The sequence below is a fragment of the Ruegeria sp. HKCCA0370 genome (genome assembly GCF_013033705.1).
Classification (GTDB): Bacteria; Pseudomonadota; Alphaproteobacteria; order Rhodobacterales; family Rhodobacteraceae; genus Ruegeria.
This window is the reverse complement of the sequence record NZ_WQEP01000010.1, coordinates 55,105-108,886: the sequence shown is the minus strand read 5'-3', so window position 1 is coordinate 108,886 and position 53,782 is coordinate 55,105. Positions and strand designations below refer to the sequence as shown.

At 59.0% G+C, this 53,782-nt stretch carries 64 protein-coding genes (2 of these 64 running past the window's edge); 41 read left to right on the top strand and 23 right to left on the bottom strand.

Annotation, left to right across the window (positions count from 1 at the left end; all coding sequences use genetic code 11):
* The 9 genes from mepA to smpB all read left to right on the top strand — a co-directional run.
* Positions 1-58 carry the final stretch of a penicillin-insensitive murein endopeptidase gene (gene mepA / locus GOW31_RS18415; RefSeq protein ID WP_171117055.1) on the top strand. 806 nt of this gene lie to the left of the window's left edge, so only the last 58 of its 864 coding nucleotides appear in the window; its start codon lies off the left edge, out of view; its stop codon occupies positions 56-58.
* Positions 31-915 carry an esterase-like activity of phytase family protein gene (locus GOW31_RS18410; protein ID WP_171117057.1) on the top strand — a complete coding sequence of 295 codons (885 nt, stop codon included), beginning with the start codon at positions 31-33 and terminating at the stop codon, positions 913-915. The genes mepA and GOW31_RS18410 overlap by 28 nt, the downstream gene beginning before the upstream one ends.
* A 91-nt stretch (positions 916-1,006) precedes the next feature.
* A complete protein-coding gene (locus GOW31_RS18405; protein ID WP_171117059.1) occupies positions 1,007-1,651 on the top strand; it encodes a queuosine precursor transporter in 645 nt (214 codons plus the stop codon).
* A 263-nt stretch (positions 1,652-1,914) separates the two neighbouring features.
* Positions 1,915-2,334, top strand: a complete 420-nt coding sequence (gene arfB, locus GOW31_RS18400; protein WP_152459452.1) for an alternative ribosome rescue aminoacyl-tRNA hydrolase ArfB — start codon at positions 1,915-1,917, stop codon at positions 2,332-2,334.
* 60 nt (positions 2,335-2,394) lie between these two features.
* Positions 2,395-3,141, top strand: coding sequence for an SDR family oxidoreductase (locus GOW31_RS18395; RefSeq protein ID WP_171172093.1), 747 nt, complete (start codon positions 2,395-2,397; stop codon positions 3,139-3,141).
* A gap of 82 nt (positions 3,142-3,223) precedes the next feature.
* Positions 3,224-4,240, top strand: a complete 1,017-nt coding sequence (locus GOW31_RS18390; protein WP_171172091.1) for a P1 family peptidase — start codon at positions 3,224-3,226, stop codon at positions 4,238-4,240.
* Positions 4,241-4,353: 113 nt separating this feature from the next.
* On the top strand, positions 4,354-4,767 hold the full coding sequence (locus tag GOW31_RS18385) for a cytochrome c family protein (RefSeq protein ID WP_171172089.1): 414 nt from the start codon (positions 4,354-4,356) through the stop codon (positions 4,765-4,767).
* A 201-nt stretch (positions 4,768-4,968) separates the two neighbouring features.
* Complete coding sequence (idi, locus tag GOW31_RS18380) at positions 4,969-5,511, top strand: isopentenyl-diphosphate Delta-isomerase (RefSeq protein ID WP_171172087.1); 543 nt, start codon at positions 4,969-4,971, stop codon at positions 5,509-5,511.
* A gap of 58 nt (positions 5,512-5,569) precedes the next feature.
* Entirely contained in the window at positions 5,570-6,046 is a 477-nt protein-coding gene (smpB, locus tag GOW31_RS18375) for an SsrA-binding protein SmpB (protein WP_152459447.1), read from the top strand.
* Here smpB and glpK read toward each other — a convergent pair.
* The 3 genes from glpK to panB all read right to left on the bottom strand — a co-directional run bounded on the left by glpK (position 6,043) and on the right by panB (position 9,278).
* A complete protein-coding gene (gene glpK, locus GOW31_RS18370) occupies positions 6,043-7,521 on the bottom strand; it encodes a glycerol kinase GlpK (RefSeq protein ID WP_152459446.1) in 1,479 nt (492 codons plus the stop codon). The genes smpB and glpK overlap by 4 nt on opposite strands.
* A 69-nt stretch (positions 7,522-7,590) precedes the next feature.
* On the bottom strand, positions 7,591-8,442 hold the full coding sequence (panC, locus tag GOW31_RS18365) for a pantoate--beta-alanine ligase (RefSeq protein WP_171172085.1): 852 nt from the start codon (positions 8,440-8,442) through the stop codon (positions 7,591-7,593).
* Positions 8,439-9,278 (bottom strand): 3-methyl-2-oxobutanoate hydroxymethyltransferase, encoded by an 840-nt coding sequence (panB, locus tag GOW31_RS18360; RefSeq protein ID WP_171172083.1) that lies wholly within the window; start codon positions 9,276-9,278, stop codon positions 8,439-8,441. The genes panC and panB overlap by 4 nt, the downstream gene beginning before the upstream one ends.
* Before the next feature lie 169 nt (positions 9,279-9,447).
* Between panB and GOW31_RS18355 the strand changes: the two genes are divergently transcribed.
* From GOW31_RS18355 to GOW31_RS18330, 6 genes are all read left to right on the top strand, one after another.
* Positions 9,448-10,935: an ABC transporter substrate-binding protein gene (locus GOW31_RS18355; protein WP_171172081.1), complete on the top strand. Its 1,488-nt coding sequence runs from the start codon at positions 9,448-9,450 to the stop codon at positions 10,933-10,935.
* Positions 10,936-11,045: 110 nt separating this feature from the next.
* Positions 11,046-12,068 (top strand): hypothetical protein, encoded by a 1,023-nt coding sequence (locus GOW31_RS18350; RefSeq protein WP_371813788.1) that lies wholly within the window; start codon positions 11,046-11,048, stop codon positions 12,066-12,068.
* A gap of 40 nt (positions 12,069-12,108) precedes the next feature.
* Positions 12,109-13,056 carry an ABC transporter permease gene (locus GOW31_RS18345; protein WP_171172078.1) on the top strand — a complete coding sequence of 316 codons (948 nt, stop codon included), beginning with the start codon at positions 12,109-12,111 and terminating at the stop codon, positions 13,054-13,056.
* A complete protein-coding gene (locus GOW31_RS18340; protein WP_171172077.1) occupies positions 13,053-13,868 on the top strand; it encodes an ABC transporter permease in 816 nt (271 codons plus the stop codon). Before GOW31_RS18345 ends, GOW31_RS18340 begins: the two co-directional genes overlap by 4 nt.
* Complete coding sequence (locus tag GOW31_RS18335; RefSeq protein WP_171172075.1) at positions 13,865-15,463, top strand: ABC transporter ATP-binding protein; 1,599 nt, start codon at positions 13,865-13,867, stop codon at positions 15,461-15,463. Before GOW31_RS18340 ends, GOW31_RS18335 begins: the two co-directional genes overlap by 4 nt.
* A 34-nt stretch (positions 15,464-15,497) precedes the next feature.
* Positions 15,498-16,949, top strand: coding sequence for an aldehyde dehydrogenase family protein (locus GOW31_RS18330; RefSeq protein ID WP_171172073.1), 1,452 nt, complete (start codon positions 15,498-15,500; stop codon positions 16,947-16,949).
* A gap of 16 nt (positions 16,950-16,965) precedes the next feature.
* Here the strand turns inward: GOW31_RS18330 and GOW31_RS18325 are convergent, their stop codons facing one another.
* Positions 16,966-18,126, bottom strand: a complete 1,161-nt coding sequence (locus GOW31_RS18325; RefSeq protein ID WP_171172071.1) for a hypothetical protein — start codon at positions 18,124-18,126, stop codon at positions 16,966-16,968.
* Between the two features lie 87 nt (positions 18,127-18,213).
* The gene (gene pncB, locus GOW31_RS18320) at positions 18,214-19,506 is read right to left on the bottom strand and encodes a nicotinate phosphoribosyltransferase (RefSeq protein WP_152459437.1); all 1,293 of its coding nucleotides are present in this window, start codon (positions 19,504-19,506) and stop codon (positions 18,214-18,216) included.
* Positions 19,507-19,670: 164 nt separating this feature from the next.
* On the opposite strand from pncB, the gene GOW31_RS18315 reads away from it, so the two are divergent.
* On the top strand, positions 19,671-20,201 hold the full coding sequence (locus GOW31_RS18315; protein ID WP_171117089.1) for a hypothetical protein: 531 nt from the start codon (positions 19,671-19,673) through the stop codon (positions 20,199-20,201).
* Here GOW31_RS18315 and pncA read toward each other — a convergent pair.
* Entirely contained in the window at positions 20,198-20,791 is a 594-nt protein-coding gene (gene pncA / locus GOW31_RS18310) for a bifunctional nicotinamidase/pyrazinamidase (RefSeq protein ID WP_171172068.1), read from the bottom strand. The two genes, GOW31_RS18315 and pncA, sit on opposite strands and share 4 nt — an antisense overlap.
* A 96-nt stretch (positions 20,792-20,887) precedes the next feature.
* On the opposite strand from pncA, the gene GOW31_RS18305 reads away from it, so the two are divergent.
* Positions 20,888-21,793, top strand: coding sequence for a rhodanese-related sulfurtransferase (locus GOW31_RS18305; RefSeq protein WP_171172066.1), 906 nt, complete (start codon positions 20,888-20,890; stop codon positions 21,791-21,793).
* Positions 21,794-21,858: 65 nt separating this feature from the next.
* On the top strand, positions 21,859-22,368 hold the full coding sequence (locus GOW31_RS18300) for a potassium channel family protein (protein WP_171172063.1): 510 nt from the start codon (positions 21,859-21,861) through the stop codon (positions 22,366-22,368).
* A gap of 7 nt (positions 22,369-22,375) precedes the next feature.
* On the opposite strand, the gene GOW31_RS18295 is transcribed toward GOW31_RS18300, so the two are convergent.
* The gene (locus GOW31_RS18295) at positions 22,376-22,705 is read right to left on the bottom strand and encodes a hypothetical protein (protein ID WP_171172061.1); all 330 of its coding nucleotides are present in this window, start codon (positions 22,703-22,705) and stop codon (positions 22,376-22,378) included.
* 187 nt (positions 22,706-22,892) lie between these two features.
* Here GOW31_RS18295 and betB point away from each other — a divergent pair, with 187 nt between their 5' ends.
* A complete protein-coding gene (gene betB, locus GOW31_RS18290) occupies positions 22,893-24,347 on the top strand; it encodes a betaine-aldehyde dehydrogenase (protein ID WP_171172059.1) in 1,455 nt (484 codons plus the stop codon).
* A gap of 269 nt (positions 24,348-24,616) precedes the next feature.
* Entirely contained in the window at positions 24,617-24,769 is a 153-nt protein-coding gene (locus GOW31_RS18285; protein WP_171172057.1) for a hypothetical protein, read from the top strand.
* A 160-nt stretch (positions 24,770-24,929) separates the two neighbouring features.
* Here GOW31_RS18285 and GOW31_RS18280 read toward each other — a convergent pair whose 3' ends face one another.
* Genes GOW31_RS18280 through fliL form a run of 5 tightly spaced genes read right to left on the bottom strand, consistent with a single transcriptional unit; the run spans position 24,930 to position 29,543 of the window.
* Positions 24,930-27,065 carry a hypothetical protein gene (locus GOW31_RS18280; RefSeq protein ID WP_171172055.1) on the bottom strand — a complete coding sequence of 712 codons (2,136 nt, stop codon included), beginning with the start codon at positions 27,063-27,065 and terminating at the stop codon, positions 24,930-24,932.
* Positions 27,062-27,931, bottom strand: a complete 870-nt coding sequence (gene motA, locus GOW31_RS18275) for a flagellar motor stator protein MotA (protein WP_152459429.1) — start codon at positions 27,929-27,931, stop codon at positions 27,062-27,064. The genes GOW31_RS18280 and motA overlap by 4 nt, the downstream gene beginning before the upstream one ends.
* Before the next feature lie 47 nt (positions 27,932-27,978).
* Positions 27,979-28,563: a MotE family protein gene (locus GOW31_RS18270; protein ID WP_171172053.1), complete on the bottom strand. Its 585-nt coding sequence runs from the start codon at positions 28,561-28,563 to the stop codon at positions 27,979-27,981.
* The gene (locus GOW31_RS18265) at positions 28,560-29,036 is read right to left on the bottom strand and encodes a hypothetical protein (protein WP_171117105.1); all 477 of its coding nucleotides are present in this window, start codon (positions 29,034-29,036) and stop codon (positions 28,560-28,562) included. Before GOW31_RS18265 ends, GOW31_RS18270 begins: the two co-directional genes overlap by 4 nt.
* Before the next feature lie 9 nt (positions 29,037-29,045).
* Positions 29,046-29,543 (bottom strand): flagellar basal body-associated protein FliL, encoded by a 498-nt coding sequence (gene fliL / locus GOW31_RS18260; protein WP_171117108.1) that lies wholly within the window; start codon positions 29,541-29,543, stop codon positions 29,046-29,048.
* Positions 29,544-29,662: 119 nt separating this feature from the next.
* Here fliL and fliF point away from each other — a divergent pair, with 119 nt between their 5' ends.
* From fliF to fliP, 4 genes are read left to right on the top strand one after another with little or no spacing between them, the layout of a single operon-like run.
* The gene (gene fliF, locus GOW31_RS18255; protein ID WP_171172051.1) at positions 29,663-31,246 is read left to right on the top strand and encodes a flagellar basal-body MS-ring/collar protein FliF; all 1,584 of its coding nucleotides are present in this window, start codon (positions 29,663-29,665) and stop codon (positions 31,244-31,246) included.
* Complete coding sequence (locus GOW31_RS18250) at positions 31,246-31,842, top strand: ABC transporter ATP-binding protein (RefSeq protein ID WP_171172049.1); 597 nt, start codon at positions 31,246-31,248, stop codon at positions 31,840-31,842. The genes fliF and GOW31_RS18250 overlap by 1 nt, the downstream gene beginning before the upstream one ends.
* Positions 31,835-32,122, top strand: coding sequence for a FliM/FliN family flagellar motor C-terminal domain-containing protein (locus tag GOW31_RS18245; protein WP_152459423.1), 288 nt, complete (start codon positions 31,835-31,837; stop codon positions 32,120-32,122). The genes GOW31_RS18250 and GOW31_RS18245 overlap by 8 nt, the downstream gene beginning before the upstream one ends.
* Positions 32,122-32,850: a flagellar type III secretion system pore protein FliP gene (fliP, locus tag GOW31_RS18240; protein ID WP_171172047.1), complete on the top strand. Its 729-nt coding sequence runs from the start codon at positions 32,122-32,124 to the stop codon at positions 32,848-32,850. Before GOW31_RS18245 ends, fliP begins: the two co-directional genes overlap by 1 nt.
* A 103-nt stretch (positions 32,851-32,953) precedes the next feature.
* Here fliP and GOW31_RS18235 read toward each other — a convergent pair whose 3' ends face one another.
* Both GOW31_RS18235 and GOW31_RS18230 read right to left on the bottom strand, forming a co-directional pair.
* Complete coding sequence (locus GOW31_RS18235) at positions 32,954-33,553, bottom strand: phospholipid-binding protein MlaC (protein WP_171117117.1); 600 nt, start codon at positions 33,551-33,553, stop codon at positions 32,954-32,956.
* Entirely contained in the window at positions 33,543-34,313 is a 771-nt protein-coding gene (locus tag GOW31_RS18230; protein ID WP_171117280.1) for a VacJ family lipoprotein, read from the bottom strand. The genes GOW31_RS18235 and GOW31_RS18230 overlap by 11 nt, the downstream gene beginning before the upstream one ends.
* A gap of 345 nt (positions 34,314-34,658) precedes the next feature.
* Between GOW31_RS18230 and GOW31_RS18225 the strand changes: the two genes are divergently transcribed.
* The 4 genes from GOW31_RS18225 to GOW31_RS18210 are packed head-to-tail and all read left to right on the top strand — an operon-like array spanning position 34,659 to position 37,401.
* Positions 34,659-35,114, top strand: coding sequence for a RidA family protein (locus tag GOW31_RS18225; RefSeq protein WP_171172046.1), 456 nt, complete (start codon positions 34,659-34,661; stop codon positions 35,112-35,114).
* Entirely contained in the window at positions 35,111-35,878 is a 768-nt protein-coding gene (locus tag GOW31_RS18220) for a glycerophosphodiester phosphodiesterase family protein (protein WP_171172044.1), read from the top strand. Before GOW31_RS18225 ends, GOW31_RS18220 begins: the two co-directional genes overlap by 4 nt.
* A 45-nt stretch (positions 35,879-35,923) precedes the next feature.
* Complete coding sequence (locus tag GOW31_RS18215) at positions 35,924-37,111, top strand: GNAT family N-acetyltransferase (protein WP_171172042.1); 1,188 nt, start codon at positions 35,924-35,926, stop codon at positions 37,109-37,111.
* A complete protein-coding gene (locus tag GOW31_RS18210; protein ID WP_152459417.1) occupies positions 37,108-37,401 on the top strand; it encodes a 4a-hydroxytetrahydrobiopterin dehydratase in 294 nt (97 codons plus the stop codon). The genes GOW31_RS18215 and GOW31_RS18210 overlap by 4 nt, the downstream gene beginning before the upstream one ends.
* Here the strand turns inward: GOW31_RS18210 and GOW31_RS18205 are convergent.
* From GOW31_RS18205 to GOW31_RS18190, 4 genes are all read right to left on the bottom strand, one after another.
* Positions 37,398-37,706: a hypothetical protein gene (locus GOW31_RS18205; protein WP_171172040.1), complete on the bottom strand. Its 309-nt coding sequence runs from the start codon at positions 37,704-37,706 to the stop codon at positions 37,398-37,400. The genes GOW31_RS18210 and GOW31_RS18205 overlap by 4 nt on opposite strands.
* A 21-nt stretch (positions 37,707-37,727) precedes the next feature.
* Positions 37,728-38,075 (bottom strand): hypothetical protein, encoded by a 348-nt coding sequence (locus GOW31_RS18200; protein ID WP_171172038.1) that lies wholly within the window; start codon positions 38,073-38,075, stop codon positions 37,728-37,730.
* 11 nt (positions 38,076-38,086) lie between these two features.
* Complete coding sequence (locus GOW31_RS18195; RefSeq protein WP_152459414.1) at positions 38,087-38,332, bottom strand: glycine zipper 2TM domain-containing protein; 246 nt, start codon at positions 38,330-38,332, stop codon at positions 38,087-38,089.
* Positions 38,333-38,434: 102 nt separating this feature from the next.
* A complete protein-coding gene (locus GOW31_RS18190) occupies positions 38,435-38,920 on the bottom strand; it encodes a peroxiredoxin (RefSeq protein ID WP_152459413.1) in 486 nt (161 codons plus the stop codon).
* A gap of 99 nt (positions 38,921-39,019) precedes the next feature.
* On the opposite strand from GOW31_RS18190, the gene GOW31_RS18185 reads away from it, so the two are divergent.
* The 4 genes from GOW31_RS18185 to GOW31_RS18170 all read left to right on the top strand — a co-directional run bounded on the left by GOW31_RS18185 (position 39,020) and on the right by GOW31_RS18170 (position 41,715).
* Positions 39,020-40,231, top strand: a complete 1,212-nt coding sequence (locus GOW31_RS18185) for an NAD(P)/FAD-dependent oxidoreductase (RefSeq protein ID WP_171172036.1) — start codon at positions 39,020-39,022, stop codon at positions 40,229-40,231.
* A complete protein-coding gene (rsmD, locus tag GOW31_RS18180; protein ID WP_171172034.1) occupies positions 40,228-40,785 on the top strand; it encodes a 16S rRNA (guanine(966)-N(2))-methyltransferase RsmD in 558 nt (185 codons plus the stop codon). The genes GOW31_RS18185 and rsmD overlap by 4 nt, the downstream gene beginning before the upstream one ends.
* An 89-nt stretch (positions 40,786-40,874) precedes the next feature.
* The gene (locus GOW31_RS18175; RefSeq protein ID WP_171117131.1) at positions 40,875-41,510 is read left to right on the top strand and encodes an HAD family phosphatase; all 636 of its coding nucleotides are present in this window, start codon (positions 40,875-40,877) and stop codon (positions 41,508-41,510) included.
* Between the two features lie 25 nt (positions 41,511-41,535).
* Positions 41,536-41,715: a hypothetical protein gene (locus GOW31_RS18170; RefSeq protein ID WP_171117133.1), complete on the top strand. Its 180-nt coding sequence runs from the start codon at positions 41,536-41,538 to the stop codon at positions 41,713-41,715.
* Here GOW31_RS18170 and map read toward each other — a convergent pair.
* Positions 41,703-42,515 (bottom strand): type I methionyl aminopeptidase, encoded by an 813-nt coding sequence (gene map / locus GOW31_RS18165; RefSeq protein WP_152459408.1) that lies wholly within the window; start codon positions 42,513-42,515, stop codon positions 41,703-41,705. The genes GOW31_RS18170 and map overlap by 13 nt on opposite strands.
* A 269-nt stretch (positions 42,516-42,784) precedes the next feature.
* On the opposite strand from map, the gene GOW31_RS18160 reads away from it, so the two are divergent.
* Complete coding sequence (locus GOW31_RS18160; protein ID WP_254441757.1) at positions 42,785-43,180, top strand: RidA family protein; 396 nt, start codon at positions 42,785-42,787, stop codon at positions 43,178-43,180.
* Between the two features lies 1 nt (position 43,181).
* Here GOW31_RS18160 and sfsA read toward each other — a convergent pair whose 3' ends face one another.
* The gene (sfsA, locus tag GOW31_RS18155; protein WP_171172032.1) at positions 43,182-43,889 is read right to left on the bottom strand and encodes a DNA/RNA nuclease SfsA; all 708 of its coding nucleotides are present in this window, start codon (positions 43,887-43,889) and stop codon (positions 43,182-43,184) included.
* A gap of 50 nt (positions 43,890-43,939) precedes the next feature.
* Between sfsA and GOW31_RS18150 the strand changes: the two genes are divergently transcribed.
* From GOW31_RS18150 to GOW31_RS18135, 4 genes are read left to right on the top strand one after another with little or no spacing between them, the layout of a single operon-like run.
* On the top strand, positions 43,940-44,662 hold the full coding sequence (locus GOW31_RS18150; RefSeq protein ID WP_171172030.1) for a molybdopterin-binding protein: 723 nt from the start codon (positions 43,940-43,942) through the stop codon (positions 44,660-44,662).
* Positions 44,659-45,369: an N-acetyltransferase gene (locus GOW31_RS18145; protein WP_171172028.1), complete on the top strand. Its 711-nt coding sequence runs from the start codon at positions 44,659-44,661 to the stop codon at positions 45,367-45,369. Before GOW31_RS18150 ends, GOW31_RS18145 begins: the two co-directional genes overlap by 4 nt.
* Before the next feature lie 30 nt (positions 45,370-45,399).
* Complete coding sequence (locus tag GOW31_RS18140) at positions 45,400-45,957, top strand: peroxidase-related enzyme (RefSeq protein WP_171172182.1); 558 nt, start codon at positions 45,400-45,402, stop codon at positions 45,955-45,957.
* Entirely contained in the window at positions 45,954-46,856 is a 903-nt protein-coding gene (locus GOW31_RS18135; RefSeq protein WP_171172026.1) for an OmpA family protein, read from the top strand. Before GOW31_RS18140 ends, GOW31_RS18135 begins: the two co-directional genes overlap by 4 nt.
* On the opposite strand, the gene GOW31_RS18130 is transcribed toward GOW31_RS18135, so the two are convergent.
* The gene (locus tag GOW31_RS18130) at positions 46,849-47,811 is read right to left on the bottom strand and encodes a sodium-dependent bicarbonate transport family permease (RefSeq protein WP_171117141.1); all 963 of its coding nucleotides are present in this window, start codon (positions 47,809-47,811) and stop codon (positions 46,849-46,851) included. The genes GOW31_RS18135 and GOW31_RS18130 overlap by 8 nt on opposite strands.
* 98 nt (positions 47,812-47,909) lie before the next feature.
* Between GOW31_RS18130 and GOW31_RS18125 the strand changes: the two genes are divergently transcribed.
* The gene (locus GOW31_RS18125; protein ID WP_171172024.1) at positions 47,910-48,827 is read left to right on the top strand and encodes a hydrogen peroxide-inducible genes activator; all 918 of its coding nucleotides are present in this window, start codon (positions 47,910-47,912) and stop codon (positions 48,825-48,827) included.
* A gap of 51 nt (positions 48,828-48,878) precedes the next feature.
* Here the strand turns inward: GOW31_RS18125 and GOW31_RS18120 are convergent, their stop codons facing one another.
* Positions 48,879-49,784, bottom strand: a complete 906-nt coding sequence (locus GOW31_RS18120) for a LysR family transcriptional regulator (protein WP_152459401.1) — start codon at positions 49,782-49,784, stop codon at positions 48,879-48,881.
* Between the two features lie 227 nt (positions 49,785-50,011).
* On the opposite strand from GOW31_RS18120, the gene GOW31_RS18115 reads away from it, so the two are divergent.
* Entirely contained in the window at positions 50,012-50,452 is a 441-nt protein-coding gene (locus GOW31_RS18115) for a DUF4399 domain-containing protein (RefSeq protein WP_152459400.1), read from the top strand.
* A gap of 100 nt (positions 50,453-50,552) precedes the next feature.
* Positions 50,553-51,161, top strand: a complete 609-nt coding sequence (locus GOW31_RS18110) for a LysE family translocator (protein WP_171172022.1) — start codon at positions 50,553-50,555, stop codon at positions 51,159-51,161.
* 21 nt (positions 51,162-51,182) lie between these two features.
* Here the strand turns inward: GOW31_RS18110 and GOW31_RS18105 are convergent, their stop codons facing one another.
* Entirely contained in the window at positions 51,183-53,210 is a 2,028-nt protein-coding gene (locus GOW31_RS18105; RefSeq protein WP_171172020.1) for an NADPH-dependent 2,4-dienoyl-CoA reductase, read from the bottom strand.
* 137 nt (positions 53,211-53,347) lie between these two features.
* On the opposite strand from GOW31_RS18105, the gene GOW31_RS18100 reads away from it, so the two are divergent.
* Positions 53,348-53,782, top strand: the 5' portion of a protein-coding gene (locus GOW31_RS18100; protein WP_171172017.1) for an RNA pyrophosphohydrolase. Its footprint extends 51 nt past the window's final position; 435 of the gene's 486 nt are visible here — the first part of the coding sequence; its start codon is at positions 53,348-53,350; its stop codon lies off the right edge, out of view.

Sequence of the window (53,782 nt, the reverse complement as noted above, 5' to 3'; positions counted from 1 at the left end):
GGAATATGTGCTGGCCGATTTGCCGAAACAATGCGCCTCAGTCTTGCAATCCAAGTAGGTGCGGCACTGTTTCTGGCCACGGCGGCCCCTGGAGTGGATGTAAAAACCGCCACACATCAAAGCAGTTTTGCATGGCGTGACAAGGCGGATTGGTTCGGTGGATTCTCGGCGCTGCTCATTTCGGACAATGGGCAGCAGATGATGGCGCTGAGCGACCGGGCACGGTTGGTGACGGCGCGCATTGACCGTCTTGATGGCGAGATCACCGGCATTCGCATTCTGGGGCAATGGCCGGTTCTGTCCAGCAACGGGCATCTTATGTCCGGCGGCGTTGGCGATTCCGAGGGGATTGCGGCGGCTCCTGACGGTGGATTCTATATCTCATTCGAAGGGGTGCACCGCGTCGCCCATTACCCCGCACCGGGCACGAAGGCGCGTGTATTGCCACGCCCGCAGGCATTTCAGCATCTCGCCGACAACGGGTCCTTTGAAGGTCTGGCCATCGACAGGCGCGGGCGGCTGTATACGCTGCCGGAAACGAACCGCACCTCGGACGGAGATATTCCCGTCTATCGCTGGAATGGCCAAACCTGGTCGACCCCATTTGTTCTGCCCCAGCGTGGTTGGTTCAAACCGGTTGCCGCTGATTTCGGTCCTGATGGGCGGTTCTACGTGTTGGAGCGAAACCTCACGGCAATCGGATTTCGCTCGCGCCTGCGGCGATGGGATCTGACAGGCGACGTGCCAAACGCCGAGGAAACCCTGTTCGAAACCGGAACCGGCGCGCATGACAACCTCGAAGGCTTGTCGATCTGGCGGGATGATCGGGGACGTTTGCGGGCCACGATGATCTCGGATGACAACTTTCTGGCACTGCAACGGACCGAGTTGGTCGAGTATCTGCTGCCCGATTGACACGCGGCAGATGAAGGTCTAAACGCACAGCCTGCCTTGGGACGGTCCCTTGGCCAAGTCGCCGCTACCTTGTCAAAACGGGCATCAAAAAATGCAACGCAACTTTATTCCCGGCATTCTTGCCATGGCCGCCATCGTCGTGGCCTCGAACATCCTGGTCCAGTTCCTGATCTTTGACGGGCTGTTGACCTGGGGTGCCTTCACCTATCCGCTGGCCTTTCTGGTCACCGACATCATGAACCGCGTCTATGGCGTGGGCCCGGCCCGCAAGGTCGTGTTCGCCGGCTTCGTAACCGGCGTGATCTGCTCGCTGATCGGCAGCCAGATCATGCTGCAGGGCGACGGCTTCACCTACGCCGCCGTGCCGTTGCGCATCGCCGTGGCTTCGGGAACCGCGTTCCTGATCGCGCAGCTGACCGACGTCACCGTGTTCAACGCCATGCGTGAAGGCCGCTGGTGGCGCGCGCCGCTGGTGTCCACACTGGTCGGGTCGGCGCTGGATACAGCGATCTTCTTCACAATCGCGTTCTCGGCTTCGGTGACCGTCTTCGGCGCCGATGCGGATGCGGCCATCAACTGGGCGTGGGAGCCCGTGCCCTTCATGCTGTCAGGCCCCGAGGCGCCCCTGTGGGTGACGCTGGCCTTTGCCGACTGGCTGGTGAAGCTGTCGCTGGCCCTGGTCGCGCTGATCCCCTTCAAGGTGATCGTCGCGCGCCTGACCGCACGGCCCGCGTAAAAAAACGCTTTGAGAGTGGCACAAGTTGTGTCACCATCCTTTTCAACCGCAACAGATAGAAAAGGAGGTGATCCAGTGTCGAGAAAGAGATTGGAGAGAGGTGTCGGAACAACCGGGGGGACCGCCTGCTAGGGCAGCCCTTGGCCGAGCGTATGCTCCGGCTGGTCGATTGATCTAACCGACCCGACCTCCTGAACTTTCGAAGGGCCGTCCCACCGGGGCGGCCCTTTCTGTTTTTAACCGCTCCAGCTATGGTCTTGCCCATGTTGCGCATCTCTGACGAAATCACTCTGCAAGACTGGGAAATGACCGAGAGCTTCATGCGTTCCTCCGGTCCAGGTGGGCAGAATGTGAACAAGGTCTCGACCGCCGTTGAACTGCGCTTCGAAGCCGCGCGCTCACCCTCGCTGCCCGATCCGGTCAAGGCGCGGCTGAAACGGCTGGCCGGGCGCCGATGGACCAAGGATGGCGCGATCATCATTCAATGCGAAGAAACACGTTCCCAAGCCCGCAACAGGGAAATTGCGCGAACAAGGCTGGCCGAGCTGATCGGCAAGGCGCTGGTCAAACCCAAGCGGCGCATCGCGACGAAACCCACCTATGGTTCGGTCAAACGCAGGCTTGCGGCGAAAAAGGCGCGGGGCGACGTCAAGGCGCTGCGCGGCAAGGTGTCCGAAGATTGATCTGGCATCTCGTCCGGGCGTTGATAGTCTGGCCTGCAAAAGGTGCAGGAGAGTAACACCATGAGGCTGGAGGGAAAAACCGCAATCGTCACTGGCGGTGCATCCGGGTTTGGTGCTGGGATCGTAAGGAAGTTCCTGGCCGAAGGCGCGCGTGTCATGATCGCTGACATCAATGGCGATGCTGCGCATGAACTCGCAACCCGGCTTGGGTCCGAGGCGGTTGCCCAGCAGGTCGATGTAGGCGAGGGCGCTTCGGTTCAAAAGATGGCGGATGCGGCTTTCACAACCTTCGGCCATCTGGACATCCTTGTGAACAACGCCGGTGTGACCCACTTGCCGGCGCCGCTGGAGGAGGTAAGCGAAGCGGATTTCGACCGTGTTTTCAACGTGAACATGAAATCCGTCTATCTGACCGCCCGCGCATTGGTTCCACCCATGAAGGCGCGCGGGGCGGGTTCAATACTGAATGTTGCTTCAACCGCGGGCCTGTCACCGCGCCCGAACCTGAACTGGTACAACGCTTCCAAGGGCTGGATGATCACCGCAACCAAAACGATGGCGGTCGAGCTCGCCCCGTCCGGCGTGCGGGTGAACGCGATCTGCCCGGTTGCCGGGGAAACGCCGCTATTGAAATCCTTCATGGGCGAGGATACGCCCGAAATCCGTGCCAAATTCCTGTCGACCATCCCGTTGGGCCGCTTCTCAACCCCCGAAGATATGGCCAATGCCGCCTGTTTCCTGTGTTCGGACGAGGCCAGCATGATCACCGGCGCCGCGCTCGAGGTGGACGGAGGCCGATGCATCTGACCCGCTCTTCATCTGGCCAAAAATATCCCCGCCGGAGGCAGCGCGCGCCAGCGCGCTTTCCCGCTCAACCGCCGAGGCTTGCATGATCCCCGGACCCAGAAACCTGATCACGGATGTCCCCGGCCTGAAGGTCGGCAACGCACAGAACGCAACTTTGAAATCAGGCGTCACCGTCCTGACCGGCGCGCAACCACTCCGAGCCTCGGTGCATGTGATGGGTGGCGCTCCCGGCACGCGCGAGACAGATTTGCTGGCCGCCGACAAGACCGTTGAAAAGGTGGATGCGATCGTGCTTTCGGGCGGGTCGGCCTTCGGGCTGGATGCCTGTTCGGGTGTCATGGACGCGCTGCATGCCCAAGGCCGCGGGTTTCAGGTGGGTTCCGCCGTGGTGCCGATCGTGCCCGGGGCGATCCTGTTCGACCTGCTGAATGGCGGCGACAAGGCGTGGCACGAGAATCCCTATCGCGCATTGGGCCGTGCGGCGTTCGAGTCCGCGTCGGACCGGTTCGAACTCGGAACAGCAGGTGCAGGAACCGGGGCTTTGACCGCGATGCACAAAGGCGGGTTGGGTTCGGCCTCGGTTGTTTTGGACAGTGGTGTTACCGTTGGCGCATTGGTTGCGGTCAATCCGCTGGGCAGTGTCACCACGCCGGGTGACAGGCATTTCTGGGCAGCCCCCTTTGAAGTGGACGGCGAATTCGGCGGGTTGGGGCCTGATTCCAATGCCGGACTTGGCCAACCAACGGTCAGTCGCAAGGCGCAGGTGATGCAGTCCGCGAACCCGGACAAGGCCAATACCACGATTGCCATCGTTGCGACGGATGTGGCCCTGACCAAACCGCAATGTCAGAGACTGGCCGTTGCCGCCCATGACGGTATTGCCCGCGCCATTGTACCCGCCCACACGCCGGGGGATGGTGATCTGGTATTCGGGGTCAGCACGGGCGCGCGGAGTGTCGCCACCGACACCGAACCAGGTGTCATCGGGCATGCGGCCTCGCTGTGCCTGGCGCGAGCTATTGCGCGCGCCGTGTATCTGGCGACTCCGGCCGCGGGCGATCTGTTGCCTTGCTGGTCCGAGGTACATGACAAAAGTTAAGGACATCGTATTTGTCGCAGTGGCACATTAAGCGCGCGCGGCAATCTGCGCGTTGACTCTTTTTTGCGCCGACGGTCCATTCGGTGCAGCCAATTTCTATCGGAGCAAAAGCTATGAATCGCATCCTCGCTACCGCAATCGTCGGCCTTCTGGCCCTTCCTGCTTATGCTGAAGGTGACGCTGAGGCGGGCAAGAAAACCTTCAACAAATGCAAGTCCTGCCACATGATCGCCGACCCGGCAGGCGAAGTGATCGTCAAAGGTGGCAAGACCGGCCCCAACCTCTATGGAATCGCGGGCCGCACCGCCGGTACCGTTGAGGGTTTCAAATACGGAGACAGCATCGTTGCCGCCGGTGAGAAGGGTCTGGTCTGGGACGAAACTACTTTTGTCGAGTATGCTCAGGACCCCAAGGCATTTTTGAAAACCTATCTGGATGACACATCCGCCAAATCGAAAATGACCTTCAAGCTGAAAAAGGGTGCCGAAGACGTCTATGCCTATATCGCAAGCGTGTCGGGTGAATAACACCTGATACTGTGCACCACTGCACAAGGACCAAAGGCCGCAGCCCCTGCGGCCTTTGGTGCGATTGATAACAGTGTGGAACAGCGACACTTTGAAGTCAGACGGCGGATTGCCAAGCAACGTCGCAAAGTCAAGCCGGTCCGGCAACAGCTATAATCAAAATCAGGGCTCGTCAGGCGGATTGGCAGCAGGAGAGGACAGATGGGTATCATGATCCCAGCTTGGGTCGATGGTGAGTTGACCCCTGTAGACAAGCTTGAAGTTCACGAGAAGGGGCTCAAGCACAAGGCTGTGTCGGTTTTTGTCGTACGGGGGACCGAGATCCTGTTACAGCGTCGCGCATTGGGCAAGTACCACACGCCCGGCCTTTGGGCGAACACCTGCTGCACGCATCCCGATTGGGACGAAAGCTCGTCCACCTGTGCCGTGCGCCGCCTGCGTGAAGAGCTTGGGATCACGGGCCTGTATCCAGAATACCGACACCGGCTGGAATATCACGCCGATGTCGGCAACAGCATGGTGGAAAACGAGGTTGTCGACGTCTTTCTGGCCCATGTCCGCGGCCCGCTGAAAATCGCGCCCAACCCGGATGAAGTCATGGATATCCGTTGGATCGACTATCATGATCTGTTGGCCGAGGTGAAACGCCACCCGGACCGGTTTACGCCCTGGTTGAAGATATATCTTCACAACCACGCGGACACGATTTTTGGCCCGGATCTGATCATTTCTGCCAAATCATGACTTCAGCTGGAATTCCGTGCCTTGCATGGGCGGCGCAAGCCGCCTAAATCAACGCGTCATGGCCAAGCAGAAGACAGACCCGAATTACAAAGTGATCGCCGAAAACCGGCGCGCCCGCTTCGATTATGCCATCGAGGACGACATCGAATGCGGTATCGTTCTGCAAGGATCCGAGGTCAAATCCCTGCGCGCGGGTGGCTCCAACATCGCGGAAAGCTATGCCACCGTCGATGATGGCGAGCTGTGGCTGGTCAACAGCTATATCGCGCCATACGAGCAGGCCAAAGTGTTCAAGCACGAAGAACGCCGCCGTCGCAAGCTGCTGGTGTCCCGCAAACAGATGTCCGATTTGTGGAATGCAACCCAGCGCAAGGGCATGACGCTGGTGCCGCTGGTTTTGTATTTCAACCACAAGGGGTTGGCCAAGATCAAGATCGGCATCGCCAAGGGTAAGAAAACCCATGACAAGCGCGAAACCCAGGCCAAGCGCGATTGGTCACGGCAGAAACAGCGTTTGTTGAAAGACCACAGCTAGAACGCCATCGCAGCCTGTACCGCGCGTTGCCAACGCTCATAAGCCGCATCGCGTTCGGCTTGTTCCTGCGTTGGTTCGAACCGGCGATCCAGCGCCCATGTTTCCGCAAACCCGGCCTGATCCGGATAAATTCCGGCTTTCATGCCTGCCAGCCATGCGGCGCCCAGGGCTGTCGTCTCTTGCATGACAGGGCGGTCCACAGGCGCGCCAAGACAGTTCGACAGGCCTTGCATGGTCCAGTCAGACGCGGCCATCCCGCCATCGACGCGCAGGATGACATCGGCATCGGCGCCCCAGTCGCCCTGCATGGCATGCCACAGGTCGCGGGTCTGGAAGGCGATGCTTTCCAGCGTGGCGCGGGCAATCTCGGCCCGGCCGGAATTGCGCGTCAGCCCGAACAGCGCTCCGCGACAGTCAGGTTTCCAATAAGGCGCCCCGAGGCCGGTGAAGGCGGGCACAAGCACCACATGCTGGTTCGGATCGGCCTGAGCCGCCAGTTCGCCGCTTTGTGGCGCCGCATCAATGATCTGCAACGCGTCGCGCAGCCATTGCACTGCGGCCCCCGCGATAAAGATCGAACCCTCCAGCGCATAAGTTCGTCGGCCGTCCAGTTGATACGCGATCGTCGTCAGCAGGCGGTTATTCGACTGAACCGGCTGCGCGCCGGTGTTTAGCAGCGCAAAGCAACCCGTGCCATAGGTTGATTTCATCATACCGGGCTGGAAACAGGCCTGCCCGATGGTGGCGGCTTGCTGGTCGCCAGCAACGCCCAGAATGGGAATGTCGCCCCCCAGCAAAGTGGTGGTTCCGAAATCCGCGGCGCAATCCTTCACTTCGGGCAAAAGGTTCAGGGGCACATCCAGCAGGTCGCAAATCTCGGCGCTCCACGTGCCCGAGTGAATATCGAACAGCAGGGTACGGGCGGCGTTGGTGGCATCGGTTGCATGAACACGGCCTTCGGTCAGCCGCCAGATCAGGAAACTATCGATCGTGCCGAACAGCAGGTCTCCGGCTTCTGCGCGCTCGCGTGCACCGGAAACGGTATCTAGCAGCCATTTGACCTTGGTGCCCGAGAAATAAGGATCCAGCAGCAGACCGGTCTGAGCTGTGACGTCATCCTCGCACCCGGCCTGTTTGTAGCGCGCGCAGATATCGGCGGTGCGGCGGTCCTGCCAGACGATGGCATTGTGGATGGCCTTGCCGGTCTGTTTGTCCCAGACGACCGTCGTTTCGCGCTGGTTGGTGATGCCGATACCGGCAATCTGATCCGCTGAAACACCGGTGGTTTCCATCACCTCACGGCACACGTGCAGAACGCTGGACCAGATATCCTCGGGGTCGTGTTCAACCCAGCCTTCCTGCGGAAAGTGCTGAGGAAACTCCTGCTGGGCGGTGCCAACAGGCCGCATCTGTGCGTCAAACAGAATGGCGCGCGAGGATGTGGTGCCTTGATCGATTGCCAGAATATGGGTCATTTCCGCTCTCCCCCGGTATCGTTTTGCCGGACTTTAGCGCAAACAATGGCGAAGGGGCCAGTGCAGAAATCAGGCCGGATTGACAGGGATATTGTCGATCAGGCGGACACCGTCGGCCCAGGCTGTGACGAACAGGCGGGCGGGTCGACTTGCGCTGGACAGGCTTTCCAGCGTCTCGGCACAGCGCAGGTCGACATACTCGACTTCGGTGAACCCGACCTTCAGCAGGGTTTTCTTGGCATCCTGCGCCAGTTTGGCAAAGCCTGCTCCCTTAGCCAGATCGTCGGCCACCTGTTGCATGACGCCGTTCATTTGTTCTGCGACCTTCAACCCTTGGGGGGAAAGAAGAAGATTGCGCGACGACATCGCCAGGCCCGAAGGTTCTCGGACAGTCGGGCAGCCGATCACCTCGATTGGGATGTTCAGATCACGCGCCATCCGGCGGACAACCAGCAGCTGTTGATAGTCTTTTTCCCCGAAATAGGCTCGATCCGCCTGTGTTTGCAGGAACAGCTTGGCGACCACCGTGGCGACACCTTCGAAATGTCCGGGGCGGAAGGGGCCTTCCATCACGTCGGTCAGACCGGCAACCGATACCGTCGTCGAAAACCCTTCCGGATAGATTTCCTGCGGGTCTGGCACATAGATCGCATCCACACCATAAGGGGCCAGCTTTTGGGCGTCTTCATGCTCGGTGCGGGGGTAATTTGCCAGGTCTTCGGGATTGTTGAACTGCTTGGGGTTCACAAAAATCGTCACGATCACCCGGTCGCAGCCCTGTTTCGCCGCCTGTGCCAGTGACAAATGCCCCTCGTGCAGCGCACCCATGGTCGGAACCACGCCGATGGTCTCACCGTTTCGATGCCAAGTGGTGGTTTTGGCACGCAGCTCGGCCAGAGAGCGCAGAATCGGTGCGGTCATGTCTTTTGTCCTTTGGCCGGAGCCTGATCGGCAAAGACATGTTCATCCGCCGGGAAGGTCCGCGCGCGGACTTCGGCCGCGTATTCCGCGATGGCCGCTTCGGCCAACGGACCAAGCTCGGCATAGCGTTTGACGAATTTGGGTTTGAAGGCGGTGAAAAAGCCCACCATGTCGTCCACGACCAAAATCTGCCCGTCACAGCCCGCAGATGCACCGATGCCGATGGTCGGGATTGCAATCTCTTCGGTGATCTGGTTCGCCAGACCTTGGGGCACTTTCTCCAGAACGACCGAGAACGCGCCAGCCTCGGTCACGGCGCGGGCGTCTGCCATGACGGCTTCAGCCTGCTCGTCCCGGCCCTGCACCTTGTAGCCGCCCAGCGTATTGATCGACTGCGGCGTCAGTCCGATATGAGCCATCACCGGAATGCCTCGTTTCACCAGAAAGCGGATGGTTTCAGCCATTTCCACCCCGCCTTCCAGTTTGACCGCGCCGGCATTTGTGTGCGCCATCAGGCGTGCGGCGTTACGAAAGGCCTGTGCCGGGCTTTCTTCATAACTTCCGAAAGGCATGTCGATGACCATCATCGCACTTTTCAGGCCGCGTGATACGGCCTGACCATGCAGGATCATCATCTCTATCGTGACCCCCAGCGTGGATTCCAGCCCGTGCAGCACCATGCCGACGCTGTCACCGACCAGCACAAAATCGCAATGGGCGTCCATCAGGCGCGCCATTGGCGTGGTATAGGCGGTCAAAGAGACCAGAGGTTCGCCGCCTTTTCGGGCGCGAATGTCCTCGGCGTTCGGGGCTTTCTTGCGGGCGGTGGCGCTCATGGATCGCTCCTGCAGTATTATGTTGCAGTGCGGCATAGCAGATCGGGAGGGGCCGAAGAAACCCCGGTTGCGCGAACATTCCCTTGATTGACCTGAGGTTTACAGGAAGACTGTCAGTAAAATGGCCCTGAAAACAAGGGCACAACCCATTTCAGTAGGGAGAGTTCACATGACAAAATTCCTGTTCCGGACATTTGCATCGACCCTGGCCGTAGGGGCCAGCCTGCTTGCCACGCAGGCTTTGGCCAAGTCGGACATCACCATTGCGATGCAGCTTGAGCCGCCGCATCTGGACCCGACAAGCGCCGCGGCGCAAGCCATCGACTCGGTGGTTTACACCAATATCTTCGAAGGCCTGACACGTTTCATGGGCGACGGCTCGGTCGTGCCCGGATTGGCGGAAAGCTGGGAGATTTCCGAAGACGGGACGGTCTATACCTTTAACCTGCATGACGGGGTGACCTTCCATGATGGCACCACCATGGACGCCGAGGATGTCAAATTCAGCCTTGACCGCGCAACCGCGGAAGACAGCGCCAACGCGCAGAAGGCCCTGTTTGCCGGTATCGAAACCGTCGAGGTCGTCGACCCGCTGACCGTGAAGGTTACCCTGTCAGAGCCGAACGGAAATTTCCTGTTCAACCTGGCCTGGGGGGATGCGGTCATCGTCGCGCCGGAAAGCATAGACAACATCAAGACAAACCCGGTTGGTACCGGTGCCTATACCTTTGGAAACTGGGTGCAGGGCGACAGTATCACGCTGACCCGAAATTCCGATTACTGGGGCGAACAGCCCACATTAGAGACTGCGACGTTCAAGTTCATCTCGGACCCGACTGCCGCTTTTGCCGCCATGATGGCCGAGGATGTCGACGTGTTTGACAACTTCCCGGCGCCGGAAAACCTGCCTCAGTTCGAGGCCGACCCGCGCTTTCAGGTCCTTGTGGGGTCGACCGAAGGTGAGACGATCCTGTCTACCAACAACAAGCAACCTCCGTTTGATGATATCCTTGTTCGTCAGGCATTGGCCCATGCCATTGACCGGCAGGCGATCATCGACGGCGCAATGTTTGGCTATGGCACGCCGATAGGAACCCACTTTGCGCCGCACAATCCGGCTTACGTCGATCTGACCGCGCAATCCGCTCACGACCCCGAAAAAGCCAGAGATTTGCTGGCAGAGGCGGGATTCGCAAATGGGTTCGAGACCACATTGCATTTGCCGCCGCCGTCTTACGCCCGTCGTGGGGGCGAAATCATAGCGGCGCAGCTGGCCGAGGTCGGCATCACGGCCGAGATCATCAATGTGGAATGGGCCCAATGGCTGGAATCCGTGTTCAAGGGCAAGGAATTCGGTCTGACCATCGTCAGCCATACCGAGCCTATGGATATCGGTATTTATGCGCGGCCTGATTATTACTTTCAGTATGACAGCACGGATTTTCAGGCGCTGATGGACACTCTGAACACCACCACCGACCCCGAAGAACGCACCCGTTTGCTGGGTGAGGCGCAGCGCCTGATCGCAAGCGACTATGTCAATGGCTACCTGTTCCAGTTGGCCAAACTGGGCGTTGCGAAAGTCGGCGTTCAGGGCCTTTGGGAGAACGCGCCCACCGCCGCAATCGATCTGACTCAGATCAGCTGGTCCGAGTAATGTTACAGCCCGGGCCGCGCCGGGCGGCCCGGGCCTTCCATTGTGTCAGGGTGTTCTCACGTATGTTCTTGCTCCGTGCCATTCCCGTCTTGGTTTTAGGTTTTTTTCTGGTGCTCGGTTCCTCTGTCGCGGCCACGGCGCAGAATGTGTTGGGGGGTCGGATGGATGCCCCGCCCGGAACGCCCGAGAACCCGTTGAACGTTGGGATCGGCATTCGCATCGACCAGATCACCGGTGTTGATCAAAAGGCCGAAAACTATGGCGCGGTTGTGGTCTTGCGGGTGGAATGGACCGATCCGGCGCTGGCGTTTGATCCTGAGGAACTGGGGAGGGATATCAGGGTCTTCAACCCGCCCGACCTTGCCAATCATGCGGCAAGTATCGGGTCCGTTCTGCCGGCTTTTGTCATTCACAATCAGCAGTCCAACAAGTGGATCCACGAATCCGCCGCATCCCTGCGTTACGACGGGCGGGTGCTGTATGTCGAAAAATCGTCTCTTACACTCCAGGCGCCTCATTTCGATTTCCGAAAATACCCGTTCGACACGCAGGAGTTTCATTTCGAGGTCGTTTCGGTCTTTCCCTCTGAATACGTCACTTACCATCCGTTGAACGAATTCTCTGGCCTCGGAGATCAGCTGGGCGAAGAAGAATGGATTCTGAACAATGCACGGTTGGAAACATCCAGGGTCTTGGGTCTATCCGGTAAAGAAAGCGATCAGGTCGCGCTTGTTTTTGAGGGCAATCGACATCTGACCTATTACGTCATTCGGGTTTTCCTGCCGATGCTTGTCTTGATCTCAGTTGGCTGGGCGCTGTTTTTTCTGGATGAATACCGCCGGAGGATCGAGATTGCGGGCGGCAACCTGCTGGTCTTCGTCGCGTTCAACTGGGCAATATCCGCAGATCTGCCCAAGCTGGGTTATCTGACTTTTCTGGATTTTGTCCTTCAGTGCATGTTCCTGATGACCGGGGCGCTGATCGTGTTCAACGTCGCGCTGCGACGATTGAAAGTGTCCGGCAAGGAGGGGGCGGCGCGCACTTTGGACAATTATGCGATCAAGTGGATCTATCCACTGGGCTATGCCGCGATCGTTGCCTATGCGGTTTCCGCTTTCCTTCTGGTGCCTTAGACGCTGGACCCGTGCCTGATGTGACCCTAACGTGGTGCCAATGCTCCGCTACGTCCTCAAACGACTGATTTCCTTGCTTGTCAGCCTGGCCGTCGCCTCGGTGGTCATCTTCGCCGTGATCGAGGTTGCCCCGGGTGATCCGGCCTCGTTCATGCTGGGCGTCAACGCGCAGGAGGACACGCTGGCGGCGCTGCGGGCCGAGCTGGGCCTGGATGGGTCAAAGATACAGCGCTATTTCCACTGGGTTGGCGGCATGCTGGTGGGCGATTTTGGCACGTCATACACCTATCGCACACCAGTGGCGCAGATGATCGCTGACCGGCTGTGGGTTTCGTTACCCCTGGCGCTTTACGCGCTGACACTGTCCACGTTGATCGCCTTTCCCGCCGGAATCTATGCCGCTGCGCGTCGGGGCAAACCGGGGGACCTTGCAGTGATGGGGGCGACGCAGCTTGGCATCGCAGTCCCGAACTTCTGGTTCGCGATGATGCTTGTGCTGATCTTCGCCATCAATCTGCGCTGGTTCAATGCGGGCGGGTTTGCCGGTTGGAACGACGGTCTGTGGGTCGGCCTGCGATCCCTGACCCTGCCTGCCGTGGCGCTTGCCCTGCCACAGGCGGCGATTCTGGCGCGGGTCATGCGGTCGGCCTTGCTGGACATTCTGGGTGAGGATTTCATGCGCACGGCTCGGGCCAAGGGCCTGTCCCGCCGTCAGGCCCTTTGGCGGCATGGGGTGCGAAATGCGCTGATCCCGGTACTTACCATCATAGGCTTGCAGTTTTCCTTCCTGCTGGCGGGGTCGATCATCATCGAACAGGTGTTCTATCTGCCGGGTCTCGGGCGGCTGGTGTTTCAGGCCATTTCTGCCCGTGACCTCATCGTCGTGGAATCGGTCGTGATGCTGCTGGTCTTTGCCGTGATAACGGTCAATTTCCTTGTCGATCTTGCTTATGCGGCCGTGGACCCGCGACTGAGGAGCAGGACATGAACCGGAACCTGATCCTTGGGGCCTTGTTGTCGTCGCTGGTGGTTCTGGCCGCGTTGGTCTCGTTCATCTGGACCCCCTACGACCATGCCGCGCTGGACATTCCCAATAAATTGCAGCCACCAAACGGGCAGCATTGGTTTGGGACCGATCATTTCGGCCGCGACATGTTCTCGATGATCATGGTCGGTGCGCGTACGTCAATTGCGGTGGCGCTGGTGGCCGTCGGCATCGGCATGGCAATCGGCGTTCCTCTTGGACTGGCGGCGGCCGCGCGCAAAGGCTCATGGCTGGATGAGGTCATCATGCGTGGCAACGATCTGGTCTTCGCTTTCCCTTCGCTGGTGATCGCCATCCTGATCACGGCCGTCTATGGCGCCGGAGCGATCAACGCCATTGTTGCGATCGGCATTTTCAACATCCCCGTCTTTGCCCGTATCACCCGCGGGGCTGCTTTGTCGCTTTGGGAGAGAGAGTTCATCCTCGCCGCCCGTGTGTCGGGCAAAGGGGCCGCGCGGATATCGGCTGAACATATTCTGCCCAACGTGGCCAATCTGCTGATCGTGCAGGGGACCATCCAGTTCAGCCTTGGCATTCTGGCCGAAGCGGGCCTGTCATATGTCGGTCTGGGCGCTCAACCTCCAACGCCCAGCTGGGGCCGGATGCTGGCAGACGCGCAGACGATGGTCAGTTTTGCCCCGCATTTGGCTCTGTTTCCGGGTCTGTCGATCATCGTCACGGTGCTGGGTCTGAACCTGTTGGGTGACGGAATGCGCGACTGGCTGGATCCCCGGATCAGGGTGGCGCGGGCATGAGTTTGTTGCAGATTGAAAACCTGTCGCTGACGATCCACGGGATACCGATTCTGAAACAGGTCAGCTTGCCGATCGATCCCGGCCAGATCGTGGCGGTGACGGGTGAAAGCGGCTCGGGCAAATCGATGACCGCATTGGCGGTGATGCAACTGCTGCCGCATGGGGCCAGCACGGAAGGTGCGATCTGGCTGGACGGTCAGGATCTGTTGACACGGTCAGAGCCCGATTTGTGCGCCTTGCGCGGCGCGTCCGTGGGGATGGTGTTTCAGGAACCGATGACAGCGCTCAATCCGGTGAAAACCATCGGTGATCAGGTGATGGAGACGATCCTGATCCACAAGGCGATGCCCCCGACCCAGGCCCGAACACGCGCCAAAGAGGTGCTGACCCGCGTCGGCTTGCCGCCTGATCGGTTCCCCCTTTCCCGCTATCCACACGAACTGTCCGGCGGGCAACGGCAACGCGTGGTCATTGCCATGGCCATCGCTCTGCGCCCCAGGCTGCTGATCGCGGACGAGCCGACGACAGCGCTGGACGTCACGACACAGGCGCAGATTCTCGACCTGCTCAAGGGGCTGGTGCGCGAATACGACATGGGGCTGCTTATGATCACCCATGATCTGGCTGTTGTCTCTGACATGGCCGACCAGATCATCGTCATGCGCCACGGAGAAGTGGTTGAAAGCGGGGCCACACAGCACCTGCTGCATCACATGCAACACCCTTATACCCGAATGCTGTTCGAGGCGTCTGGTCATCAGGTCACTTTGGCGGAACCCGCGCACCCGCAAACGTTGCTGGAGGTAACCCAGGTTGTCCGGGACTACCGATTGCCCCGAAAAGGCCTGTTGGACGCGCCGCGCCATCACCGGGCGGTGGATGGTGTCAGCTTCTGCCTCAACCGAGGCGAGCGGTTGGGGCTGGTCGGGGAATCCGGATGCGGAAAATCGACCCTGACACGGGCAATTTTGGGCTTGGAGGAGGTTCAGTCCGGTCAAATCCAGCTGGGTGGTCAGCCGGTATTCACCGGTCACAAACCCAACCTTGCCGTGCGTCGGAGGATGCAGGTTGTGTTTCAGGACCCATATGGCAGCTTCAACCCCCGCCACCGCGTCGCGCGCCTGATCACCGAGCCTTTCCACCTGCTGGACACCCCGCCCACCGGATCAGATCGACAGGATCGGATCTCGGAAATACTGACGGCCGTCGGCCTCGGCCCCGACGACGCGGGCAAGTACATCCACGAATTCTCGGGCGGGCAACGGCAACGGATCGCCATTGCGCGCGCCCTGATCATCCGGCCCGATCTGATCCTGTTCGACGAGGCGGTTTCGGCGCTTGACGTTTCGGTCCGTGCTCAGATCCTCGATCTGCTCGCTGAACTGTGCGACGCCTATGACCTGACCTATCTGTTCATCAGCCATGACCTGAGCGTTGTCCGCACGATCACGGACCGTGTGCTTGTGATGCAGTCCGGGCGGATCGTCGAACAGGGTCAGACCAAGCAGGTGTTCGAAGATCCGCAACATCCCTATACGCAAACCCTGATTGCCGCTGCGCCCCGGTTGCCCGAGATAAGGCCACTGATGGCATAAAGTCCCTTGTTAGAGCCTGATTGGAGGCCCCAAAATGACCCAGAAGATTTGGTTTGATCCCACCTTGTGCCTGATCGGCGGGCGCTGGAGCCAGGCGGCTGCGGGCGGAAGTCTGCCCTTGATCAACCCTTCGGACGGGACCGAGATCTGCCGGATCGCCCGAGGGTCCGAGGCGGATATCGACGCGGCGGTACAAGCCGCCCGTTCTGCGTTGAATGGTGATTGGCGGCGAAAGACGGCGTTGGAACGCGGCCGCATCCTGACCCGGCTGGGCCAGCTGGTGCTGGAACGGGTGGACGACCTGGCGCGGCTTGAGGCGATGGATGTCGGCAAACCGCTGACACAGGCCCGGGCAGACGCGGTCGCCCTGGCGCGCTATTGCGAGTTCTACGGCGGTGCGGCGGATAAGGTGATGGGTGAGACCATTCCCTATCTCGATGGCTACACCGTCTATACCCTGCGCGAACCACATGGGGTGACGGGCCATATCGTGCCGTGGAACTATCCGATGCAGATTATCGGGCGTTCGGTCGGGGCGGCGTTGGCCATGGGCAACGCCTGTGTTCTAAAACCGGCGGAAGAGGCCTGTCTGACCGCGTTGGCCTTTGCCCATCTTGCGCAACAGGCCGGGCTGCCGGCCGGTGCTTTGAATGTCGTGCCCGGTCTGGGGGCCGAGGCGGGTGCGGCGCTGTCCGGACATTCGGGTGTAAACCACATCTCGTTCACCGGTTCTGTTGCCACAGGGGCCCTTGTGCAGCAGGCGGCGGGACGCAACGTGGTGCCCGTGACGCTGGAACTGGGCGGGAAATCCCCGCAATTGGTTTTTGACGACGCCGATCTGGATGCGGCGCTGCCGTTTCTGGTGAATGCGGGTATCCAAAATGCGGGCCAGACCTGTTCGGCCTCGTCCCGGATCCTGGTGCAGCGGGGCGTTTATGAGCAGGTCAGATCGCGCATGTCCAAGGCCTATGAAGAACTGACCGTCGGCCCGGCGATGCAGGATCTGCGGGTTGGGCCGTTGATCTCGGACCGGCAGAGACAGATTGTCAGGGGCTTTCTGAAAACCGCCACGGACCTGACGATCGCTGCGCAGGGACAGATTGTCGAAGACGCGCCAGAGACCGGAGCCTATGTCCGGCCCACTTTGTTCGCAGACGTGCCGCCAGATCATCAGTTGGCACAGGACGAAATTTTCGGCCCCGTCCAGGTTCTGATCCCGTTCGACACCGAAGAACAGGCTCTGACCATAGCGAATAGTACAGAGTACGGCCTGGTCGCCAGCGTCTGGACGCGGGATGGCGCGCGGCAGATGCGGTTGGCGAAAGCGCTGCACTCGGGTCAGGTTTTCATCAACAACTACGGTGCAGGCGGTGGTGTTGAACTGCCGTTTGGCGGGGTGGGAAAATCCGGCCATGGCCGCGAAAAAGGGTTCGAAGCTTTGTACGGCTTTTCACAGTTGAAGACAGTTGCCGCGTTTCACGGATAACATTTCCCCAGGCAATTCAGATCAGCTTTGCTTCCAATGTATGATTGCCCCAAATCTGTGATGTCCGCGTGGCAGAATGCCCACTGAACCAACCTCCGACGACCTCGTCGGCAACGTTGGCACTGGCGGGGAACTTTTGTCTTCCGCCATCTGCCAGGATCACCAGGTCAAACCAGACCCGAACAGAATACGGCACATTGATCCGGCCTGAATTCAGGTTGTACTTGTGCCAGTGTACCGGGCAGCTCAAGAAAACGACCTTGTTGAAATGTGCCCCCATCTCGGCGGCTTTCATGACGACATTGCAGCCGTGGCTGTGGGCAACCACATCGCAGCCGTGATAAGCCTCAAGATCTATCCAGTTTTTCAAGTGTTTGGCAGCAATATGTCGGCCGCGGTCGGACCACCGGCCCTCCCATTCATAGTAGTTCTGCCCTGAAAAGATGTCGTTGCGATGCGGCCTGATGTAATTGTGCAGATCTCCGACATGGGGATAGTACCATGTAGGGTCGGGATTGACTTCGAAGTGAGTGCCATGAACCAGAAGCAACCCCGGCGCACCGGCTTTCTGTTGCGCGGGCGCCGGTGGAACCTTCGAACCCGGCGGGTCTGAAATCAGAGCGGACGACAGCACAGTAAGCAAATCTTGCGAGAGCGGCTCCAACTGCGCCCAACGTGCCATAAACACACCAAGCCAAAGACGTGGCGGAAAAGATTCCGGCGAATACAGTTTGAGGCACGAACTCAGTGCGGCAAGAGCAACAATTGAATCAGGGGCCGCCAGCCCAAGCTTCAAAGCAGCGTCAATATGTTCGACGCTCGGCTGTTCTTCTGCTGCTCTGATCGCCTCGAACAAACGTTGGTAATACCCCTCAGGCTCTGGCGAAGTAAGCAGGTCAACGGGCCTTGGATCGCCGGGGCCATCAAAGAAACGCATATATTCGTGGGCGGATATTTGGCGGTCGTCAATTGGCCGGAATCCGAGCATGACAAGCTGTTTGGACAGAACGGCATCGTCGGTTTCTTCCCAATCGCGGCCCAACAGTAAAAGGTCGCTGTCATCGCCTTCGGCTTGCAGAAACTGCGCGCGGGATATCAGGTATGCGGCGTAGGAAAAAAGTGAAAGCTCATCCCGGGATCCGCCGGTATCGTAGAAGTTCCTTGGTTCAAAAATCATTGTGTCTCAACCTTAATGCTCAATGGGAATGCCTTCCAAAATAGCATCAGGTGAGGTGCCGATAAATGATGAATGCACCGCCGTGGTTCAGACGATCACCTCGATCGCCTTTTGCGCTCCGACTCCAAACACCCGCTTGTAGCGTTCGATCTGGTCCTCCGGACCCATCGCCTTTTCAGGGTTGTCCGACAGTTTCACCGTCGGGCGGCCATTGGCGGATACCGCTTTGCAGACCAATGAGAACGGTGCCAGCGCGTCATTGGGGACGAGTCCGCGAAAATCGTTGGTCAGCAAGGTTCCCCAACCGAAGGAAATATTGGCGCGGCCCGCGAACTGGGCATGCAATTCCTGAATTTTCTCGACATCCAAACCGTCAGAGAAAATGATCCGTTTCCCTGTCGGGTCTTCGCCGCGTGCATTCCACCAGTCTATTGCGACCTCGGCCGCTGCTGCCGGGTCTCCGCTGTCGATGCGAATGCCGGTCCATCCCGCCAGCCAGTCAGGAGCATTGTCCAGAAACCCCTTGGTGCCATAGGTGTCGGGCAGGATGATGCGGAGGTTGCCGTCATGCTCGTCATGCCAGTCGCTGAGCACATCATAAGGCGCCTGCGCCAACGCTTCATCCGTATCGGCCAGCGCGGAATAGACCATGGGCAGTTCATGCGCATTGGTGCCGATCGCCTCGACCTCGCGTCGCATGGCGATCAGGCAGTTCGAAGTGCCGGTAAAGGATGCGCCCAGCCCTTCGATCATCGCCTGCACGCACCAATCCTGCCACAGGAAGGAATGCCGCCGTCTGGTGCCGAAATCCGCGATCCCAAGCCCGTTTATCGAGCTCAACTTTTCGATCTTTTCCCAAACCCGGGTCATCGCGCGGGCGTACAGGACCTGCAATTCGAACCGGCGCATATCGTTCAGCACCGCGCGCGAGCGCAGCTCCATCAACACCGCCAGCGCGGGAATTTCCCACAACATGACCTCGTGCCACTTGCCTTCAAAGGTCAGTTCAAATTGGTCACCTTTGCGTTCAAGGTGATAGGGCGGCAGGCGCAAATTCTCGAACCACTCCATGAAGTCAGAGCGGAACATCTGCCGTTTTCCATAGAACATGTTGCCGCGCAGCCAGGTGCTTTCCCCACGGCTGAGGCTGAGAGAGCGGATGTGATCTAGCTGTTCCCGCAGCTCTCCCTCATCGATCAAACGCGCCAGAGGTACGTGATTCGACCGGTTGATCAGCGAAAACACGACATCTGTTTGAGGCTTGTTTCGAAACACTGACTGGCACATCAGCAGTTTGTAGAAATCAGTATCGATCAAAGACCGTACAATCGGGTCAATCTTCCATTTGTGATTGTAGACGCGGGTCGCGATGTCGACCATGGGGAACTCCTGCGATTTCCGTAGTTAGATCAATCGACTCTGGAAATAGCAAGAGTCACTGATTTGGTGACAATGCCAGTTTGACGTCACAATACCGGCATATTGTGCATTGTTTTTACCGGTTAGTGAGAAGAGGGGATGGAAAGTCGAAACTGAGTTTGTGAATGGGTATCGAGTACGATTTTGATATTGTTAACGTAGCGCTGGAAGATCTGGACCCTGAAAAGCTGGGGTCTGCCTCTGATACGGAACGCCAGGTATGTGCTGTGTTCCGCGATATCAGAGCCGCGGACGCGTTGCGTGGAACATCGCCGAAAATCCGCAAGATTTTCATGGATGCCGGATTCAGCCTCGAGTCGCGCAACAGCGGCATCGTGCCTGGTGTGTTTCCAGCCGAAGATCAGGCGGATCGGGTGCGAATTCTGCGGTCGCTGTTTGAAAACATCAGGGCGCGTGGAATTCAGGGTGAATATTGCGGCGATTTCAACCTTTGGGATTTCCTGCACTACGTGCGAACGGCGCAGCCCATGGCGGGGATCGTACGCAGCCGGCCGATGCCCGTTCCGTCACCACCGTCAAGCCAGACCAACCCGGAACGTCGGACGATACCAGGGCGCATTGGGTTCGCGCTGGGTCTGGCGGTTGTTCTGTTCGTGATGATCAAGCTTTTGGCTGCCGCAGGGGCCACACCTTAGGTCAAAGCGACTCCGGCGTCCCGCATCGCCTGCTCGGCGGCTGCCAGCGAACCGTCCATGTCAATCGCGCGACAGGCACCCATGCGAACCGTGACGTCGAAACCCAACCTGGCGGCATCTACCGCAGAATAACGCACGCAGTAATCGGTGGCCAATCCCACAAGGGTCAAACGGTCGATGCCTCGTGTATCCAAATAGCCTTTAAGGCCTGTCGGTGTCTGGTGGTCATTCTCGAAGAACGCGGAATAGCTGTCGATGGCACTGCGGAATCCCTTGCGAAGGATCAGGTCGCCATCCGTGCGCAATTCGGGATGAAAACCGGCGCCGCGTGTGCCTTTCACGCAGTGGTCGGGCCACAGAACCTGTGGGCCATAGGGCATGTCGACCAGGTCGAACGGGTTTTTGCCATCGTGGGAACTGGCAAACGAAGAATGCCCCGCCGGATGCCAATCCTGAGTCAGGATCACGGCGTCGAATTCATCCATCATGGCGTTTATCGGTGCGACGATCTCGTCCCCTTCTGCCACGGCCAGTGCCCCACCTGGGCAGAAGTCGTTCTGGACATCGATCACGAGCAAAGCATGGGTCATGGCGGCCTCCTTTTACCGCTCTATCGGTAGGCGGCGGCGCGCGGGGCGTCAATGCAATCCCTTGCGACTCTGGGTCTGCAAAGGTAGATCGCGCGTATGTACACAATCGCTGCCCTCTATCACTTTACCCGTTTCGCGGATCCGGCCGCATTGCGCGACCCCTTGCTGGACCTGTGCCGTGCGCAGTCCGTCACAGGTACGCTGCTGCTTGCCCAGGAAGGGATCAACGGCACGATCGCCGGCCCGCGGGCCGGAATTGACGCTGTGCTGTCACATATCCGATCCTTGCCCGGTTGCGCTGATCTGGAGTGGAAAGAAGCGACCTCGGAGCATCCGCCTTTCGGCAAGATGAAGGTGCGGCTGAAGAAAGAGATCGTGACTATGGGCCAGCCCGACGTGGACCCGCGCGCCCGTGTCGGCAACTATGTCGACCCGCAGGAGTGGAATGACCTGATCCGCTCTGACGATGTGGTTTTGATCGACACGCGAAACGATTACGAAGTGGCAATCGGGACGTTTGAAGGCGCAATAGACCCTGAAACGGCCAGTTTCCGCGATTTCCCGGCATGGTGGGAACAGAACAAGGACCGCTTTCACAACAAGCGGGTCGCCATGTTCTGCACGGGCGGTATCCGTTGCGAGAAATCCACCAACTACCTGTTGGGGCAGGGGGTCGAAGATGTCTATCACCTCAAAGGCGGTATCCTGCGATATCTTGAGGAAATCCCCGCCGAAGACAGTTCCTGGCAGGGTGAATGCTTTGTGTTCGACAATCGCGTTTCAGTTGGCCACGGTCTTGTTGAAGGGCCGCACAAGCTTTGTCATGGCTGCCGTCGTCCAATCCTGCCCGAGGATATGAAGCGCCCGGAATACGAGCATGGCGTTTCATGCCATCAATGCATCAATGAGACGTCCGATGCTGACAAAATGCGCTTTCGCGAGCGGCAAAAGCAGATCCTGCTGGCGCGGGAACGGGATGAGGCGCATTTGCGGCAGGATTGAATTCGGGTTGCGGGCGATGCCTTTAGGTCGGATGATTGCCCGAAATCCGGATTGAGGGGGCGTTCATGCATCGCAAACCCACGACATTGGACGAATGGAAATCGACCCTGATTGCGGCACTGGGGCTGGTCCTTGCTAGCTTCCTGGCTTGGTATGGCCTGTCCCGCCTGAGCGAGGCGGCTGCGGGCGATACGATTGGCACAGTCGCCTCAATCGGGCTGTTGATCTGGCTGGTGTCACAGTCCTGGTATTACATGACACAGGTGAAATCGCCCCGCAGGCTTTTGTTTCTGATGGGTGTTTCGTTCATACAGGTTGTTCCATTCCTGTTCGCCGCAGTTTACGGGGCCTTTGGGTATAACGACCACTGTGTCATCGGTGCGCAGGGTCCGGGGGATATCCTGTATTTTTCCTATGTCACCTTCACCACAGTCGGATATGGCGACATGTCCCCGACCGGTCTGTGCCGTGGGCTCGCTGTGTCCGAGGCCGTAACGGGCTATATCCTGCTGGGGATGTTTGTTGCCGCAGCAGTTTCGCTTTATGCCCGCAACCACGATCCGGATAGACCCTAATTAGGGGCTATTTGTTGTGATCGATCCATCGCGACATCATTTTCTTGTCGCGGAAACACTCGGATGGGATCGGGCGGCGCTTGCTGCGTGAAATCCGCTCGGCAAACGCGACTTGTTTTCCCGTCGGGTAATTGTCGAACTGCGAGGTCCCGCGTGGTTTGTGGGCTGAAATCCAGTCAGACAAAAGCCGCCGGTCACGCTGTGCCTCAACCGGAATCTCAAGGGCTGACTTCTCGGCAATCGCACGCGCATACCGCATCTGCCGATCGGTGACCGGAAGCAGGTGATAGTCGTTGTTCAGCCCGTTCAAGGCTGTGGGGCGTGTTTGCTGGGCCATCGGTTTGTCCTCTGACTATGCAGAACATAAATAGAACATTAACCGAAAATTTCAAGGTTTACGGGGTTCGACAGGCGTAAAGCCGCCCCTTCGATGATTTTATTGACTGGTCAATCAATAACCGATAGGCCGATTTTCGACTGACCATTTGTCCCGTCCTGACGGGTGCGAAAGAAAAGGACACGGTATGAAGTTTCAGCCCCGGGCCAGCCATTTCATTGACGGCGAATATGTCGAAGATACAAACGGCGCGGCCATCGAAGTGATCTATCCCGCTACAGGCGAAGTGATTGCACGGTTGCATTCAGCGACGCCGGCGATCGTGGAACAGGCTCTAAACAGTGCAAAAAACGCTCAGGCAGCATGGGCGGCCCTGTCCGGGACGGAACGTGGCCGCATCCTGCGCCGCGCCTCTGATATCATGCGCGAACGCAATTACGACCTGTCCGTTCTGGAAACCCATGATACCGGCAAGCCGATTCAGGAAACCACAGTGGCCGATGCCACCTCGGGGGCCGATGCGCTGGAGTATTTTGGTGGATTGGCAGCCTCTCTGACTGGCGAGCATATTCCGCTGGGCGGGGGGGATTTCGTCTATACCATCCGCGAGGCGCTGGGCGTGTGCGTCGGGATCGGCGCCTGGAATTACCCCACGCAGATCGCCTGCTGGAAAGGTGCACCTGCACTGGCTTGCGGCAACACGATGGTATTCAAACCTTCGGAAACCACGCCCCTTTCAGCATTGAAAGTGGCCGAAATTCTTGTCGAGGCCGGCGCACCCAAGGGTGTCTACAACGTGATCCAGGGTTACGGTGATGTCGGTGCTTCGCTGGTCTCTGATCCGCGCGTGGCCAAGGTCTCTTTGACAGGTTCTGTGCCGACGGGCCGCAAGGTCTATGCTGCTGCGGCGGATGGCATGAAGCATGTGACCATGGAACTTGGCGGCAAATCCCCGATGATCGTCTTTGACGATGCCGACATCGAAAACGCTGTATCAGGTGCGATACTGGGCAATTTCTACTCTTCGGGCCAGGTTTGTTCCAACGGCACCCGCGTCTTCGTTCAGAAAGGTATCAAAGAGGCATTCCTGAAACGTCTGTCGGAACGTCTGGCGCACGCGAAAACCGGCGATCCAATGGACGAGGACGTCAGCTTTGGCCCGATGGTCAGCGAGAACCAGATGAACATCACCCTGGGCTATATCGAAAAGGGCAAAGCCGAAGGCGCAAGATTGGTTTATGGCGGTGAACGGATCGAAAGAGACGGCTATTTTGTGCAGCCTACGGTTTTTGCTGACGTCACGGACAACATGACCATCGCGCGCGAGGAAATCTTTGGCCCCGTCATGTCGGTGCTGGATTTCGAGACCGAGGAAGAGGTGATGGCCCGCGCCAATGACACCGAGTTCGGTCTGGCCGCAGGTGTCTTCACGAATGATCTGACCCGGGCGCATCGAATCGTGGCCGGATTCGAAGCTGGCACTTGCTATATCAACACCTACAACCTTGCCCCGGTCGAAGCGCCGTTTGGCGGATCGAAAATGTCCGGTGTCGGGCGCGAGAACTCGAAACTGGCGATCAACCATTTCTCGGAGATGAAAACCGTCTATGTCTCGATGAATGATGTTGAGGCACCGTACTGAATCAAGGACGGTTGTCCGCTGTTTTTGACATCTCAGCTCCCGGTGCCCGGCACCGGGAGCTGAAGAAACGCCAGCCAGTGGCGTGCAATACCGCACTGGCAATACCGATGCCTGTCAGCGTGCCGGAAAAGGCGGGCTTGCAGAATTTGTGTCCAAAAACGTTGCCATCCCAAGCCGGTTGGCCAGCAGGTTTGATGAGGAGACACGTCCGCGATTTCTCTGACCACTGAACTCATTGAAGGCGCGGAACTCTTACCGCCGTATTTCGGATGGGGCGTTTCGTTTTCACGCATCTGCCGCCAATGCCACAGCATTGGTTGCTTTACGGGCGGTCAGCCGTCGTGACCTTTTTGGTTGAGGAACGCGGCTTGAAGTTCGGCGGCCTGTTCTTCGGCGTCAAACCCGGAGCACAACATCCTTGAAAGCAGTTGGAGCCCTGTTTGCATCCCGCCTGATCGGGCGTTCTGATTGGATCCGCTTTGAAGCAACGGCGCCGGGTTGCCAGCGGTTGAAACCCATCGCAGGGTATACCGGGACCGGCGTTCACTTTGCCGGGTGCGGCCGGAACAGTCGCGATATACGTCATTTTACCCCAACTGCGTTCAACATCTCGTCGATCCGCTGGCGGGCCGACTGGCTGTCCTTCAACAAGTTTTCCGCATCTGCCAGCGGTTTTTCCGCCAACCGTTCCGGCAGGTCAGACAAGGCTTGGGTCGTTTGGTTCAATGCCGCGTATTTCCCGCCCGCAGGTTCCAACCTTTCATCCGATACTCCGGCCAGCCAGAAGTACCGGTTTGCCGCTTCGTTTTGTTCGAGATCTCGGAGCATATCGCCGGCGGCTGCAAATTCTTCTGTTGAAACCATCGCCTGCGCGCGCAAGGCGATCGCCTCTTCGGAATTGTCATCAGCCAGCTCCAGCAGGGCTTGATGAGGACGCCCCGACAGCAAAGCGGCCCGAGCCCGCAACCGAGCCCGATCCGAGCGCCGAGACTGATCTTCCGGTCTGTTCGCCAGCGCGAATGTCTGCTGAGCAAAGCCCAGATCAGCAAGACGGCTTGCCAATGCAATTGCAGTATCGGTTGTCAGCACTGCCGTCATGTCCGGCTGCATTACCTCCATCGTCTGGCGTAGAAAGGTTGCGTCATCCGATCTTTCGGCAAGCAATTGCAGGTGCCGATTGATCGCGCCGTCACTATCGGGCCCGGGTGGCTGCGCTTTGATCACGTCAAATGCGCGGTCGAATTCCTGGCTCAGGCTCAGAGCGATCGCATAGGTGCGGTTCATCACCGGGCCCAGCTCCGATCGTCTGAACTCGACCGCATAAGATGCCGCCAGATCAAGCTCCTGAGAAGAAACAGCTTTGCGTTCAGACCAACGTTTTTCCACCAGGCGCGCCAAAGCCAGCGGAGATTCAGTGGCGGCGTCGGTAGAGGTTATAACCTCGGTCAACAACTCTTCTTCACGGTCACTGTCCCCTTCCGCCTTGGCAACGCTGGCTTTGGCCTGAGCGAAACGGGATGTCGTTTCCGGTTCAATCCGGTCAACCGAACGAAGGATTCTGCGGGCAGCCTCCAGTTGTTGTGCGCTCACCAGTATTTCTGATAACCGCGGCCCCAGCTGGCGGCGAAGATGATCCGGCAGTCTTGAATACGCGTTTTCGATTGCTTCCACGTTTGCGTCAGGTGCCAGTTCCCCTTCGGACAACACAGCCCAAAGCGCGGCATCGCTGTCACATCGTTGCAGGTCGTTGAATGGATTCCTGGGCAGCGGCGGCCGGTTATCTACAACCCGCGCAATTGCCGCAACGGGCTCGAAGCCCTTTGGCGGCGTCTCCAACAGCCTCAAGACACTCAACGCTTCGGCTCCGAAACCGAAAGAGGCGTAGAGCCTGGCCAAGTTCATGGCCTTTTCGCCGTCAAGTTTGTCAAACTCTTTGTACAGCCCAGAGCGGAGAGCTGATACCTGATCCGGAAAAGGCGTGTCCCCTGACCAGGCCGCAAAATTCAGCTCAGCAGTCGAGATGCAGGCCGGTCTGTGGTCAATTGGTTGCAGTTCTACGTTCAAAACATTCTGCAAATCGTCCAGAACCGTGGTCAGACGTACGTTCGAACGCAATCGGGGCGGCACAACGCTTGTACCGGACGGGGCGGTATTGCGTGGCCCGACAGGAGCAAGCTTCAAATCCAGCAACTTGCGATCGGTCCCTTGCAGAAGACGAGTGGACAGCTGGTCTTTTATCCCCTGCTCAGTCATGGTGAGGAGCGGAAGATGCAACCCTGTCTCAACCGATGGCGGTTTGCCTTCGGCCGTTTTTCCGATCAAGGGTGGCGGTACATTCTCAAGAAGCGGCGGCAACAATTCCCCTGGCGCGATGTCCAGTACGATCATCGAGTTTCTGTACAGAAACGCCGACGCCACGCAGTCGCACCCGAACTCCAGCTCCAAAGCGCTGCCGGGGTTTTCCTGCGACAATGAGGCCAGGCGGTTCGTGGTCAAACGCCCAAAAACCGAGCTGGTTTTGAATGTGACATCGTCCAGGGCAATGGTAAGGCTGGCGCCGTTCTTCCGTTGCGCCAGCACCCAGCGGGTGTCCGGTGGCACGTCGAAAACCAGACGTGTGAATCCGTCATGCTCACCGGATCGCACCACCACGTCCTGTGCAGTCACGGCAGATGCAGCCATGACCAAAACCGCAATCAGAAACCCGATGCGCTTCATGCCGCAGCCTGCTTGAGCTCTTTCAATGCGTCTTCCAGCTCGGAAAAGCCCGGGCGGTTATGGGTTGGGGTGTTCTGGCGTCCGACTTCAATGCACATGGCGGCATTGTGGTTGTGCAGGTTGGCCACCAGTACTTCTTTGATCAGCTGATAAAAGTGGTTGTCTTCTTCAACCACGGCTTTCAGTTTGCCTGCGAAGGGGCCGACCAGACCATAGGCCAGAAAAACGCCCAGGAACGTGCCTACCAGGGCACCCCCAATCAGCTTCCCCAGCACTTCGGGCGGCTGATCGATTGATCCCATCGTCTTGATCACGCCCAGAACCGCAGCAACGATCCCCAGCGCGGGCAGGCCGTCTGCTACTGTTTGAAGCGCATGGCTTGAGTGCATGGCGTGATGAAAATTCGCCTCCATGCGCTTCTCCAGAACCTCTTCAACCTGATGCGGATCGTCATAATTCATCGCCGCCGACCGCATGGTGTCACAAATCAGGTCGACGGCCTCCTTGTCTGATTGGATCTTGGGGTATGCGGAAAACAAGCTGGAGTTTTCGGGGTCTTCTATATGCTGCTCGACCTCAACAGGGTTGGCGCGGGCAATGCGGATCAACGAAAACAGAAGGCACAGAAGGTCACGATAGTCTTCGGGCTTCCATTTCGGGCCCTTGAAAACCTTGGCCATGTCTTTGATCGTATGTTTCACGCCGCCCATGTCATTGCTGATCAGAAAGGCTCCTACGGCGGCACCACCGATCATCATCATTTCGAAGGGAAGAGATTTCATGATGATGGTCATCTTGCCACCTGCCGCGAGATAGCCGCCGAAGACCATTACGAAGATGACAACAATTCCAACAATTCCAATCATTTGAGATCTCCAGATGAGTTCTGTGCGATACCGGGCAACACGGGGGACTACTCCTGTGGGGCCGAGGCGTTGCGTCCGGCCATGACAACGCTGATCGTATAGGCCGCTTCGGGGCTCAGGCCCGCCAGTACGCCAGCCGCTGCGTCTGCCGGCATGCGGGACAGGAACCCTGCGGCAAAGGTCGGGTCCATAGTTTCAAACAACGCGGCTGCGTCCTTGGGTTTCATGTTCTGGTAAACATCCGTCAGGCGCGCCAGATCGTTCTCTGCCGCCTTGTCCGCAACCGCCAACGTGGCACGCAGGGCATCTTCTGCTTCCTTCAGGGCCGTCAGACGCGTTTCAACGGCCTGGGTTGCGATCTCCAGTGCTTTTTCCTGATCGCGCAATTCAGCCTCTCGCTGTTTGACGCGTTCCTCCCGGCGTAAAAGTTCTGCTAGCACAACCTGAACATCGCGTGTTTCGGACGCGGCGGGCTTGTTTTCCACGGCTTCGGGTGTCGCCGGTTTGGCGAGCGCGGGTCCTGCCTCCAAGCCAACGCGAATGGCTGCCGAGCCGATCATCAGCAATGAGATGACAGCAAGCACACCGCCGCGCGGACGTGTATCGTGTTTGGCGTTGCGCGCAAGGCTCATGCCTGCGCCCCGTTCTGTTTGCGGTCATGGCGGAAGAACATCAGGCCCTCTGGCGCCTTGGGTTGCTCTTCACGCGCACCAGTTTCGGCCGGTTCCGCTGCTTTCTCGTGCTTGGTGCCCTGTTCCTCTTCAGGCTGGGGCTCGTCTTGGACAGGCTTTGCCGTTTCCGGGGCGGCAGTTTCTTCTTCGGGGATGACATCATGCAGAGATGCCATCATCAGCTCCAGGTGCTGAGCCACGGTCTCAGCCCTTTGCGTCAGCGCCTTCAGCTGATCCCCCGATTGATCCGAGGCATTTCGCGCGCTGTCCAGGGATTTCTTCAGCTCTTCTGCCTGGGTCGACAACACGGCCACCGCGCCACCGACGCCTTTTTCAAGATCGGTGAACCGCCTGAGGCGGCGCGACAGCACAAAACAATAAAGACCCGCGCCCAACGCACCGGCGACCAGCAAAATATCCGCAATCAGCTCCAATTCCGCCTCCTAATTCAGTACAAATTCCATCACCAGCACATCGCGAACGCGCCCTTCGCCAACAACAATTCCAATGCGTCGCAGCAGGTGACCTCGGATGCGCGTCAATGCCAGCGAATCCTCCAGGTCCTTCAATTCAACGGCTCGCAGGTATCCGTTCAGGACATCCATGATTCGTGGCTGCATTTTTTTCACATCAGCTATGTACGGCGCGTTAACTTCGAGCTGAGCGTGGAACTTCAAATGTCGCGAATTGCCGGAATTCACCGATACAACAACCGGCGGCAGATCAATGAACCCCACATCCGCCAGCGCTTTGGCAGGTTCCTCTTTCGCCTCGTCCTTGCCGGCCTCAACCGCGGCCTTGCCACCCAGCGGAATCAATCCGGATGACGTCAGGAAATACCCGCCCGCAGCGCCGGCGATGGCAAGAAGCATCCCGATCAGCATTCCCTTTTTCCCTTTTTTCCCGGTGGGTTCCGCCAGTTCGTCGGTTGCGTCGGTCATGACGTCCTCATTCATCAGTTCCGACCCCGTCATAACCGCGCAGGGACTAACCGATTGTTAAGAGCAATCGTCCAAACAGAGGGTGCGTCGGGCAGAATGCCGGCGAGTCGGAGGTGAGCGTGCAGCAGATTGGAACTGTCTGGGCTAATTTGGACAGGCGTAAACAAATCATCGTCGCCGGTGCGGTTGCGCTGGTGTTTCTGGGAATCCTTGGCATGTCGCGCCTCGTGACGGCTCCGTCCATGACGCTGCTTTATGCGGGTCTGGAAAGCGGTGCCGCCGGGGAAATAGTACGCGCGCTGGACCAGCGCGGCGTCACATATGAAATCCGGGGCGGATCGATCTACGTATCCGGCGCGCAGCGCGACGAGCTGCGAATGACCCTGGCCAGCGAAGGCCTGTCCGCAAACGGCAACAAAGGGTACGAACTGCTTGATTCGCTAAGCGGGTTTGGCACCACCTCTCAGATGTTCGATGCTGCCTATTGGCGCGCGAAAGAGGGTGAACTGGCGCGGACGATTGTCGGAAGCCCGCATATAAGTCAGGCGCGCGTCCATATTGCCAACGGGACGGCAAACCCGTTTCAGCGCAGCGTGTCGCCAACGGCTTCGGTTTACCTCGTGCCATCCGGGACCGAAATTACCGGGGATCAGGCCAAGGCCATCCGGTTCCTTGTTGCCTCGGCCGTCAGCGGCCTGACGCCCGAGAACGTTACGGTGGTTGATTCGCACGGGGCCGTGATTGGCGGGCAGGATACCGCAGCGCCTGCGGACACTGCGGACGACAAGTCGCGCCAGTTGCGGGAACGTGTTCTGCGTCTGGTCGAGGCGCGTGTCGGTACAGGCAATGCCGTGGTCGAGGTCAGTGTGGACACCGAAACCAAGACGGAATCCATTCGCGAGCGGCGCTTTGACCCCAAAGGCCGCGTGGCGATCAGCACGGATGTCGAAGAACGTTCGGACAGCGCCCGAAACCAGTCATCGGATGTCACCGTGGCGTCGAACCTGCCGGATGGCGATGCGGCGGGCGGGGACGAATCGAACTCGACGGCTACCCAGACTCGTGAGCGGGTGAACTACGAAGTCTCCGAGACTGAGTTGGAAGTTCATAAGGCCCCCGGCGCGATCAAGCGCCTGACGGTTGCAGTTCTGGTCAATGGGAAAAGATCAGTGGACGCCTCTGGTGCCGAAGTCTTCACGCCCTTGCCCCAGGAAGAGCTGGCCGCTCTGGAAGAGCTCGTGGCGTCGGCAGTCGGGTACGATGCGGCGCGCGGGGACGTTATTACACTGAAATCCATGGATTTACCGTCGGTCGAACCGCAGGGCACTCTGGTTTCGTCGTCGCTCTGGCAGAACATCCATCTGGACGTCATGTCCTTGATACAGATGGCCGTGCTGGCTTTGGTTTCGCTCGTGCTGGCCCTGTTCGTGATCCGCCCGATCCTGACGAATGCGACACCGACACCGGCGCTGCTGGCGGCGGCAGGAGGGGCGGATTCGGATACCCTGGCACTGACAGGTGAAATCGCTCCGGAGGAACCGGCAGAGCTCTCGACCCTGCCGGCAGAGCGTGGTGTTCCGGCTCTCGGCTCGAACGCCACGGAGGATCCTGTCGACCGGCTGCGCGCCATGATCGGTGACAAGCAGGAAGAAACTGTCGAGATCCTGCGCAGTTGGCTTGAAGAAGGTGAGGAGCGGGTGTGATGTCGATTGCCCATCTTCTTGAGGATTTCACCACCCAGACCGGTACGGGGCCTGTTCTGATCTTGAATGAGGACACGCTGGAAGAACAACGGCTCGCTGCCTTCGAAGACGGGTATGGGGCCGGTTGGGAAGATGCCTCGCGGGCGCAGGAGCAAAGCCGCGGCCAGATTTCGGCTGAATTGGCAAGGTCGCTTGAGGATATGTCTTTCACCTATCACGAAGCCATCGCCCGCATGACCCTGTCGTTGGAGCCCATGTTCACCAGCCTGGTTCAGACCGTACTGCCTGAGATGGCCGAGCGCGGCCTTGCAGCCCGCATCGTGGAGCAACTCTGTGAAATGGCGCGTTCGCGGATAGAGCAGCCGATGCAGATTTTGGTGCCGCCGGGTTGTGCCGGGAGTGTCGCAGCGCTGTTGCCGCAAGATCTGCATTCCACTCCTCAGGTGATCGAACGCTCTGAACTGGAGCCGGGTCAGGCCCGCCTTCAGGTCGGCACGAGCCGACGTGAGGTTGATTGCACCGCTTTGCTCGCCGCCATCGAGCAGACCTTTGACGCTTATGTCTTTGAGACAAGAGAGGCTTTGTCCAATGAATGACACCCAGATCCCGAAATCTGAAAAACCCAACCCCTTCGACTCGGTCCCGATTGAAGTGACCGTTTCCGTTGGTCGTGCGCGCCCATTGATCAAGGACCTGTTGAACATGGGAGAGAATGCCGTGCTGACTCTGGACAAACGGATCGAAGACCCGGTTGACCTCTATGTTGGGGATCAGTTGGTGGCGCGCGGGCTGTTGGAAGAAATGGAAGGCGATCAGGCAGGGCAGCTTGCAGTGCGCTTGACCGAGATTGCGGATTTGCACAACGGAATCGGTTGATGCGCTATGTAATCTGCCTGGCTTTGGTGGCCGTGTTGACGCCCTCACTGGCCGCTGCCCAGGATTTGACCTTGTCCTTGGGCGAGGGCGGGTCGATTTCCGCCCGGACGATCCAGCTGATTCTGCTGATCACAGTACTGAGCATCGCTCCGGGGCTGGCGATCATGATCACCTGCTTTCCCTTCCTGATCACCGTTCTGTCGATCCTGCGGCAAGGGATTGGCCTGCAACAATCTCCGCCCAATATGCTGTTGGTCAGCCTGGCGTTGTTCCTGACCTATTTCATCATGGACCCGGTGTTTTCAGAAGCATGGGCGACAGGGATACGACCGATGATGGAAGAGACGATGGAAGTGGAACCAGCGCTGGAGCGCGCGTTGGAGCCGTTCCGGGCCTTCATGGCGGCCCGACTGGATGCGGACACGTTCTATGCCATGGCGGCTTTGCGCCCCGGTGGTGAGGCTATGGAGTTGTCCGCACAAGCGCCATTGTCGGTCTTGATGCCGTCCTTCATGCTGTCGGAAATCGCACGGGCGTTTCAGATCGGGTTTCTGATTTTCCTGCCATTTCTGATCATCGATCTTGTCGTGGCTGCTGTATTGATGTCGATGGGCATGATGATGGTGCCTCCGGCCATCGTATCCTTGCCATTCAAGCTGGCGTTTTTCGTGATCGCCGATGGGTGGGATTTGATTGCAGGCGCTTTGGTGCGCAGTTACATGCCGTGACCTCGACACGTAGCCGCGGCGCGCCGAAAAAACAGGTGGTCAGACGCCTCTGTTCCACTGTTGTCAAAGGCGTAATTCAATGTCCGGCCGCAAGTGAAACGGATCAACCCGTATTTTTCAGGTCCTTGATCAACTGGTCCAGGTTGCCTTTGCGGGCATCCAGCATCGCGCCGATTTCGGTGCGTTCGGTCAACAACAAATTAACGCCTTCGATGAACATGTTGTAGAATTTTTCACGCCCAGACTTGTCCGAAACGAGGAACGTTACATCAAACGGCGCCGAGCCGCGCAGCTTGACCATTGTGCGTACTTCATATCCGGCCTTGATCTTGCGGGCATTGCGCACGTTGACCTCACCGCCAATGAACTCGCGGAAGCGGCGACCATATTTGCGGGAAATATAGCCCTGAAACGCCTTGGTGAATTGCTTCAACTGGGATGGGGTGGCCGTGCGGGCATCGGCACCGAGGGCATAACGCGCCATGATCGGGACGTCGGCATATTGCACAAAGATCTTCTCGAAATCACGCAGCATCGCATTCTCTGACTTGCCCGATGCGATAACCCTGTTGATGTCGTTGACCACACTGTTGACCAGTGCCTTGGCTGATGCCTCGGTCTGGGCAAATGCGGATTTGGGCAGGACCGCCAAGGCCAGACCAGCTGCGACAAAGCTACGGCGGTTCAACTCGTTATTCAGCATAGGGGTCCTCGTATGGGTCTAAATAGGGGTCCCTGACCGGGTCTGTACCGGTTTCGGCATAGGGGTCGGAATACAAATCCAGATAGGCGTCTTCGTCATCTCTTGCCAGTTCGAAGCGGCGGTTTTGCAGATAGATCAGGCGGGCCTGCGCGTAACTGTCTGCGCTTTCATACAGAATCGAGTCCACGGTATCCGAGAACCGCCCACGATCGCCCATGCGGCGAACGACTTCGGCATAGACGCCCAGATTGTCAGCGGGCCGGACCGGGGTAAAATTGATCGGATTCGAGAACAGGTTGATCACGACCCCGATGGCATCCCTTTGGGTCGACGGGCCATAGAAAGGCAGTTCAACATAAGCCCCTTCACCGACCCCCCAGACATGCAGGGTCTCACCGAAATCAGTATCGACGGGCGGCAGGTTCAGCTCATCTGCGGGCGCGGACAGGCCAAAGCCGCCCACGGTCATGTTGATCACAAAGCGCAGCAGCGCATTGCCCATCTGTTTCGGGTTGCCCTGAAGCAGGTAGTCGACCGCTTGTCCGGGCAGCGAGATGTTTTCGGCGAATGTGCTGAAACTGGTGACCATGGGATCAGGAACGATCTTCACGTACCCTTTCGACGCAGGTCGAAACAGAAACCGGTCAACGCCCAGATTGAACTTGTGAATTCCCCGGTTCGTGTTTTCGTAAGGGTCAAACACGTCGCTGCGTGAGGCGCCCTCGGGCGGTGTCGTTGCACAGGCGGACAGAATGGCCATGAGCGACAGGACAACCAGGTGTTTCAGGCGAAATCTGCTCGACACGATCTTTGCTTCTCCCAAATGCCCGGCATACGTTCTGTCGGGCAAACAATCACAATTCACCAATACTTACTCGCCGGTATGGCACAAGTTCTTGTCACATAGTCGTTTCAGGTCTCAAATGAAACACCTAGCGTGTAACCTGTCCGTCAGGTCCGGGTAAAGCAATTGAGCATCTGCAAGTCATAATAAGTAAAGATATGCTCAGATCGCATGCAAGCCGGAATTTGCCGCATTCCGTCTTTCCACGGCTGTGCTTCCCGGTTAGCGTCCGGCAGAGTCAATCAGGGAAGGACCCTTTCAATGAGCATCGCTGCAAAACTGGAAAGCCTCGGTGTCACGCTGGGCGACGCACCCGCTCCAGCGGCAAACTATGTGCCGTATGTACGTGTGGGCAATATCGTGTACGTGTCCGGCCAGATATCGAAAACGGATGAGTTGATCACCGGCAAGCTGGGCGATGATATGGATGTCGAAGCCGGAGCCGCAGCGGCGCGTGTCTGCGCGATCAATCTGTTGGCGCAGGTCAAGGCGGCCTGTGGCGGAGATATCGACAAACTGGTGCGTGTCATCAAGCTGACCGGTTTCGTGAACTCGACCGCAGATTTCACTGCGCAGCCGCAAGTGATCAACGGTGCATCCGACTTCCTGGTCGAAGCGCTGGGCGACGCCGGTCGCCACTCGCGTTCTGCCGTAAGTGCTGCGTCGCTGCCTTTGGGCGTGGCGGTCGAGATCGAAGGCATTTTCGAGATCGAATGATACCGCCCCTGCCAGCTGCGTTTTTGCAGGCCCCGATTGCTCATCGGGCGCTGCATGACGTCTCGAAAAACCGCCCGGAAAACAGCCGGGCGGCCATTCGTGCCGCCATTGATGCCGGATACGGGATCGAGATCGACCTTCAGCTGACATCTGATGATCGTGCCGTCGTATTCCATGATTACGACATGGGGCGTCTGACCGGCCAGCCCGGGCCGATCCGGCAGGTGTCGGCGGCGGCGGCGTCCGAATTGACCCTTCTGTATGGTGATGACGGCATTCCAACGCTGGATGAAGTGCTGGATATGGTCGCAGGCCGGGTGCCGCTTCTAATCGAGCTGAAGGATCAGGACGGCATTATGGGTATGAATATCGGTGCCCTCGAGCACGACACCGTGCGCGCATTGCAGGGCTATGACGGCCCGGTGGCCCTGATGTCCTTCAATCCAAACTCGGTTGCGGAACTGGCGCGGCTGGCCCCGCACCTGCCGCGCGGCATCACGACTTGCGCCTATGAGCCCAGTGTCGAGCTTCTGCCGCAAGACGTCTGCGACACCCTGCGCGACATTCCTGATTTTGAACGTGTCGGGGCCGGTTTCATCAGCCACGAGGCGGAAGATCTTTCCCGCCCGCGTGTGGCCGAACTGAAGGCGCAAGGCGTGCCGATCCTGTGCTGGACTGTCCGAACGCCCGAACAAGAGGCAGAGGCCCGCATGGTTGCCGACAATGTGACCTTCGAAGGGTATCTGGCTGCGCATTCAGCTTGAACCTTGCCGCTTCGGTCACAGATAAAGGGCTGGTGCGGAGGAAACATGGATCAGGCCCAAATCGAAGTTCAGGTCATTGGGTCTCTGTCGCGGATTTCAGCGGCCGAGTGGGATGCCTGCGCCTGCCCCGAGGCCGCCGATGGTGGGCGGCCCCTTGATCCCTTCACCACGCATCGCTTTTTGCTGGCGCTTGAAGAAAGCGGCTCGGTCGGGCGCGGTACGGGTTGGCAGCCGCAATACCTGACGGCCTTTCTTGACGGGATCCTGATCGCAGCGGCCCCGATGTATGCCAAATCGCACAGCCAGGGCGAGTACATCTTTGACCACAGCTGGGCCCATGCCTATGAAAGCGCAGGCGGGCGGTATTATCCCAAGCTGCAAATTGCGGTGCCGTTCACACCCGCCACCGGGCGGCGGTTTCTGGTGCGCCCGGGCTATGACAGGATCGGAATGGCGGCTTTGGTCCAGGGTGCCGTTCAACTGGCGGCCGACAATCAGGTTTCTTCGGTTCACGTGACCTTCTGTACAGAAGCCGAGGCCTTGGCCGGTGAGCAGATGGGGCTAATGCTTCGCAGCTCGCAACAGTTTCACTGGCTGAATGATGGCTACGCCGAATTCGATGACTTCCTTGCGGCCTTGTCCTCACGCAAGCGCAAGAACATCCGCAAGGAACGGGCGCAGGCCAATGGCTTTGGTGGTGAAATCCGCACATTGACGGGCGATGACCTGCGCCCGGAACACTGGGATGCGTTTTGGCGGTTCTATCAGGACACCGGGGCGCGAAAATGGGGCTCACCCTATCTGACGCGCCGGTTTTTTGACATCGCACAAGAGACGATGGCGAATGACATGGCCCTGGTTTTGGCTGAACGGGATGGTCATTCCATTGCGGGTGCGCTGAACTTCATAGGCCGCGAAACGCTTTTTGGGCGGTATTGGGGCTGCATTGAACATCATGCCTGCCTGCATTTCGAACTGTGCTACTATAGGGCGATAGATTTTGCCATTGCCCACGGTCTGGCCCGGGTGGAAGCGGGCGCTCAGGGCGAACACAAGCTGGCGCGGGGCTATTTGCCGACGCGCACGCATAGCTTGCACTGGGTCGGCGATCCGGGTTTTGCCGATGCCGTCAAAAAATATCTGGACGCCGAAGGCCGCGCAGTGGGAGAAGAGATCGAGATTCTGACGGATTACGGCCCGTTCAGGAAATCGAACCCGGAGGAACAGCAATGACTGAACTTTTGTCCGCCGAGACCCGTGGCCCGCTGCTGGATCCGCTGTTCAAAAACGGCTGGACCATGGTCGAAGGCCGCGACGCGATCACCAAGACCTTCATTTTCGACAACTTCGTGCACGCATTTGGCTGGATGACGCAAGTGGCGATCTGGGCCGAGAAATGGAACCATCATCCAGAATGGTCCAACGTCTACCGCACGGTCGAGGTGGTCCTGTCCACCCATGACGTAGGCGGCCTGTCGTCACTGGACGCCAAACTGGCCCGAAAGATGGACAGTCTGTGCTAGCGGTCGTTGCCTGACCCCTGGCCACCGGCAAGCGACGCAGCCGTGCCCATCTGCTTGAATTCCGCAGGTGTGACGGTGCCATCGCTGACATCGATGGACCTTGGGATACCCGTAGTCTTGTTCCCGATCTGGCGCACGCTGCGCGCCGCTGGGTTGATATCCAGACACCGGTTTTCATAGCAGGTCAAGCCAGACGGATTGATCTGGATGCGGGCCTGTCCGTCAGGCCCCGTCACCACGGGAGCTTGCGGAACGTCACAGGCCGCGGCCAGTGCCAAAGCACCCATTCCGATCCATTTCTTCATAGCAAGCTCCTTCAAGTGGGATTAGTCCAGTTGACCGTTGCCGTTCTGGTCTGCCGCGCCGAAATCTTCATTCATCTGTGCATCATATTCCGATCTTGAAATAAAGCTGTCCTTGTTGCGGTCAACATTCTGGAACTGCTTTATGTCCAGAAACGGCTTGGCCTCGGCCTGACCCAGTGTGCCGTTCTTGTCTTCGTCCATGGCCTGAAACGCATAGTCCGAAAAAGCGTCGAACTCGTCTTTGGACAGGAACCCGTCATTGTTTGCGTCGATGGCATTCAATTCTTTTTCATGCAGCTCGGCCAAGGTTTCGGCATTGGCCGCCGAGGCCAGGAATGCAGCTGTGAATACAAAAATCGCCCGTTTCATGTCCAATCTCCTCAGCATGCAAATCTTTGGCCTTCAATGCCACCGGCGGCAGCGCCGGCTGCGGTCAGGATCGTCTTGCCCGATCCGCCGCCGAACTGGTTGCCGATTGCACCGCCGATCAAGGCGCCGCCCAATGTGCCGCTGAGGCAGGCAATCTCGTGCTGTCGTGCGGCTTGCTGTTGCGGGGTTGGGGCCGGACCGCAGGCTGCCAAAAGCGCTGCGCCGGTCAGGATGGATGAAAATACCTTAAGTTTCATAAAAATCTCCCCAATTTTGTGCGACGAGTATTCGCGCATTGAGGCAGTGCTTCAAGTTAAATTGGGTTCACGCGGCCCCGGACAGACCGGGGCCGGCCAAATTCAGATCACCTCCAGCAGGCCTTCACCCGCCGAGATCCCGCAGGCACCGGGGTTTTCTTCCAGGTTCAGGGCCGTGATCTTGCCGTCCTCGACCAGCATCGCATACCGTTTCGAGCGCGCGAACAGGCCAACGGGCGGGGCGTCGAAATCCATGCCGATGGCTTTGGTGAATTCTGAGGCCGCGTCTGAAACCATGGTCAGTCCGGCCGCGGTCGCGCCGGTGGATTCACCCCAGGCCTGCATGACGAACGGGTCGTTGACCGACAGGCACATGATCTCGTCCACGCCCTTGTCGTCGAACTGCTTTTTGGTGCGAATGAAGCTTGGCACATGTGCGGTGGTGCATGTGCCGGTATAGGCGCCGGGCACAGCGAAGATGACAACCTTGCGCCCTTTTGTCTTGTCCGAAATCCGAACTTCCTCCGGCCCGTCGGCCCCCATCTGGATCAGTGTGGCTTCGGGCAGAGTGTCTCCTGTTGAAATCATTTTTCAGCTCCTGTCGTTTGGATTTGCAGAATTGGGCTAAGCCGCAATATAGGTGGTCAAATCAGAGAGACCACGGGAAAACTGCAGGGTGGGCAAAGCATGAGCCATATTGTCGTGATTGGCGCGGGTCAGGCAGGAGCGTCCTTGGTGGCGCGGCTGCGCAAGGACGGGTTCGACGGAGAAATTACTCTGATCGGGGCCGAGCCGCATCTGCCGTATCAGCGCCCGCCTTTGTCCAAGGCCTATCTTCTTGGAGAGATGGAGCTGGAGCGCCTGTTCCTGCGACCCGAAAGCTTCTATGCCGAAAACAACATCACTCTGCGGCTTGGCCAGCGCGTGACCGGCATCGACCCCAAGGCCAAAACGGTCACTGTTGGGGACGAAGTCATCCCGTATGACGAACTGGCGTTGACCACCGGGTCAGATCCGCGCCGCCTGCCTGCCGTCATCGGAGGCGATCTGGATGGCGTGCACGTGGTGCGCGACCTGGCCCATATTGATGAGATGGAACCCAAAGTGACCGAAGGCGCCCGCGCGTTGATCGTGGGCGGCGGTTACATCGGGCTCGAAGCCGCCGCCGTCTGCGCGAAACGCGGCGTCAAGGTCACCTTGGTCGAGATGGCCGACCGCATCCTGCAACGGGTGGCTGCGCCCGAAACCAGCGCGTATTTCCGCGCGTTGCACAGCGAATACGGTGCCGACGTCCGCGAAGGTGTCGGGCTGGATCGTCTGATCGGCGAAAATGGCAGGGTTGTGGGGGCCGTGTTGACGGACGGCACGACGCTGGACGTTGATTTCGTCGTGGTCGGTGTGGGCATCACCCCCTCTACCCAACTGGCCGAGATGGCAGGGCTCGAACTGGATAACGGCATCAAAACCGATGCCCATGGTCGCACGTCTGATCCGTCGATCTGGGCGGCGGGCGATTGCGCCTCTTTTCCGCATGGCGAAGGGCGTATCCGTCTGGAAAGCGTCCCCAACGCCATCGACCAGGCCGAAATCGTGGCGCAGAACATGCTGGGTGCGGCCAAGGATTATGTGGCGACCCCATGGTTCTGGTCGGACCAGTACGACGTCAAGCTTCAGATCGCGGGCCTGAACACCGGATATGACCGCGTGGTGACTCGCAAGGGCGAGGGTCAGACCGTGTCCTTCTGGTATTACAAGGGCGGCAGGCTGATTGCTGTGGACGCGATGAATGATCCGCGGGCATACATGGTCGGCAAAAGATTGATCGAAATGGGCAAGACCGCTGATCCCGAAGTCGTGGCAGACCCGAACGCGGACCTGAAACCGCTGCTCAAGGCGTGAGGATCATAGCCGGAGAATTCCGGGGCCGCGCCCTCGCCTCGGTCGGCAAGGGTGATGCGGGCGCGCATCTGCGCCCCACCACCGACCGCGTGCGTGAAAGCCTGTTCAATGTGCTCAACCACCAGATCGATTTTGACGGTTTGCGGGTGCTGGATCTGTTCGCGGGAACCGGTGCGCTGGGGCTCGAGGCGCTGTCGCGGGGGGCGTCGCATGTCACCTTCGTCGATGACGGGCGGGTGGCTCAGGGGTTGATACGCAAGAATATCGACCTGACCCGCAGCGCCGACCGTACCGACTTGTTCTGCCGCGATGCGACCCGGTTGGGCGACAACCCCGGCGCGCCATACGATCTGGTTTTTCTGGACCCGCCTTACGGGAAATCCATGGGGCAGAAGGCCGTCGCCGCCTTGGCCAATGGCTGGATCGCGGATGATGCATTGTTGGTTTGGGAAGAAAACGCCCCGATGCAGGCGCCGGCCGGGTTCACATTGCAAGACAGTCGCAAATATGGCGACACGCATATTTCCTTGATGTGGAAAGGTGTGCCAGGCTGAGACGATCCGCGCGGTTTGGCCGGCGGCCTGTGTTTGCAATGACGGGACAGCTTGGATAGGCCGAGCGCGAGGCACAGCAGGAATCCCATATGCACGATCTTGTCATTTTCGATTGCGACGGCGTTCTGGTGGACAGCGAGGTGATCTCGAACCAGGTGCTGGTGGACAATCTGGCGCATCATGGCCTGCATCTGGCACTGCGTGAATGCATGTCCTTGTTCGTGGGCGGAACCATGGTGGGGGTGCGGGACAAGGCCCGCGCGATGGGTGCCGTTCTGCCCGAAGACTGGATAGATCAGATCTATGCCGAAACCTATGACCGCCTGCGCGCAGGTGTGCCATTGGTCCCCGGTATCGCAGACCTGCTTGCGGGGCTGGATCAAAAGGGTATCCCCTGTTGCGTCGCGTCGAATGGCAGCCCGGACAAGATGAAGATCACTCTGGGTCAGAACGGGCTTTGGGACCGTTTCAAAGACGTGATGTTCTCGGCCCATGTGCTTGGCACCGGAAAGCCGGACCCAAAGATGTTCCGCCTGGCCGCCGAGCACTTTGGCGCAACGGCTCCGGTGGTGATCGAAGACAGTCACAGCGGTGTCACGGCGGCGATCCGCGCCGGCATGCGTTGCCTTGCTTATGCGCCTCATGGCGGCGGCGAAAAGCTGGCGGATCTGGGGGCCGAGGTGATCACGGACATGTCACAGGCGCATGGGGTGTTGGGACTTTGACTCGCGGTTGTGCTAATGTGCCCGCATGGACCGCACCCTGACACCTTTTGCCTGGACCTTTTCCAGTGACACCGAAGCCTCAACTGGCCCCGAGCGCAAACCTATGCGCGCGCCGGCCTTCATCCACGACGCGGTTACGCCGTGGGGGGCTGAAACGATGCTGCTGAAACTTCTACGTGAGCAGGCCGCTGATCAGGACGAATAAGTCGGGTGAAATTTGCCAGCGGGTGACAGGGTAAAGATATCGACCCCATCCGAGGTGACGCCCACCGAATGTTCGAACTGTGCCGACAGCGATTTGTCGCGGGTCACGGCTGTCCAGTCATCGGCCAGAGTCTTGGTTTCGGGACGACCCAGATTGACCATGGGTTCGATGGTAAAGAACATACCCTCTTCCAGCACGGCACCGGTGCCCGGGCGACCATAGTGCAGCACGTTCGGTGGCGCGTGAAACACACGACCCAGACCATGACCGCAGAAATCACGCACGACGCTCATCCGATGTGCTTCGACGTAGGACTGGATGGCATGGCCGATGTCACCAAAGGTATTGCCCGGCTTGACCATCTCGATGCCCTTGAACAGCGCGTCATGGGTCACCTGGATCAGCCGCTCCGCCTTGCGCGGCAGCTTGCCCGCCACATACATGCGTGAGGTGTCGCCAAACCAGCCATCGACGATGACGGTGACGTCGATATTCAGGATATCGCCGTCCTTCAGCTTTTTCTCACCGGGAATACCGTGGCAGACAACGTGGTTCACGCTGATGCAGCTGGCGTGCTGATAGCCTTTATAACCTATGGTGGCCGAGGTCGCACCGGCGTCTTCGACCATCTGCGTGATCAGCCCGTCAAGTGCGCCGGTGGTTTGACCGGGAAACACATGTTCTGCAATATCATCCAGAATCCGCGCCGCCAAAGCCCCTGCCGCGTGCATCCCGGCAAAGTCACCTTGTTCATAGATGCGAATGCCGTCCTTGGTCAGGCGGCCACGATGCTCTTTCATCGACGCTAAGCTCCAAATGTTGCGCGCAGCATTCCTTTTACGCTGCTTGTGCAGAAAGTACCAGAGGGCGAGTGTTCAGACTGCGTAAACCATGCGGGAAACTTGGTTCCGTTGGCTCAGGATTCAAGAGTAGGGGCTGCATTGCAGCATCTCGGACCCCACCGCCTCGACCGCAATCCGTACGGCTACTGGCTTGGACTCTTTTCACGGCAGGCGGATCAGTATCTAATGATTGCACTTTTTCTTGAGAAAATCAGGGAACCGGATGCATGTCACAGAAACGAGAATTGATCTCTAACGGAAACCCCATGGAAAGCATCGTTGGGTTCAGCCGAGCGGTTCGGGTCGGGAACTTCATCGCGGTCGGGGGAACCGCACCAGTCGATGCTGAGGGCAACACTGTGGGTGTCGGCGATGTCTATCTGCAAACCAGAAAGTGTTTCGAAATCATCAAAGATGCGCTTGAGCGTGCCGGGTCAGGGCTGCACGATATTGTCAGAACGCGTGTCATCCTGACCGAAATCGAAAACTGGAAACAGGCGATCGAAGCCCGAAAGCTGTATTGTCTGGATGCTCGCCCTGTAGATACTATCATGGCCATCGAACGATTTGTGAATCCCGAGTGGCTGGTCGAGATTGAGGTTGATGCTGTCGTTTCGGACTGACTCAGCCGGCCAAAATCCTCATTTCAGTCTGCACCCAAACCCCCGACGGCGTTATCCGCGTCCCGTAAACGATCCGTTCCACCCCTTGCGCCTGAGCCGCCTCAAACGCCGCCGTGTAGGCTGGATCAATATCGGCCGCCAAAGCAAACCGGTCGCAATCGGTTCTCTGAACCAGATACAGCATGATCGCCCGGTGCCCTTGCGCGGCCATCGCGGCCAACTCGCCCAGATGCTTGGTGCCACGGGCTGTGACGCTGTCGGGAAACTCGGCCAGTCCGGGCTGGCGTGACAGTGTCACGCTTTTCACCTCGACATAGGCATCCGGCAGGCCCGGCCCCGTCAGCAGGAAGTCGATGCGGCTGTTGTCGCCGTATTTCACCTCGGGCCGGACGGTGTCATAGGCGGCCAGTTCGGGAATCTCACCGGCTTCCAAAGCAGTGCGCAGCGCCCGGTTCGGGACCGAGGTATCGACCCCGGTAAAATGCCCGTTCTCGTGGTCCACCAGCCGCCATCCGAATTTCAGCTTTTTCTTCGGATCGTCGTTGGGTTCCAGCCAAATCTTTTCGCCGGGCTCGGCCAGCCCCATCATCGACCCCGGATTGGCGCAATGGGCCGTTACCTCACTCCCGTCCTCAAGCCTGCAATCGGCCAGAAAGCGTTTGTAGCGGCGGATCAGCCGGGCGGGGACAAGAGGGGTTTCAAATCGCATGGTTCAGGGCCTATACCTGCCCCTGAGAACGATCAAGAGGGGACAGCGCCATGGCCAATCCAACCGCAGCGATGCTGGTGATCGGGGATGAAATCCTGTCGGGTCGCACCCGCGATGCGAATATGCATTTTCTGGCGCAGGAACTGACCAAACACGGCATCGACCTGAAAGAGGTCCGCATTGTCAGCGATGACGCCCCTGCCATTGAAGCGGCCGTCAAAGCGCTGTCCGACGCCTATGACAATGTCTTCACCAGCGGCGGCATCGGCCCGACCCATGACGATATCACGGCCGATTGCATTGCCCGCGCTTTCGACACACCCATTGATGTGCGCGATGACGCGCGCGCGCTGTTGCAGGCCCATTACGACAAATCCGGGCTGGAACTGAATGCCGCCCGCCTGCGCATGGCGCGTATTCCGGACGGGGCGACGCTGATCGAAAACCCGGTTTCGACGGCGCCCGGGTTCACGCTTGCGAATGTGCATGTCATGGCAGGTGTGCCGTCGGTTTTTCAGGCGATGGTGGCGAGCGTGTTGCCAACATTGACCGGAGGCCGCCCTTTGCTGTCGCAAACTCTGCGTGTGGACCGCGGAGAAGGTGATATCGCCGCAACCCTGGCGGCCTTGGCCGAAGATTTCAGCGACCTGTCCATCGGGTGCTACCCGTTTCAGATCAACGGTGCCTTCGGGGCCAATGTGGTTGTACGCGGCACCGACGGGGGCCGGATCGACGCGGCCACCACCCGCCTGGCGAAAGAGCTTAAGCTTTGAGCAATAACTGGGCGGAAATAGTCGACGGAACCTGGCCCGCCGCACGCTATCAGCGGCTTGGCCCGTTTCTGCTGCGTGAGGGGCAGGGCGGAGGGTCGCGCGTGTCTGCGGCCAGTGCATTGGGCCCGGCCGATGAAGACGATATCGACGCCGCCGAGGCCGCGATGCTGGCCATGGGGCAAAAACGCATCTTCTGCCTGCGGCCCGGGGATGAAGCCCTGGATGCAATGCTGGCCCAGCGGGGATACGACATTCTTGACCCGGTCAACATATATGTCTGCCCCGTCTCTCGGCTGATCGATCAGCCGATCCCACCGGTCATGGTGTTTTCAATCTGGGAACCGCTTGAGATCATGCGCGAAATCTGGGCCTCGGGCGGGATCGGACCCGAGCGGATCGCGGTGATGGAACGTGCCAAGGGCCCCAAGACAGGATTTTTGCTGCGTCACAACGACAAACCCAGCGGCGTGGCTTTTGTGGCGATGCATGCAGACACTGCGATGGTCCACGCGCTGGAAGTGTTGCCCGAACACCGTCGTCAGGGGTTGGGCCACTGGACCATGCGTGCGGCGGCATTCTGGGCGCGTGATCACGGTGCGCAGAACCTCAGCGTGATCTGCACCAAGGCCAATGAGGGCGCCAACGGTCTTTATCGTGCCCGCGGGATGGAGATCGCGGGCGAATACCATTACCGTCATCTTGTCTGAACCGAAGAGGCCGCCGTGACACAAAAAGACATGCCTACCGCGCTGAACCTGCCCATGGTCGATCCGCTGCCGCCGGAAACGCAGAAATACTTTGATATCTGTGTCGAAAAACTGGGCATGGTGCCGAATGTGCTGAAAGCCAACGCATTCGATATCGACAAGCTGAACGCCTTCACCGCGATGTATAACGACCTGATGCTGGCTGACAGCGGGCTGACCAAACTGGAACGCGAGATGATCGCGGTCGTCGTCTCGTCGATCAACAAATGCTTCTACTGTCTGGTCGCCCATGGGGCGGCGGTGCGTCAGCTTTCGGGCAATCCGCAACTGGGCGAAATGCTGGTGATGAACTATCGCGTCGCCCCTCTGGAGCCGCGTCAACGGGCGATGCTGGACTTTGCCGCAAAGATGACCAACGCCAGCGCCGAGATCGAAGAGCCCGACCGCCAGCGCCTGCGCGATGCAGGCTTTTCCGACCGCGACATCTGGGACATCGCCAATGTCGCCGGGTTTTTCAACATGTCAAACCGGGTGGCCAGCGCGACGGCGATGGTGCCCAACGAAGAATATCACGCACAGTTTCGATGATTCGCGCCGCCGCCCTTGCTGCCCTGCTGATGACAGGACCTGTTGCCGCGCAGGACCTGACCCTGCCGGCCAGTGCCCGACAGATCAGCGACCGAACATCGCCACTGGACAGCTATGACCTGCCGACGGGGCCTTATGCAAATGGCTCGGTTCCCGCAGAAACGCGCGAAGGGCGCGTGGAGCGCTATACGTGGCGGCTTCAGGCGGGGTCGAGCACGACATTGCAGCTGCTGGCACCGTTGCGGGATCAGATCGAGGCGCAGGGCTACAAGATCCTGTTCGAATGCGACGCGCGGGTTTGCGGTGGTTTCGACTTTCGCTTTGGCACCGAGGTCGTGCCAACCCCGGACATGTATGTCGCCATTCAGGATTACCGTTTTTTGTCGGCCACCAAGGGGCCGGTTGCCCTTAGCCTGCTGGTCAGCCGCAATCCCCCGGATGGCTATGTTCAGATGATCCGGGTCACACCCCAGGACGCGCCGGACCCGGACCCTGTGGTGGTCGAGCAAGCTGTGGAAGGCTCGGTCGGGGTGTTGGAGGCATTGGCGACAACGGGCCACGTGATCCTGGATGATCTGCATTTTCCGACGGGCGAGGTTGCCCTGGGCGAAGGGCCGTTTGACTCGCTGACCTTGCTGGCAGGATACTTAACCGACAACCCGAACACACGCCTGGCGTTGGTGGGGCACACTGACGATACCGGTGCCTTACAGGCAAATATTGCGGTCAGCAAAAGCCGGGCCGAGGCGGTGCGAACCCGCTTGATCGATGCGCATGGCGTGGCACCCGACCGGATCGAAGCGCAGGGTGTTGGCTATCTGTCTCCGCTCACGTCGAATGCAACTCCGGAAGGGCGCGATCTCAACCGTCGGGTCGAAGCCGTATTGCTGGTCAACTGACCCACCACAGGTACAGCGGCAATCCGACGGTGATGTTGAACGGAAACGACACCCCCAGCGACAAGGTCAGATAGATCCCGGCCTCGGCCTTTGGAAGGGCGATCTTCATCGCGGCGGGAACCGCGATATACGAAGCCGAGGCTGACAGCACCATGAACAGGAACAAGCTGCCCTGTGGCAAGCCGATCAAGGCACCTACCGCCCAGGCCATAAATGCGCCGATCAGGGGCATCAAAACACCAAAGGCGAACAGGCCAACCGACAGCTTGTCTCGGTTGCTGATCAGGCTGCGCCCTGCCGACAAGCCCATATCCAGCAGAAACAGGCACAGAATTCCGGTGAAAGGCGTCACGATGAAGGGCGCGATCATCTGCATGCCTTCACCACCGGTGATGGCTCCGATCAGGAAGGCACCGGTAAGCAGCACGATCGAGCCGTTGGCCAGCAGATCGCGCCACAGCTTGTCATCCTTAACGCCATTGCTTCCGGTCTTGTGCGCCAACCAAAGCGCCGACAGGATTGCGGGCACCTCCATCGCAGCCGCAACGGCCACCATGAATCCGTCATGGGTCAGCCCCACCAGATCCAGCAGGCTGGTGGCTGTAACAAAGGTGACGATCGAGATCGAACCATAGTGCCCTGCCACCGCTGCCGCGTTCAGCGCATCCAGCCGTGTCATCACCCTGAGCAGGCCAAAGGCCACGAATGGGATGGCAAAGGACAAGGCGACACCGCCCAGCAGCGTCAGGAACAGTTGCAGATGAATGCCATGCGCGGCCAGACTGGCACCGCCTTTGAACCCGATGGCCAGCAGCAGGTAAAGCGACATGAACTTGGCCGCGCCCGCGGGAATGGACAGGTCACTGCGCACAAAGGCCGCCAGAAGCCCAAGAGCAAAAAACAGTATGGTCGGCACCAGCAGGTTGCTGGACAGTGTCTCGATCACTCCGGGCATAATTAACTCCTGATCCCTCGTTTTCGGGTTAGGTGCCTTGCAAAACTGATTTCGCCAAATACTATCTTTCTAAGTTATAAATAGTTTTAGGCTATGCAATGCGCCCGACATTACGACAGTTGGAATACATCGTTACGGTCAGTCGCCTTGGGCGATTCAGTTTGGCAGCCGAGGTGCTGAATGTCAGCCAGCCCAGCCTGTCGACGCAAATTGCGACTGTAGAACAAGAGCTTGGCGTTCGGATCTTTGAGCGTAACCGTGGTGGTATCCAGGTGACGGCGAAGGGAGAAGAGTTCATCTTGCGCGCACAGAAGATCCTGGCAGAGGTCAAGGACCTGCGCCACGCCATGTCGAACGATATGCCCGTCGGAGGACGATTGCGACTGGGGGTTTTGCCTTCGATCGGGCCTTATCTGTTGCCGCAAGCCATCAAACAGGTGCACCGGATTCGCCCCGGATTGCGCATTGCGGTGCGCGAGGAAAACACACTGGATCTGGAACAGGGTCTGAAATCCGGTCGATTTGATCTGATATTGTCCACGCCCGAAGACCATCCGAATACCGTGCAACACCGGTTGTTCAACGAACCTCTTTGGGTCGCCGTTGCCGTCGATGACGTTCTGGCGCGGGATTTGCAGGGTGTCAGTGCCACCGATCTTCAGAACCGGATCTTCCTCACCCTGGATCAAAGCCACCGCCTGTCGCGCATCGTCTATGCATTGGCGGCGGAATGCGGTGGGGTTGTTTCGGATGAGTATGAAGGCACGACGCTTGATTCCATTGTTCTGATGGCGGCTTCGGGTGTTGGTGTTGCGGTACTGCCTGATCTTTATGCTCGCAGACAGGGGATCTACCGCGACGAGGTGCGTTTGCGACCGCTGTCCATCGCCAATGCAAATCGCGATATCGCCCTGTTGGCACGCAGTTCCGAGACGCCACCGCCGGGTCAGAATGTGCTGACGGACAGCTTGCGCACTTCCGCCCGGTCCATGGGACTGTCAGTAATCGACCCGTAAAAAAAGCCCGCACTCTTACATGCGGGCCAAAGGTTGGTCTTCAGGGAGAAATTACCAGTCCATCGGACCCTTCCCGTGGAAGGAATCAACGAGGAAATCGATGAAGGCCCGCACTTTGGGTTGCGTAAAGCGGCCCGGCGGGTAGACAGCGTAAACGCCTTGAACTTCGTCAGGCAGGGACGGCATTGCATCGACAACCAGCCCGGCCTTTAGGGCTTCAGCGTAAAGATAGCTGGGCAGATATGCGATACCCAGGCCGGAAACCGCTGCGTTCAACAGGGATTGGCCATCATTGACACTCAACCACCCGGCGGTACGAACCTGACGTTTTTCGCCGGATGGCGCGGTCAGTTTCCAGACATTGCCCGAGGATTGGCTGGAATAATGCAGCAGCTTGTGTTCGTTCAGATCATCGATCTTCTGCGGCCGGCCGAACCTTTCGACATAACTGGGCGCGGCGACCATGCGTTTGACCGTCTCGGTCAGTTTGCGGGCGCGCAGTGTACTGTCTTCCAGCTCACCAATACGCACGGCCACGTCAAATCCTTCGGAAATCAGCTCGACATAGCGGTTGTTCAAAACCATGTTCACAGTGATGTCGGGGTAGGCTGCAAGGAACTCGGACAGAACAGGTGACAGGTGATTGACGCCGAAATCCGTGGCAACGCTGATGCGCAAAAGACCAGACGGGGCCGATTGCATTGACGTGACCAGTGAATCCGCTTCTCCGGCATCATTCAACACGCGCCGCGCGCGGTCATAATAGGCCAGCCCGATTTCCGTTGGTGAAACCCGGCGCGTGGTTCGGTTCAACAGCCGCGCTCCCAGGCGCGCCTCGAGGCTTGATACGTGTTTGGACACAGCTGATTTGGAGATGCCCATCTTTTTGGCCGCATCGGTGAAGCCACCCTGGTCCACCACATTGGCGAAGGCTTCCATTTCGGTCAGTCGGTCCATACTCGTTCCCCAGATCTTGATTTCCGTCCTGACTATGGCGCTGAATCTGGGCGGAAACGGGGCAGACATGGGATAATATCAGGGATTTGAATCGGATCGTTTGCGTATGGGAAACGTAGAAACAGTGGTTTCCAAACTCGCCTCAGGCATTGTGATGCTGTGTTTTTCAGACAATCGCGCTAAGATCTCACATTGAGAATGGCATTTTTGTGACCAGGGAGGAGATCATGAGAACCTTTTTCGCCATTGCTGCGCTTTGCCTTTCGGTGGGCTTTGCGCATGCCGGAGGAGAGACCCCATCGAATCCTGATGCAAAGGTCTATTTCGTCAACCTGTCGGATGGCGATACCGTGCAATCACCGGTCACGGTTGTCTTTGGCCTAAGCGGCATGGGCGTCGCACCCGCCGGAACCGAGAAAGAAAACACCGGGCACCACCACCTGTTGCTTGACCGTCCCCCGCTGGGTGAAGGCGAGGATGGCGCGGATGAGTTGGCAAATGGTTTGCCCGCCGACGATAATCACATGCACTTCGGAGGCGGTCAGACCGAAGTAACGCTGGATCTGGCGCCGGGCCAACACACCCTGCAATTGGTTCTGGGCGACGCCGGGCATGTGCCGCATTCCCCGCCGATTGTATCCGAGGTGATCACGATCACCGTGGAATAGCCGCAGGTCGTTGAAACCGTCCGTTCGGTTCATGTGATGGAAAGGCATTTACATTTTCGGCGCACTTAGTGAATCTGCCTGCATTTGCAGGGGGGTAATAATGTCGCTGGAATTCTTCGTCACATCATTGATTGTTGTTTTGCTGCCGGGTACCGGCGTCATCTATACTTTGGCTGTCGGTCTTGGGCGCGGGTTTCGCGCAAGTCTCGCCGCAGCCTTCGGATGCACACTTGGGATCGTTCCGGCGGCCTTGGCCAGCATCATCGGACTTGCAGCCTTGCTGCACACCAGTGCCGTCGCGTTTCAACTCATCAAATATCTTGGCGTCTTGTACTTGTTCTACATGGCATGGGGTATCCTGAAGGACGGCGGTGCCATGGATGTCGCGGCGGAGAAATCCGCAAAAAGCGACTTTGGAATTGCCGTGACAGGAACGCTGATCAACGTTTTGAACCCAAAGTTGTCGCTATTCTTCCTGGCCTTTCTGCCTCAATTCCTGCCGGCGAGTGCAGCAAATGCAGGAATGGAATTGGCCAAACTGGCGCTGGCCTTCATGGCCATGACATTTCTTGTTTTTGTCGGGTATGGCGCATGCGCCGCACTGGCGCGGGACTATGTGATCCGGCGCCCTGCTGTGATGGCGTGGATAAAGCGGTGTTTCGCAACCGCTTTTGGTGCCTTGGGTGCAAAGCTCGCGCTGTCGGACTGAAGACACTCTGAACGAGTGGCTTCAGAACTCCGCGGCAAGGCGTGTGCCCTGATTGATTGCGCGTTTGGCGTCCAGTTCCGCGGCCACATCCGCGCCGCCGATCACATGCGGGGTGATCCCGCGTTCGATCAGCGCGTCGGCCAGCGACCGCTCGGGCACCTGTCCTGCACACAGAACGATCGTATCCGCCTTGATGACGGTCGGATCGGCTCGCTCTTCTCCGAACGAGACATGCAGCCCCTCGTCGTCGATGCGTTCATAGTTCACGCCGCCGACGAAGTTGACATCCTTCATCTTCAGCGTGGCGCGGTGGATCCAGCCGGTGGTCTTGCCCAGCCCCTTGCCATGCGCCTGCTTCTTGCGTTGCAACAGCGTGACCTGCCGCTTGGGCGCCTCGGGCTGCGGGCCTTCGGGCGCCAGGCCTGCGCGGTGCTGCTCGGGGTCGGCGACGCCCCATTCCTTCATCCACAAGGGCAGGTCGGTGGTGGGCGAATGGCCTTCCTCCAACAGGTATTCCGACACGTCGAAGCCGATGCCGCCCGCGCCGATCACGGCCACCGATTTGCCCACCGGGGCCTTGTCGCGCAGCACGTCGACGTAGTTCACGACATTGTCGCTGTCCTCGCCCGGGATCTGCGGGTCGCGCGGGTTGACGCCCGTGGCGATCACCACCTCGTCGAACCCGACCAGATCGTCGGCGCCGACTTTGCGGCCCAGTTCGACCTTGACGCCCAGATCGTTCAGCATGGTGCGGTACCAGTCCACCAAGCCCCAGAACTCTTCCTTGCCCGGCACCTGCTTGGCCATGTTCAGCTGGCCGCCGATCTCGTCGGCTTTGTCAAACACGGTCACGTCATGGCCGCGCTCCGCCGCCGTCATCGCCGTGGACAGGCCCGCCGGACCCGCGCCCACGATGGCCACGCGCTTGGGCGTGGCGGCCTTTTCGATCACCAGCTCGGTCTCGTGGCAGGCGCGCGGGTTCACCAGGCAGGAGGTCAGCTTGCCGCTGAAGGTGTGATCCAGACAGGCCTGGTTGCAGGCGATGCAGGGCGCGATCCTGGCCGAGTCACCTGCCATCGCCTTGGCTACGAAATCCGCATCCGCCAGCATCGGCCGCGCCAGAGAGACCATGTCGGCACAGCCCTCGGCCAGCACCTGCTCGGCCACTTCGGGCGTGTTGATCCGGTTCGAGGTGATGACCGGAATCCCCACCTTGCCCATCAGTTTCTTCGTCACCCAGGCAAAGGCCCGGCGGGGCACCGATGTGGCGATGGTCGGAATCCGCGCCTCGTGCCAGCCGATGCCAGTGTTGATGATCGTGGCCCCGGCCTTTTCGACCGCTTGCGCCAGCTGCACCACTTCTTCGAAGGTCGAACCATTTGGTACAAGGTCGATCATCGACAGCCGGTAGATGATGATGAAATCGGTTCCCACCGCCGAGCGGGTGCGGCGCACGATTTCCAACGGCAGGCGCATCCGGTTCTCATAGGACCCGCCCCAGCGGTCGGTGCGCTTGTTGGTGTGGGTCACCAGAAACTGGTTGATGAAATACCCCTCGGACCCCATGATCTCGACCCCGTCATAGCCCGCCTTTTGGGCCAGCACGGCGGCGTTCACGATGTCGCTGATCTGTTTCTCGATGCCGTCCTCGTCCAGTTCGTTGGGGGGGAAGGGCGAGATCGGCGATTTCACCGGGCTGGGCGCCACGCATTTCGGCCCATAGGCATAGCGGCCCGCATGCAGGATCTGCATCGCGATCTTGCCGCCCGCGTGATGCACACGGTCGGTGACGACGGAATGGTTTGCCACATCCTTGTCGCTGGTCATCATTGCAGCCCCCGGCAGGACCGAGCCTTCGAGGTTCGGCCCGATGCCGCCCGTGACCATCAGCGCCACGCCACCGCGCGCGCGGGCGGCATAGAACTCGGCCACCCGGTTCCAGTCGCCGGTTTCCTCCAGCCCGGTATGCATCGAGCCCATCAGGACCCGGTTCTTCAACGTGGTAAAGCCCAGATCCAGTGGTGCCAGCATGTTTGGGTACACAGTCATGGCAAAACTCTCCCTCCTGAATTTGCGTGATAGATTGACGTTCGCGTAAACTTTGTCACGCGAAACCCCACGTCACCCTCTTTGCTGTTGCGCCGGTGATTGCTAGAGGTGGGCGAAACAACACGATGAGGCCGCGCATGACCCCCGAAGAAATTGCCAAACTGCCCTATCGCCCCTGCGTCGGGCTGATGCTGATGAACGATCAGGGCCAGATCTTCGTCGGCCAGCGCAACGACCGGTTCGAGGACGCCTGGCAGATGCCACAAGGCGGCGTGGACAAGGGCGAAGACCCTCGTGATGCGGCCTTGCGAGAGCTGTTGGAAGAAACCGGTGTAACCGGTGATCTTGTGGAAATCGTGGCCGAGACCGAGGGCTGGCTGCCCTATGACCTGCCGCATGACATCGTGCCCAAGATCTGGAAGGGCCGCTTCCGCGGGCAGGAGCAGAAATGGTTCCTGATGCGGTTTCTGGGAACCGACGACCAGATCGACATCGAAACAGACCACCCCGAGTTTACCCGCTGGAAATGGCAGGACCCCGAGCGCCTGATCGCCGAGATCGTGCCCTTCAAA

What these genes read in the sequence shown, in the direction of transcription:
- GOW31_RS18300 (WP_171172063.1), top strand. Translation starts at nt 21,859, where the DNA reads ATGCATCGCAAACCCACGACATTGGACGAATGGAAATCGACCCTGATT.
- pncA (WP_171172068.1), bottom strand. Translation starts at nt 20,791, where the DNA reads ATGACCCATGCTTTGCTCGTGATCGATGTCCAGAACGACTTCTGCCCA.
- GOW31_RS18120 (WP_152459401.1), bottom strand. Translation starts at nt 49,784, where the DNA reads ATGGACCGACTGACCGAAATGGAAGCCTTCGCCAATGTGGTGGACCAG.
- idi (WP_171172087.1), top strand. Translation starts at nt 4,969, where the DNA reads ATGGGTATCATGATCCCAGCTTGGGTCGATGGTGAGTTGACCCCTGTA.
- GOW31_RS18235 (WP_171117117.1), bottom strand. Translation starts at nt 33,553, where the DNA reads ATGCTGAATAACGAGTTGAACCGCCGTAGCTTTGTCGCAGCTGGTCTG.
- GOW31_RS18105 (WP_171172020.1), bottom strand. Translation starts at nt 53,210, where the DNA reads ATGACTGTGTACCCAAACATGCTGGCACCACTGGATCTGGGCTTTACC.
- GOW31_RS18270 (WP_171172053.1), bottom strand. Translation starts at nt 28,563, where the DNA reads ATGAGCCTTGCGCGCAACGCCAAACACGATACACGTCCGCGCGGCGGT.
- sfsA (WP_171172032.1), bottom strand. Translation starts at nt 43,889, where the DNA reads ATGCGATTTGAAACCCCTCTTGTCCCCGCCCGGCTGATCCGCCGCTAC.
- GOW31_RS18130 (WP_171117141.1), bottom strand. Translation starts at nt 47,811, where the DNA reads ATGCCCGGAGTGATCGAGACACTGTCCAGCAACCTGCTGGTGCCGACC.
- GOW31_RS18230 (WP_171117280.1), bottom strand. Translation starts at nt 34,313, where the DNA reads ATGGCCATTCTGTCCGCCTGTGCAACGACACCGCCCGAGGGCGCCTCA.
- GOW31_RS18190 (WP_152459413.1), bottom strand. Translation starts at nt 38,920, where the DNA reads ATGATTTCAACAGGAGACACTCTGCCCGAAGCCACACTGATCCAGATG.
- GOW31_RS18305 (WP_171172066.1), top strand. Translation starts at nt 20,888, where the DNA reads ATGTACACAATCGCTGCCCTCTATCACTTTACCCGTTTCGCGGATCCG.
- panB (WP_171172083.1), bottom strand. Translation starts at nt 9,278, where the DNA reads ATGAGCGCCACCGCCCGCAAGAAAGCCCCGAACGCCGAGGACATTCGC.
- GOW31_RS18330 (WP_171172073.1), top strand. Translation starts at nt 15,498, where the DNA reads ATGACCCAGAAGATTTGGTTTGATCCCACCTTGTGCCTGATCGGCGGG.
- betB (WP_171172059.1), top strand. Translation starts at nt 22,893, where the DNA reads ATGAAGTTTCAGCCCCGGGCCAGCCATTTCATTGACGGCGAATATGTC.
- GOW31_RS18345 (WP_171172078.1), top strand. Translation starts at nt 12,109, where the DNA reads ATGCTCCGCTACGTCCTCAAACGACTGATTTCCTTGCTTGTCAGCCTG.
- GOW31_RS18150 (WP_171172030.1), top strand. Translation starts at nt 43,940, where the DNA reads ATGGCCAATCCAACCGCAGCGATGCTGGTGATCGGGGATGAAATCCTG.
- GOW31_RS18200 (WP_171172038.1), bottom strand. Translation starts at nt 38,075, where the DNA reads ATGAAACGGGCGATTTTTGTATTCACAGCTGCATTCCTGGCCTCGGCG.
- smpB (WP_152459447.1), top strand. Translation starts at nt 5,570, where the DNA reads ATGGCCAAGCAGAAGACAGACCCGAATTACAAAGTGATCGCCGAAAAC.
- motA (WP_152459429.1), bottom strand. Translation starts at nt 27,931, where the DNA reads ATGATTGGAATTGTTGGAATTGTTGTCATCTTCGTAATGGTCTTCGGC.
- GOW31_RS18325 (WP_171172071.1), bottom strand. Translation starts at nt 18,126, where the DNA reads ATGATTTTTGAACCAAGGAACTTCTACGATACCGGCGGATCCCGGGAT.
- GOW31_RS18390 (WP_171172091.1), top strand. Translation starts at nt 3,224, where the DNA reads ATGATCCCCGGACCCAGAAACCTGATCACGGATGTCCCCGGCCTGAAG.
- panC (WP_171172085.1), bottom strand. Translation starts at nt 8,442, where the DNA reads ATGACCGCACCGATTCTGCGCTCTCTGGCCGAGCTGCGTGCCAAAACC.
- GOW31_RS18295 (WP_171172061.1), bottom strand. Translation starts at nt 22,705, where the DNA reads ATGGCCCAGCAAACACGCCCCACAGCCTTGAACGGGCTGAACAACGAC.
- GOW31_RS18285 (WP_171172057.1), top strand. Translation starts at nt 24,617, where the DNA reads ATGGGGCGTTTCGTTTTCACGCATCTGCCGCCAATGCCACAGCATTGG.
- GOW31_RS18135 (WP_171172026.1), top strand. Translation starts at nt 45,954, where the DNA reads ATGATTCGCGCCGCCGCCCTTGCTGCCCTGCTGATGACAGGACCTGTT.
- GOW31_RS18335 (WP_171172075.1), top strand. Translation starts at nt 13,865, where the DNA reads ATGAGTTTGTTGCAGATTGAAAACCTGTCGCTGACGATCCACGGGATA.
- GOW31_RS18385 (WP_171172089.1), top strand. Translation starts at nt 4,354, where the DNA reads ATGAATCGCATCCTCGCTACCGCAATCGTCGGCCTTCTGGCCCTTCCT.
- GOW31_RS18185 (WP_171172036.1), top strand. Translation starts at nt 39,020, where the DNA reads ATGAGCCATATTGTCGTGATTGGCGCGGGTCAGGCAGGAGCGTCCTTG.
- GOW31_RS18195 (WP_152459414.1), bottom strand. Translation starts at nt 38,332, where the DNA reads ATGAAACTTAAGGTATTTTCATCCATCCTGACCGGCGCAGCGCTTTTG.
- GOW31_RS18355 (WP_171172081.1), top strand. Translation starts at nt 9,448, where the DNA reads ATGACAAAATTCCTGTTCCGGACATTTGCATCGACCCTGGCCGTAGGG.
- GOW31_RS18175 (WP_171117131.1), top strand. Translation starts at nt 40,875, where the DNA reads ATGCACGATCTTGTCATTTTCGATTGCGACGGCGTTCTGGTGGACAGC.
- GOW31_RS18170 (WP_171117133.1), top strand. Translation starts at nt 41,536, where the DNA reads ATGGACCGCACCCTGACACCTTTTGCCTGGACCTTTTCCAGTGACACC.
- GOW31_RS18280 (WP_171172055.1), bottom strand. Translation starts at nt 27,065, where the DNA reads ATGAAGCGCATCGGGTTTCTGATTGCGGTTTTGGTCATGGCTGCATCT.
- pncB (WP_152459437.1), bottom strand. Translation starts at nt 19,506, where the DNA reads ATGGTCGACATCGCGACCCGCGTCTACAATCACAAATGGAAGATTGAC.
- GOW31_RS18405 (WP_171117059.1), top strand. Translation starts at nt 1,007, where the DNA reads ATGCAACGCAACTTTATTCCCGGCATTCTTGCCATGGCCGCCATCGTC.
- glpK (WP_152459446.1), bottom strand. Translation starts at nt 7,521, where the DNA reads ATGACCCATATTCTGGCAATCGATCAAGGCACCACATCCTCGCGCGCC.
- GOW31_RS18410 (WP_171117057.1), top strand. Translation starts at nt 31, where the DNA reads ATGCGCCTCAGTCTTGCAATCCAAGTAGGTGCGGCACTGTTTCTGGCC.
- GOW31_RS18250 (WP_171172049.1), top strand. Translation starts at nt 31,246, where the DNA reads ATGTCGATTGCCCATCTTCTTGAGGATTTCACCACCCAGACCGGTACG.
- GOW31_RS18125 (WP_171172024.1), top strand. Translation starts at nt 47,910, where the DNA reads ATGCGCCCGACATTACGACAGTTGGAATACATCGTTACGGTCAGTCGC.
- GOW31_RS18215 (WP_171172042.1), top strand. Translation starts at nt 35,924, where the DNA reads ATGGATCAGGCCCAAATCGAAGTTCAGGTCATTGGGTCTCTGTCGCGG.
- GOW31_RS18160 (WP_254441757.1), top strand. Translation starts at nt 42,785, where the DNA reads ATGTCACAGAAACGAGAATTGATCTCTAACGGAAACCCCATGGAAAGC.
- GOW31_RS18340 (WP_171172077.1), top strand. Translation starts at nt 13,053, where the DNA reads ATGAACCGGAACCTGATCCTTGGGGCCTTGTTGTCGTCGCTGGTGGTT.
- GOW31_RS18110 (WP_171172022.1), top strand. Translation starts at nt 50,553, where the DNA reads ATGTCGCTGGAATTCTTCGTCACATCATTGATTGTTGTTTTGCTGCCG.
- fliP (WP_171172047.1), top strand. Translation starts at nt 32,122, where the DNA reads ATGCGCTATGTAATCTGCCTGGCTTTGGTGGCCGTGTTGACGCCCTCA.
- GOW31_RS18210 (WP_152459417.1), top strand. Translation starts at nt 37,108, where the DNA reads ATGACTGAACTTTTGTCCGCCGAGACCCGTGGCCCGCTGCTGGATCCG.
- GOW31_RS18395 (WP_171172093.1), top strand. Translation starts at nt 2,395, where the DNA reads ATGAGGCTGGAGGGAAAAACCGCAATCGTCACTGGCGGTGCATCCGGG.
- arfB (WP_152459452.1), top strand. Translation starts at nt 1,915, where the DNA reads ATGTTGCGCATCTCTGACGAAATCACTCTGCAAGACTGGGAAATGACC.
- GOW31_RS18115 (WP_152459400.1), top strand. Translation starts at nt 50,012, where the DNA reads ATGAGAACCTTTTTCGCCATTGCTGCGCTTTGCCTTTCGGTGGGCTTT.
- GOW31_RS18225 (WP_171172046.1), top strand. Translation starts at nt 34,659, where the DNA reads ATGAGCATCGCTGCAAAACTGGAAAGCCTCGGTGTCACGCTGGGCGAC.
- fliL (WP_171117108.1), bottom strand. Translation starts at nt 29,543, where the DNA reads ATGACCGACGCAACCGACGAACTGGCGGAACCCACCGGGAAAAAAGGG.
- GOW31_RS18220 (WP_171172044.1), top strand. Translation starts at nt 35,111, where the DNA reads ATGATACCGCCCCTGCCAGCTGCGTTTTTGCAGGCCCCGATTGCTCAT.
- GOW31_RS18205 (WP_171172040.1), bottom strand. Translation starts at nt 37,706, where the DNA reads ATGAAGAAATGGATCGGAATGGGTGCTTTGGCACTGGCCGCGGCCTGT.
- GOW31_RS18140 (WP_171172182.1), top strand. Translation starts at nt 45,400, where the DNA reads ATGCCTACCGCGCTGAACCTGCCCATGGTCGATCCGCTGCCGCCGGAA.
- GOW31_RS18315 (WP_171117089.1), top strand. Translation starts at nt 19,671, where the DNA reads ATGGGTATCGAGTACGATTTTGATATTGTTAACGTAGCGCTGGAAGAT.
- map (WP_152459408.1), bottom strand. Translation starts at nt 42,515, where the DNA reads ATGAAAGAGCATCGTGGCCGCCTGACCAAGGACGGCATTCGCATCTAT.
- GOW31_RS18245 (WP_152459423.1), top strand. Translation starts at nt 31,835, where the DNA reads ATGAATGACACCCAGATCCCGAAATCTGAAAAACCCAACCCCTTCGAC.